This is a genomic window from Paenibacillus sp. FSL H7-0716, assembly GCF_038002705.1.
In the GTDB taxonomy this organism is placed as follows: domain Bacteria; phylum Bacillota; class Bacilli; order Paenibacillales; family Paenibacillaceae; genus Paenibacillus_AQ; species Paenibacillus_AQ odorifer.
Genome location: NZ_JBBODA010000002.1, coordinates 230,686 through 288,356, shown reverse-complemented (window position 1 = coordinate 288,356; position 57,671 = coordinate 230,686). Strand labels below are relative to the sequence as shown.

56 protein-coding genes, 1 pseudogene and 1 other annotated feature (2 of these 58 only partly in view) are annotated in these 57,671 nt (G+C 44.8%); of the genes and pseudogenes, 49 read left to right on the top strand and 8 right to left on the bottom strand.

Features of this window, described 5'->3' with window-relative positions; all coding sequences use genetic code 11:
• The 4 genes from MHH60_RS04195 to MHH60_RS04180 all read left to right on the top strand — a co-directional run.
• A protein-coding gene (locus MHH60_RS04195) for a response regulator transcription factor (protein WP_076134515.1) crosses the window boundary here: on the top strand, positions 1 to 706 show its 3' portion. Its footprint begins 86 nt before the window's first position; only the last 706 of its 792 coding nucleotides appear in the window; its start codon lies off the left edge, out of view; its stop codon occupies positions 704 to 706.
• A gap of 863 nt (positions 707 to 1,569) precedes the next feature.
• Entirely contained in the window at positions 1,570 to 2,547 is a 978-nt protein-coding gene (locus tag MHH60_RS04190; RefSeq protein WP_235219484.1) for an ABC transporter permease, read from the top strand.
• A gap of 15 nt (positions 2,548 to 2,562) precedes the next feature.
• A complete protein-coding gene (locus MHH60_RS04185) occupies positions 2,563 to 3,525 on the top strand; it encodes a carbohydrate ABC transporter permease (protein ID WP_081387086.1) in 963 nt (320 codons plus the stop codon).
• Between the two features lie 94 nt (positions 3,526 to 3,619).
• Positions 3,620 to 5,218 (top strand): ABC transporter substrate-binding protein, encoded by a 1,599-nt coding sequence (locus tag MHH60_RS04180; RefSeq protein WP_076134514.1) that lies wholly within the window; start codon positions 3,620 to 3,622, stop codon positions 5,216 to 5,218.
• 73 nt (positions 5,219 to 5,291) lie between these two features.
• Here MHH60_RS04180 and MHH60_RS04175 read toward each other — a convergent pair whose 3' ends face one another.
• From MHH60_RS04175 to MHH60_RS04165, 3 genes are read right to left on the bottom strand one after another with little or no spacing between them, the layout of a single operon-like run.
• A complete protein-coding gene (locus MHH60_RS04175) occupies positions 5,292 to 6,575 on the bottom strand; it encodes an ABC transporter substrate-binding protein (RefSeq protein WP_076134513.1) in 1,284 nt (427 codons plus the stop codon).
• 18 nt (positions 6,576 to 6,593) lie between these two features.
• A complete protein-coding gene (locus MHH60_RS04170) occupies positions 6,594 to 7,838 on the bottom strand; it encodes a response regulator (RefSeq protein ID WP_076134512.1) in 1,245 nt (414 codons plus the stop codon).
• Between the two features lie 12 nt (positions 7,839 to 7,850).
• Positions 7,851 to 9,620, bottom strand: coding sequence for a sensor histidine kinase (locus MHH60_RS04165; RefSeq protein WP_076134511.1), 1,770 nt, complete (start codon positions 9,618 to 9,620; stop codon positions 7,851 to 7,853).
• A gap of 346 nt (positions 9,621 to 9,966) precedes the next feature.
• Here MHH60_RS04165 and MHH60_RS04160 point away from each other — a divergent pair, with 346 nt between their 5' ends.
• From MHH60_RS04160 to MHH60_RS04125, 8 genes are all read left to right on the top strand, one after another.
• The gene (locus tag MHH60_RS04160) at positions 9,967 to 12,204 is read left to right on the top strand and encodes a copper amine oxidase N-terminal domain-containing protein (protein ID WP_076134510.1); all 2,238 of its coding nucleotides are present in this window, start codon (positions 9,967 to 9,969) and stop codon (positions 12,202 to 12,204) included.
• Positions 12,205 to 12,431: 227 nt separating this feature from the next.
• Complete coding sequence (locus MHH60_RS04155) at positions 12,432 to 12,893, top strand: Fur family transcriptional regulator (protein WP_036682896.1); 462 nt, start codon at positions 12,432 to 12,434, stop codon at positions 12,891 to 12,893.
• A 2-nt stretch (positions 12,894 to 12,895) separates the two neighbouring features.
• On the top strand, positions 12,896 to 13,159 hold the full coding sequence (gene yidD, locus MHH60_RS04150) for a membrane protein insertion efficiency factor YidD (protein WP_036682893.1): 264 nt from the start codon (positions 12,896 to 12,898) through the stop codon (positions 13,157 to 13,159).
• A gap of 40 nt (positions 13,160 to 13,199) precedes the next feature.
• Positions 13,200 to 13,460: a binding site (T-box leader), on the top strand.
• Positions 13,461 to 13,507: 47 nt separating this feature from the next.
• Positions 13,508 to 15,520: a methionine--tRNA ligase gene (metG, locus tag MHH60_RS04145; RefSeq protein ID WP_076134509.1), complete on the top strand. Its 2,013-nt coding sequence runs from the start codon at positions 13,508 to 13,510 to the stop codon at positions 15,518 to 15,520.
• A 204-nt stretch (positions 15,521 to 15,724) separates the two neighbouring features.
• Complete coding sequence (locus tag MHH60_RS04140; protein ID WP_076134508.1) at positions 15,725 to 16,723, top strand: metal ABC transporter solute-binding protein, Zn/Mn family; 999 nt, start codon at positions 15,725 to 15,727, stop codon at positions 16,721 to 16,723.
• Positions 16,724 to 16,757: 34 nt separating this feature from the next.
• Positions 16,758 to 17,507 carry a metal ABC transporter ATP-binding protein gene (locus tag MHH60_RS04135; protein ID WP_036682888.1) on the top strand — a complete coding sequence of 250 codons (750 nt, stop codon included), beginning with the start codon at positions 16,758 to 16,760 and terminating at the stop codon, positions 17,505 to 17,507.
• Positions 17,508 to 17,862: 355 nt separating this feature from the next.
• Positions 17,863 to 18,666: a metal ABC transporter permease gene (locus MHH60_RS04130; protein ID WP_036682884.1), complete on the top strand. Its 804-nt coding sequence runs from the start codon at positions 17,863 to 17,865 to the stop codon at positions 18,664 to 18,666.
• A 191-nt stretch (positions 18,667 to 18,857) separates the two neighbouring features.
• On the top strand, positions 18,858 to 19,571 hold the full coding sequence (locus MHH60_RS04125; protein ID WP_076134507.1) for a cytochrome c biogenesis CcdA family protein: 714 nt from the start codon (positions 18,858 to 18,860) through the stop codon (positions 19,569 to 19,571).
• On the opposite strand, the gene splB is transcribed toward MHH60_RS04125, so the two are convergent.
• Entirely contained in the window at positions 19,568 to 20,644 is a 1,077-nt protein-coding gene (gene splB / locus MHH60_RS04120; protein WP_076134506.1) for a spore photoproduct lyase, read from the bottom strand. The two genes, MHH60_RS04125 and splB, sit on opposite strands and share 4 nt — an antisense overlap.
• 193 nt (positions 20,645 to 20,837) lie before the next feature.
• On the opposite strand from splB, the gene mntR reads away from it, so the two are divergent.
• The 3 genes from mntR to MHH60_RS04105 all read left to right on the top strand — a co-directional run bounded on the left by mntR (position 20,838) and on the right by MHH60_RS04105 (position 24,226).
• Positions 20,838 to 21,263 (top strand): transcriptional regulator MntR, encoded by a 426-nt coding sequence (mntR, locus tag MHH60_RS04115; RefSeq protein ID WP_036682880.1) that lies wholly within the window; start codon positions 20,838 to 20,840, stop codon positions 21,261 to 21,263.
• 262 nt (positions 21,264 to 21,525) lie between these two features.
• Complete coding sequence (locus tag MHH60_RS04110) at positions 21,526 to 23,214, top strand: family 10 glycosylhydrolase (protein ID WP_076134505.1); 1,689 nt, start codon at positions 21,526 to 21,528, stop codon at positions 23,212 to 23,214.
• Between the two features lie 88 nt (positions 23,215 to 23,302).
• Entirely contained in the window at positions 23,303 to 24,226 is a 924-nt protein-coding gene (locus tag MHH60_RS04105; RefSeq protein ID WP_076134504.1) for a patatin-like phospholipase family protein, read from the top strand.
• A gap of 88 nt (positions 24,227 to 24,314) precedes the next feature.
• Here the strand turns inward: MHH60_RS04105 and MHH60_RS04100 are convergent, their stop codons facing one another.
• Positions 24,315 to 24,653 (bottom strand): hypothetical protein, encoded by a 339-nt coding sequence (locus MHH60_RS04100; protein WP_076134503.1) that lies wholly within the window; start codon positions 24,651 to 24,653, stop codon positions 24,315 to 24,317.
• 7 nt (positions 24,654 to 24,660) lie between these two features.
• Positions 24,661 to 25,608: a DUF1385 domain-containing protein gene (locus tag MHH60_RS04095; RefSeq protein WP_094901946.1), complete on the bottom strand. Its 948-nt coding sequence runs from the start codon at positions 25,606 to 25,608 to the stop codon at positions 24,661 to 24,663.
• A 207-nt stretch (positions 25,609 to 25,815) separates the two neighbouring features.
• Here MHH60_RS04095 and MHH60_RS04090 point away from each other — a divergent pair, with 207 nt between their 5' ends.
• From MHH60_RS04090 to MHH60_RS04070, 5 genes are all read left to right on the top strand, one after another.
• On the top strand, positions 25,816 to 26,307 hold the full coding sequence (locus MHH60_RS04090; protein WP_036682865.1) for a YqhR family membrane protein: 492 nt from the start codon (positions 25,816 to 25,818) through the stop codon (positions 26,305 to 26,307).
• Between the two features lie 74 nt (positions 26,308 to 26,381).
• Positions 26,382 to 27,452: a M24 family metallopeptidase gene (locus MHH60_RS04085; protein ID WP_076134502.1), complete on the top strand. Its 1,071-nt coding sequence runs from the start codon at positions 26,382 to 26,384 to the stop codon at positions 27,450 to 27,452.
• A 46-nt stretch (positions 27,453 to 27,498) separates the two neighbouring features.
• Positions 27,499 to 28,056 (top strand): elongation factor P, encoded by a 558-nt coding sequence (gene efp, locus MHH60_RS04080; protein ID WP_038572538.1) that lies wholly within the window; start codon positions 27,499 to 27,501, stop codon positions 28,054 to 28,056.
• Between the two features lie 146 nt (positions 28,057 to 28,202).
• Positions 28,203 to 28,751 (top strand): dihydrofolate reductase family protein, encoded by a 549-nt coding sequence (locus tag MHH60_RS04075; protein WP_076134501.1) that lies wholly within the window; start codon positions 28,203 to 28,205, stop codon positions 28,749 to 28,751.
• Positions 28,752 to 28,944: 193 nt separating this feature from the next.
• Positions 28,945 to 30,198, top strand: a complete 1,254-nt coding sequence (locus MHH60_RS04070) for an aspartate kinase (RefSeq protein WP_036682855.1) — start codon at positions 28,945 to 28,947, stop codon at positions 30,196 to 30,198.
• 134 nt (positions 30,199 to 30,332) lie between these two features.
• On the opposite strand, the gene MHH60_RS04065 is transcribed toward MHH60_RS04070, so the two are convergent.
• Positions 30,333 to 31,199 (bottom strand): YitT family protein, encoded by an 867-nt coding sequence (locus tag MHH60_RS04065; RefSeq protein WP_081382367.1) that lies wholly within the window; start codon positions 31,197 to 31,199, stop codon positions 30,333 to 30,335.
• A 302-nt stretch (positions 31,200 to 31,501) separates the two neighbouring features.
• On the opposite strand from MHH60_RS04065, the gene MHH60_RS04060 reads away from it, so the two are divergent.
• The 27 genes and pseudogenes from MHH60_RS04060 (at position 31,502) to MHH60_RS03930 (ending at position 54,531) form a co-directional block, all read left to right on the top strand.
• On the top strand, positions 31,502 to 31,765 hold the full coding sequence (locus tag MHH60_RS04060) for a YqhV family protein (RefSeq protein WP_371915730.1): 264 nt from the start codon (positions 31,502 to 31,504) through the stop codon (positions 31,763 to 31,765).
• A gap of 82 nt (positions 31,766 to 31,847) precedes the next feature.
• The gene (gene spoIIIAA / locus MHH60_RS04055; RefSeq protein ID WP_076134500.1) at positions 31,848 to 32,849 is read left to right on the top strand and encodes a stage III sporulation protein AA; all 1,002 of its coding nucleotides are present in this window, start codon (positions 31,848 to 31,850) and stop codon (positions 32,847 to 32,849) included.
• Positions 32,842 to 33,360 (top strand): stage III sporulation protein SpoIIIAB, encoded by a 519-nt coding sequence (spoIIIAB, locus tag MHH60_RS04050; RefSeq protein WP_076104383.1) that lies wholly within the window; start codon positions 32,842 to 32,844, stop codon positions 33,358 to 33,360. Before spoIIIAA ends, spoIIIAB begins: the two co-directional genes overlap by 8 nt.
• A 13-nt stretch (positions 33,361 to 33,373) precedes the next feature.
• Positions 33,374 to 33,577, top strand: coding sequence for a stage III sporulation protein AC (gene spoIIIAC / locus MHH60_RS04045; protein WP_036682849.1), 204 nt, complete (start codon positions 33,374 to 33,376; stop codon positions 33,575 to 33,577).
• 7 nt (positions 33,578 to 33,584) lie between these two features.
• Complete coding sequence (spoIIIAD, locus tag MHH60_RS04040) at positions 33,585 to 33,974, top strand: stage III sporulation protein AD (RefSeq protein WP_036682847.1); 390 nt, start codon at positions 33,585 to 33,587, stop codon at positions 33,972 to 33,974.
• A 44-nt stretch (positions 33,975 to 34,018) separates the two neighbouring features.
• Positions 34,019 to 35,251: a stage III sporulation protein AE gene (gene spoIIIAE / locus MHH60_RS04035; RefSeq protein WP_036682845.1), complete on the top strand. Its 1,233-nt coding sequence runs from the start codon at positions 34,019 to 34,021 to the stop codon at positions 35,249 to 35,251.
• A 27-nt stretch (positions 35,252 to 35,278) separates the two neighbouring features.
• Positions 35,279 to 36,055 (top strand): stage III sporulation protein AF, encoded by a 777-nt coding sequence (spoIIIAF, locus tag MHH60_RS04030; protein WP_076134499.1) that lies wholly within the window; start codon positions 35,279 to 35,281, stop codon positions 36,053 to 36,055.
• Positions 36,056 to 36,098: 43 nt separating this feature from the next.
• Complete coding sequence (gene spoIIIAG / locus MHH60_RS04025; protein WP_076134498.1) at positions 36,099 to 36,743, top strand: stage III sporulation protein AG; 645 nt, start codon at positions 36,099 to 36,101, stop codon at positions 36,741 to 36,743.
• A gap of 67 nt (positions 36,744 to 36,810) precedes the next feature.
• A complete protein-coding gene (locus tag MHH60_RS04020) occupies positions 36,811 to 37,728 on the top strand; it encodes a SpoIIIAH-like family protein (RefSeq protein ID WP_076134497.1) in 918 nt (305 codons plus the stop codon).
• Positions 37,729 to 37,875: 147 nt separating this feature from the next.
• Positions 37,876 to 38,385, top strand: coding sequence for an acetyl-CoA carboxylase biotin carboxyl carrier protein (gene accB, locus MHH60_RS04015; protein ID WP_076098642.1), 510 nt, complete (start codon positions 37,876 to 37,878; stop codon positions 38,383 to 38,385).
• Positions 38,386 to 38,439: 54 nt separating this feature from the next.
• A complete protein-coding gene (gene accC, locus MHH60_RS04010; protein ID WP_076129648.1) occupies positions 38,440 to 39,783 on the top strand; it encodes an acetyl-CoA carboxylase biotin carboxylase subunit in 1,344 nt (447 codons plus the stop codon).
• A gap of 115 nt (positions 39,784 to 39,898) precedes the next feature.
• Positions 39,899 to 40,315 carry an Asp23/Gls24 family envelope stress response protein gene (locus MHH60_RS04005; protein WP_076129649.1) on the top strand — a complete coding sequence of 139 codons (417 nt, stop codon included), beginning with the start codon at positions 39,899 to 39,901 and terminating at the stop codon, positions 40,313 to 40,315.
• 74 nt (positions 40,316 to 40,389) lie between these two features.
• Positions 40,390 to 40,929, top strand: a complete 540-nt coding sequence (gene amaP, locus MHH60_RS04000) for an alkaline shock response membrane anchor protein AmaP (RefSeq protein WP_036682827.1) — start codon at positions 40,390 to 40,392, stop codon at positions 40,927 to 40,929.
• Positions 40,930 to 40,944: 15 nt separating this feature from the next.
• Positions 40,945 to 41,178, top strand: coding sequence for a DUF2273 domain-containing protein (locus MHH60_RS03995; protein ID WP_036682825.1), 234 nt, complete (start codon positions 40,945 to 40,947; stop codon positions 41,176 to 41,178).
• Positions 41,179 to 41,436: 258 nt separating this feature from the next.
• Positions 41,437 to 41,889: a transcription antitermination factor NusB gene (gene nusB / locus MHH60_RS03990; protein WP_036682824.1), complete on the top strand. Its 453-nt coding sequence runs from the start codon at positions 41,437 to 41,439 to the stop codon at positions 41,887 to 41,889.
• Positions 41,890 to 41,931: 42 nt separating this feature from the next.
• A complete protein-coding gene (gene folD, locus MHH60_RS03985) occupies positions 41,932 to 42,789 on the top strand; it encodes a bifunctional methylenetetrahydrofolate dehydrogenase/methenyltetrahydrofolate cyclohydrolase FolD (RefSeq protein ID WP_036682821.1) in 858 nt (285 codons plus the stop codon).
• An 11-nt stretch (positions 42,790 to 42,800) separates the two neighbouring features.
• Positions 42,801 to 44,179: pseudogene (gene xseA / locus MHH60_RS03980) on the top strand (exodeoxyribonuclease VII large subunit).
• Positions 44,157 to 44,414, top strand: coding sequence for an exodeoxyribonuclease VII small subunit (xseB, locus tag MHH60_RS03975; RefSeq protein WP_036682818.1), 258 nt, complete (start codon positions 44,157 to 44,159; stop codon positions 44,412 to 44,414). The pseudogene xseA and the gene xseB overlap by 23 nt, the downstream one beginning before the upstream one ends.
• The gene (locus MHH60_RS03970) at positions 44,401 to 45,348 is read left to right on the top strand and encodes a polyprenyl synthetase family protein (RefSeq protein ID WP_076134495.1); all 948 of its coding nucleotides are present in this window, start codon (positions 44,401 to 44,403) and stop codon (positions 45,346 to 45,348) included. Before xseB ends, MHH60_RS03970 begins: the two co-directional genes overlap by 14 nt.
• 99 nt (positions 45,349 to 45,447) lie before the next feature.
• Positions 45,448 to 47,352 (top strand): 1-deoxy-D-xylulose-5-phosphate synthase, encoded by a 1,905-nt coding sequence (dxs, locus tag MHH60_RS03965; protein ID WP_036682816.1) that lies wholly within the window; start codon positions 45,448 to 45,450, stop codon positions 47,350 to 47,352.
• A 45-nt stretch (positions 47,353 to 47,397) separates the two neighbouring features.
• Positions 47,398 to 48,300, top strand: coding sequence for a TlyA family RNA methyltransferase (locus tag MHH60_RS03960; RefSeq protein ID WP_076134494.1), 903 nt, complete (start codon positions 47,398 to 47,400; stop codon positions 48,298 to 48,300).
• Between the two features lie 265 nt (positions 48,301 to 48,565).
• Positions 48,566 to 49,039 carry a hypothetical protein gene (locus tag MHH60_RS03955; RefSeq protein WP_232061423.1) on the top strand — a complete coding sequence of 158 codons (474 nt, stop codon included), beginning with the start codon at positions 48,566 to 48,568 and terminating at the stop codon, positions 49,037 to 49,039.
• Between the two features lie 31 nt (positions 49,040 to 49,070).
• Positions 49,071 to 49,520, top strand: coding sequence for a transcriptional regulator AhrC/ArgR (ahrC, locus tag MHH60_RS03950; RefSeq protein WP_036682813.1), 450 nt, complete (start codon positions 49,071 to 49,073; stop codon positions 49,518 to 49,520).
• Positions 49,521 to 49,566: 46 nt separating this feature from the next.
• Positions 49,567 to 51,294: a DNA repair protein RecN gene (recN, locus tag MHH60_RS03945; RefSeq protein ID WP_076134493.1), complete on the top strand. Its 1,728-nt coding sequence runs from the start codon at positions 49,567 to 49,569 to the stop codon at positions 51,292 to 51,294.
• Between the two features lie 138 nt (positions 51,295 to 51,432).
• Complete coding sequence (gene spoIVB, locus MHH60_RS03940) at positions 51,433 to 52,545, top strand: SpoIVB peptidase (protein ID WP_080742549.1); 1,113 nt, start codon at positions 51,433 to 51,435, stop codon at positions 52,543 to 52,545.
• Between the two features lie 197 nt (positions 52,546 to 52,742).
• Positions 52,743 to 53,558, top strand: a complete 816-nt coding sequence (gene spo0A / locus MHH60_RS03935) for a sporulation transcription factor Spo0A (protein ID WP_036682806.1) — start codon at positions 52,743 to 52,745, stop codon at positions 53,556 to 53,558.
• Between the two features lie 253 nt (positions 53,559 to 53,811).
• Positions 53,812 to 54,531, top strand: a complete 720-nt coding sequence (locus MHH60_RS03930) for a hypothetical protein (protein ID WP_076134492.1) — start codon at positions 53,812 to 53,814, stop codon at positions 54,529 to 54,531.
• A 168-nt stretch (positions 54,532 to 54,699) separates the two neighbouring features.
• On the opposite strand, the gene MHH60_RS03925 is transcribed toward MHH60_RS03930, so the two are convergent.
• Entirely contained in the window at positions 54,700 to 56,442 is a 1,743-nt protein-coding gene (locus MHH60_RS03925; protein WP_076134491.1) for an ABC-F family ATP-binding cassette domain-containing protein, read from the bottom strand.
• A 213-nt stretch (positions 56,443 to 56,655) separates the two neighbouring features.
• Here MHH60_RS03925 and MHH60_RS03920 point away from each other — a divergent pair, with 213 nt between their 5' ends.
• Entirely contained in the window at positions 56,656 to 56,958 is a 303-nt protein-coding gene (locus MHH60_RS03920) for a hypothetical protein (protein ID WP_076134490.1), read from the top strand.
• Positions 56,959 to 57,323: 365 nt separating this feature from the next.
• Positions 57,324 to 57,671, top strand: partial view of an ABC transporter ATP-binding protein gene (locus MHH60_RS03915; RefSeq protein WP_076134489.1) — the start only. 429 nt of this gene lie beyond the right edge of the window; 348 of the gene's 777 nt are visible here — the first part of the coding sequence; its start codon is at positions 57,324 to 57,326; the stop codon falls past the right edge of the window.

Here is a 57,671-nt window from a genome sequence, read left to right as displayed (position 1 = left end):
GGTTGTCGGTATGGCGCGAAGCGGGATGGATGCTTTGCGTATTGCCGAGGAGAAACAGCCTGATCTTGTGTTATGTGACATCCGTATGCCAGTGATGGACGGGTTAACTTTTATCGGTAAGTTGCGGGAGATGGGATTGGATAGCGAGGTGCTGCTTCTTACCGGGTATCAGGAGTTTGATTATGCACGGGAAGCGATTCGGCTAGGTGTTAAAGAGTATATTTGTAAGCCGATACATTATGAAGAGCTTGGCAATAAGGTACGGGAGATTGGGGCTAAGATCCGTAGTAAGCAGTTTAAGAATAAACTGTATAATAGCATTCCAATTTTTCAGGAAATCCCTGAAGGTGAAGATGATTCTGGCAAAAAAACACCGGATCAGCTGATGAACCAAGCAGCTAAGTACATCACAGAACATCTCCATTCTGATATTGGGATTGAGGAAGTGGCGAATAAGATCGGGATTAGTGGCAGTTATTTCTGTCTCTTATTTAAGAATCGTTTTGCTATGACTTTCGTGGAATACGTGACCCTACAACGAATTGAAGCTGCTAAGTTTATGCTAACTAACAGTGATAAGAGTATTACGATGATTGGCTCCGGAGTTGGTTATCAGGAGCGGCGTTATTTTACCAAGGTATTTCAGAAGCAGACAGGGATGTCGCCTAAGGAGTACCGCGACCGATGCCGGACCGAAGTGCGGTGAGGTCGGCGTCGCTCCAAGGAATGATTGTTGCTGAGTGGCAAGGTCGGCGTCGCTCCAAGGAATGTTTGTTGCTGAGTGGTGAGGTTAGCGTCGCTACAAGGAATGTTTGGACTTCCGGTCGCTGTTATCCTCAGATTTCTTAATTAGAAACCGCTGTTAGCGGTTGAAATCCGAGGATAAAGGCGAACGCTACGCTCCTACAGTTCCAAACTTCCTCTCCGTTCCTTCTCCCTCACCCCTCTTCGTAGTAGTATAGGGGCCGTCCCACACCTGTGGATGTGGGCCTCTCTGGGAACAAAAGGAATGATTGCCTAGTTAATCTAAGGCTGGAATTATCGACCAGACCTTGGCTGTGATGAAGTACAAAGATTATCGACCAGCCCTTGGCTGTGATGAAGTACAAAGATTATCGGCCAGCCCTTGGCTGTGATGAAGTACAAAGATTATCGACCAGCCCTTGGCTGTGATGAAGTACAAAGATTATCGACCAGCCCTTGGCTGTGATGAAGTACAAAGATTATCAACCAGCCCTTGGCTGTGATGAAGTACAAAGATTATCGATCAGCCTTTGGCTGTGATAAAGAGTAAAGATTATCGATCAGATCTTGGTTGTGATAAATGCGATTAAGGTACATAAGCTATGATTAATTAAATTTTTTGCCTCTATTTAGAGGCTGAAGAGATGGTTTTCCTCGATTTTCGAGGATAATCGTCTCTTTTTTTATAGAAATATAATATGTTCCCTATACTCCCATAAATTATCATATGTTTTAATTAGAGTGTAAGGAGGATACACAAAACGTTAGGCAAGCAAGAGTAATTGGGGCTTAAGAATGGGATGATGGAGAATGGGGGAACCAAAAATGAGTGTGACGAATCCTTCCGTCAGCTTGTCAGAAGTAAAGAAACCAGGCAGGGGAAGAACGCCGAATTTTCTTAGAGTAATGAAGAAATATTGGGTGTTCTATTTGATGATGTTACCTGCGATAGTGATTCTAATCATCAATAACTACATACCGATGTTAGGAACGGTAATTGCATTTAAGGATATCAATTACCAAAAAGGGATTCTGGGTAGTGATTGGGTCGGGTTAGCAAACTTCAAATATTTAATCTCAACGGAGACGGCCTGGATCATTACGAGGAATACGTTATTGTATAATACAGCGTTTATTATACTGACGCTATTTTTTTCACTAGCTTTTGCAATTATGTTTAACGAAATGCGCAGCAGATGGCTATCGAAATTCCATCAAAGCGCTATGTTTCTCCCTTATTTTCTCTCTTGGGTCGTCGTAAGTTACTTAGTATACGGCTTTCTGAGTGCAGAGCACGGGTTTATGAACAAGACATTACTCCCGTTCTTTGGGGTGGATCCTATCGAATGGTATTCGCAGTCCAAATATTGGCCTGGGATTCTAGTAATTGTGAAGATTTGGAAAGAGATTGGCTATACAACGGTTATTTATATGGCCGCTATCATTGGAATAGATAATGAATATTATGAGGCTGCACTAATTGATGGAGCTTCTAAATGGAAGCAGATTCGAAAAATCACGCTGCCGCTAATCAGCCCAGTTATTATAGTAATGACGTTGCTGCAGATAGGTAGGATTTTTAACGCGGACTTCGGATTATTCTTTCAGGTTACGAGAAATGCAGGAGCGTTATACTCGACGACACAGGTTATCGACACTTATGTATATCAGACCTTCCTCGCAATCGGTGATATAGGAATGTCTTCAGCCGCGGGTCTCGTTCAATCTGTTGTAGGATTTCTATTGATTTTCTTAGCGAATCTTGCAGTGCGGCGAATCAGTAAAGATGATGCTTTATTTTAAAGGGAGGTGGGAGTGTTGAGCCAGACAGAAACAGCATTAGGGTCGTCACGGCGTACAGGAAAACGCACAAAACGGCAAAGACAACCCAATGAAATATCTAATATATCTAATTTGCTAATTAATATATTCTTTTGGATATACACAGCGATTTGTGTGGTGCCGCTGATCCTCGTAGTTATTGTATCGTTTTCGGACGAGAATTCCGTAATCCAGAACGGCTACAGCTTTTTTCCTAACAAGTGGGATATTTCTTCTTATGAATTTCTGTTAAAAGATTATTGGCAAATTATCGATGCAGCTTCCGTTTCATTATTTGTGACTGTGGTGGGCACGATTCTGAGTCTTATCATTATGGCTATGTATGCTTACCCTATCTCACGTGGAGATTTTCCACATCGTAATTTCTTCTCATTTTTTATGTTTTTTACAATGTTGTTTAATGGTGGCCTTGTGCCTTGGTATCTGGTCTACACGCGAATGATGCATATGAAGGATACGTTATGGATTCTAATTATGCCGCTGCTGGTTTCTGCTTTCTTTGTTATCATCTTACGGACCTTTTTTGCCAATACCATACCGCCAGCTTTAATCGAATCTGCTAAGATCGATGGGGCGCCAGAATTCCGGATCTTCGTTCAAATTATTTTGCCTTTGTCTATGCCAGTGTTAGCTACAGTAGGTTTGTTTCAGACCTTGGCCTATTGGAATGATTGGTACCTTAGTTTGATCTTTATCTCACCCGAAGGTCATGTAAATTTACAATACCTAATGTATAAGACGATGCTGAATGTTCAGTTCCTGACTGCAAGTCCTCAGGCGATGGCTGCATTGGCTGCACAGGGTGTAGAAATCAATATTCCAACAGAAACGGTAAGAATGGCGATGGCTGTTATTGGTATCGGACCTATCGTGTTTGTATATTCCTTCTTCCAGAAGTATTTTATTAAAGGGCTTACCGTGGGTGCTGTCAAAGGTTAAGGACGATTGTAATGGCTTAATTCGGCCGCTTTATGCTAAGGTGTGAACGGCCGATTCAGCATATATAAATATTTTGAGGGAGGTTATGGTGTATATGAAAGCTGTTAGAAAAAGCGCACTAATGACACTATTGCTAACGATGGTACTGAGTCTTAGTTTAGCAGGCTGCGGTGGGAATAACGGGAATAATGAAGCAGCTTCACCTGCTCCAAGTGAAAATGCAACCGCTACCAATGCTGCTGCTACGGATGAGCCAGCCGCAGATCCTACTGCCGAACCGGCAAAAGAATTGGAGCCTTATACCGTCAAGTTAATTTATGTCGGTGCAGTGCAAAAGGATGAAAAAGCTGTAGAAGATGAAATCAATAAGTTATTGGAACCTAAAATCAACGCCAAATTGGATATCGCACCGATCGATTGGGGTCCATGGGACAATGATGTCAATCTGAAAATTGCGAGTCAGGAAAAATTCGATATCATCTTTACAGCTCAATGGAAGAACTATGTAACGAATGCAGCTAAAGGCGCTTATCTCCCGATTAATGACGATAGCGGCAAATATGGTAATCTCCTAAATGAATACGGCCAAGGGATTCTAAAAAATCTGGATCCACAATTCTTAAAAGGTTCAGCGATCAATGGTGTGAATTATGCTGTTCCTACAAACAAGGAGCTGGCTGCACAAGGTGGTGTTGTCTATCGCTCCGATATTGCGGATGAACTGGGCATCGATATGTCGAATGTGAAATCCATTCAAGATCTGGATGCAGTTCTCAAAGTAGTGAAGGAGAAAAGACCTGACCTGACTCCATTGTATTTCAAACAAGGTGAGACCTTTAATTCACAATACATGGCACAATACGATACCCTTGGTGATGCTGCCATTCCTGGTGTTCTGCTTAAAGATTCCTCAGATACTAAGATTCAATCGATGATTGAGATGGATCGTTATAAAGAAATCATTAAACTTACTCGTGAGTATATGAAGAAAGGTTACATTAACAAAGACGCAGCTGTTGCTACGAATTCGACTCAGGATGCAATGAAGGCTGGCAATGTCTTTATGACAGTGCAATCGCTTAAACCAGGTAAAGATAGTGAGCTGGCTAACGCTACCGGCTTGGTTGGCAAGCTGAAACAAATTGCATTCAATGATCCAACGATTTCTACAAGTGATGCTGCTGGATCGATGCTTGCGATCTCTGCTTCCTCTGGTGATCCGGCCCGGGCTATGATGGTGTTAGATCTCCTGCACACAGATAAAGATATCAACAATCTGCTTGTTTTCGGTATAAAAGGTGTGCACTATGAAGTCGTAAGTGGTGATACGATCAAAGCTACAGATAAAACAGCTGATTATAATACGGCTGCAGCTTGGATGCTTGGAAGTCAATTCCTGAACCCTGTGTGGGAAAGTGAAGCTCCAGACAAATGGGAACAATTCAAAGCCTTTAACTCAAAAGGTAAAGCCTCTGTAGCTCTTGGTTTCAACTTCGATGCCTCCTCAATGAAGACTGAAATGGCTGCTTGTAAAGCTGTAATGGATGAATACGACATCAGTTTGGATACGGGTTCTGTTGACCCTGATACTGTACTGACTAAGTATGCTGATAAGCTGAAAAAGGCAGGGCTCGATAAGATTATTGCAGAGAAACAAAAACAGCTGGATGCTTTCCTGGCTGCGCAAAAATAAAGCGAAAATGAATTAAAAAAAGGCTCTCCCCGGCAGGCTGATTTAGCCGGGGAGAGCCTTTTTATGATATTACTTAGCGGAAGGAGCTGTCTATTCGCTTTGCGGCTTGAACAGCAAGGGTCCAAGCCAGTTCAGGAGTTAGCTCGCCTTTTTCAGCTTTGGTCAAGTATTCGAGCATGCTTGTCTCCACGTCAGCGTGATGAGGGCCGTAGTAGGTCGGAATTACTGCTTTTGCTGCTGACGAAAGGGTCAGACCAAGCTCTGAATTAGGAAAATAGGGATCGTGCAGATCGTGTATCTCTGGGTCATCATAGATTTCGGGGGTGGAAGGGAAAGCCCCTTGTACCTTGAAAGAAACCAATTGCTGCGCTGGTTCGGTCAGCCATTTAATAAGAGCAAAGGATTCATCAGGATGATTACCTGTCTTTGGTAAGGTCAGAACGGAGCCTCCGCGATTAGCACTGTTTTCTGGGATTTGTGTTACATTCCATAAACCGCTGGCTGTTGGAGCACTGCTCTTGATATGACCAATCATCCAAGCCGGACAGAGCATGACTGCAAAATCTCCGTTGAGCAGGCCTGCACCCCAGCGTTGGGTATCCACTGCAATACTGGCGGACAGATTCAGCTTAAGAGCTTGAATCGAGAAGTCCCAGGCTCGTTTGACCGCTGGATTATTGTCAAGGATTAATTCTTGCGTTGTGGGACTGTAATATTGAAGCTTGGACTGACGTAGTAGGGTGAGATAGAGGTTCTCCAAGTCATTTACAAAAGCTTTTCCTGTTCTCTCTTGTACTTTGGTGCCCGCTTCGAGGAATTGATCCCAAGTTTGGATTTCTTTAGCCACTTCCTCTGGTTTAGTAGGGAGGCCTGATAATGCGAATATATCCGTTCGATATAACATGGCATAGGGACCAATTTCCGTTGGTAATCCAAAAATAAAATCATTACCCAGCACCTCCTGCCACTTCCAATTCAGAAATTGATCCTTCAGATTGTCAGCATCAAAAGTGTTTAGATTATAAAAATAATCAGGGAACTGTTTGAAGCGATCCAAATAGCTAATATCAATGGCAGCCACGTCCGGGGAACTATAACCTGCTGCGAATGAAGTCTGTAGCTTGGCTGGAAGCTGCGTGGAGGTGGAGGTTTGAATATGAATCTCTAGCTCGGGATGCTGGGATTGATATTGGTCAATGAGCGACTCAAGACCTGATCCGGCTGTGAGCCAGATGTTCAGCTGTATCGGGTCTTGTAAAGCGGTATCTTCCTTGGAAGGGGAGAGCTGACAACCACTTGTATTAAGTAACAAGCCAAATGTTAATAGGACAGTAATCAACTTACCATTTACATTCAAGAGAAACACACCTCTGCTTTATTTGTTGTGCTTCTGAAATTCCTGAGGAGTCATCCCCATGTATTTCTTAAAAATAAGGCTGAAATACGCAGGATCCTTAAAGCCTACTAATTCGCTAACCTCATATACCTTGAGAGTAACATTCTCTAATAATTCAGTAGCTTTTTGAATACGAAGTTTGGTAAGGAAGCTAGAGAAAGGTTCCCCTACATCATCTTTAAACAATCGGCCGAGATAGGTAGGATTCATATACAGTTCGTCCGCGATCATTTTGAGGGAGAGATTTTCTTGGAGCCGGGAATTCATAACCTCAATCATCATAGAGATTACCCTGCGTGTTGCCTTTACTTGTAGTTGTTCAGCGAGCTGTGGAGAAGCCGAATGCATGGAGAGGTCTCTGAAAAAGATAACGGATGGCGTACTCTCTTTTTTGACCTGCTGACAAGCTTCCAGACTCTCATGATAGGCGGTCGCGAGTGCCCCCAATTGATAGTGAGGGTTAGAGACCCCTGCACAGAATGGCGATTTCAGAATGCCCGACAGCTTATGCAGCAGCTCTTGTGTCAATACCTCATCAACGCCGTTAGGCTGCTCAAGAGGATAGAATAATAGCATGATGGCTTCCTGCTCTTCTTGAATGCCAACAACGTTGGCATACAGCGCAAAACATTCTTCTAATATATTTATAACCGCTGCATACATGGCTTGTTCCGACCAGTTCTGTGGCATGCCCACTCCAAGATGGTTTACGGTTACGACTACAAAGGAATGAAAAGGAGGAATAAGTTGTTCTTCAAAATAGGGTAACGGGATGCCGTAAAGAAGATCAGATAAGCGTTTCTCCCGAAGGTTTTTTTCTCTCAGCTGTGTTAATTGCCTCTGCTGTTTCTTCAATTGAAGACGTTCATATACACCTGTAGCGACTTCAAGAATATGTTCTACTGAATTTGGTTTAACCAAATATTCCTTTACACCATAACGGATGGCTTGACTGGCATAGGTGAAGTCCTGATAACCTGTGAGCAGCACGGTTTCAGTGTCTGGATAACATTCATGGATATGCTTTGCGAGTTCCAGCCCATCCATGCCGGGCATTCGTATATCGGATATCACCAGATCAACCATATGCTCTTTTAACAATTGCACAGCCTCTAAACCGTTCTCTGCCGAGCCAATAATGCTAAAGTTGTGATTCGCACTTCCCAGCATTTCTGACAGAGAACGGCGAACAAAACTTTCGTCGTCCACGATTAACACATTCATCGTTGTGCCCCCTTAACTTTGATCATACTGTAATGGAACAGTGACCTTCACAAATAAGCCACCAAGCTCGCTTGTTGATAGCTGTAGACCAAATTCCTGTCCGTAGATTAGCTCTATGCGATGATTTAGATTAGATAGTCCAATTCCGGTATGAAGCAGCTTCTCCGGATTAACCTCACCGCCGACTAATGCGTCTGCCATACTTTCCTCGCTCATGCCGTCCCCGTTGTCTTCTACAGTTAACACCAGAGATGTTCCTTCACTATAGGCGCGTATGCGAATTAGCCATACTTCCCGAAGTGTGGGTTCAAGTCCATGAGTAATGGCATTTTCGACAAGTGGCTGAAGGGTTAATTTCATAAGCTGGCCATTCATAACCTCAGGATTTACAAAAAGATCAATCTGCAATTTGTCCTCGTAGCGCAGCTTCTGGAGAAAAATGAATCGTTCTAATTGCTTTAAATCCTCCTCAACTGTAACGAATTCGGATCCGCGGTCAATACTATAGCGGAGCAGGTCACTTAGAGCGAGTACCATTTGGGACTCTTCCTGCATGCGTTTGTTGGCGAGCGACCAATAGATTGTATTCAAAGTGTTATAAAGAAAATGCGGGCGGAATTGCGCTTTGAGTGCTACGATCTGAGCTTGCTTTTCACTAATTTGTTTACTGGATAGGTCAGCGATAGTATGATCCAGGTTTTGGAGCATCGAATTATAGCTTGAATAAAGGATAGCCATTTCTTTGTTCATGGTTGTTTTTACAAAAGGTAAAGTAGTTCCCCGTTCGACATTGCTCAGCTTGGTTGCCAGATTACGAAGGGGCTTGGATAGGGTCCAAGAGAAAAAGAAAGTGAATAGTAGGGCAGCACCCATCCCCAGCAGGCCAATTAAAATAATATTCCGGCGAATCGTATTTAAATCTTTAACAGCGTCTTTAGAATCAATGTAAGCAAAAACGCTCCACTCGCTATAGTCGGAATAGGCATAGGATACGAACAGATTGCGTGAGTTTATTTTTTGTGGAACGATTCTGGCTTTATGATTGCTGAATTGTTTTAGAAGCCCGTCGTTCATATAAAGTCCAATTTCTTTCGGATCTGTGGAATAGACAATGGTATTAAATGAATCAACAACTTGGATTTTCTCGTTTTTGCCGAGGTGAAATTGGCTGACAGCGTTATGGATAACCTCGACAGGGAGGACAAGAAACAGGGTTCCTAGCCGGTTTAGATCATTCCAATCATTAATTTGTCTGGCTCCCATCACCACAGGGATATTACCGTTCTGCCATACATCTACACCGAACCAGACCATTCGGCCTTTATTCTGTGCTATAGCCGGGAACCAATAAGCATCGCGGATTTCCTTTTCGCTGTCCCATATGACCTTTAAGGAACTGCTGTTGGTATACACCTGATCATCGGACAGCCCGAGCAGCTTGAACTGGATGTCAGAGTTTATGGAACGTGTCTGTTGATCTATGTAACGAGTAATTTCCATGGCGTCTGTACGAGGTGAACGTGACAACGCTAAGTCTCCCAAGGTTTCTTGAATCAAGGGACTGAACATGATCGTAGAAGAAAGCTTGTCGTTATCCTGAAGAATTGCGTCCATTTTACCTTGAAGTTGCTTGACGGATTCCAGGATATATTGGTTGGAGCGGTTTAAAACAGCTTGAGAGGAAGAGCGGTAGGACAAAAAAATGGTGAATCCTACGATGGTGAAGATGATTAGAGAGAAGCCCATGATTAATTGAACGAGGATGGAGATTTTTTTGGACATGTTATCCCTCGCATGTAAAAGATATTCTTCCATACATTGTAACAAAAGCAAATGAAAGCGAATATAGTCAGACGAAAAATAAACATATTTATAGAAAAAATCTCATTTTTTTCAGGGGGAACAGCGTGGTTGTCCAACATTATTTAATACAGCGTTAATCTTTCTTTACTTAATAATGAAACTTTTTATGGTGGTATGCGTCTAATACTATGTTTGTTATGACGATCGTGGCAAAAGCTTTTTGCCGCCCTACCGTGGGTGGCAGCATTTTGCGGGGAATATAAGAGGAGTATGAAAAAGACAGAGACCTACTTATATTTACAAATAGGAGCAGAGGAGTTATATCATGGATTTGAAAAAGTTAACGTTAGTTGCTGTTTTGGCCGTATCTCAGGCCGCCGCGGCAGTGCCGGCTTTTGCTGAAGCTGTCAATAATACCCCAAGTAATACTACTGTAGTAGGGACAGTTGTTTCAGCTGCGCCGGAGGTAATGCCAGAATCTACTGATCCATTGCCGCCATTGCCGACGGAGACGCCAGGAGGAGTAGTGTCACCGACACCAACACCAACTCCAATTCCTGCAGAGACAGTTGATCCTACGGCTACTGTTGAACCTACAGCAACAATTGCACCTACTGCAACACCGCTTCCAACTGCAACACCTGGAGTTACTACAGATCCTACTACAACAACAGATGGTGCTCGTGCTGCGGCTAGCAATCAACTTATCCTTATGATGAACAGCAACAAAATGTATCAGAACGGCCAGGAATATTTGGCTAATCAGCCTATGGCAGTGAAAAACGGCGTATCCTACGTTTCGATCCGGGCTATGGTAGAACGTGTAGGCGTGAAATACGTTTATGATTATAAAACGAAAGAAACCATTGTTACCAAGGGAAGCGACGTTATGCGCTTTAAGACCGACAGCAAGGTCTATACAGTTAATGGTGTAAAGAAGACAATGAAAGGTCCTGCTTACCAATACAAGGGTACATTCATGGTTCCTTTGACATCCATAACTGGGGCACTGGGCATTCCTTATACCGTTGATAATGTGCAAAAAAGAGTAATTCTTACATTAAACAACAAACCTAAAGCTTCCTTCACCGTGCCAACTGAAATTTACGCCGGTGAACCAGTGACCTTCGTAACCTCCAGCTCGTCACCAAATGGTGTAGCTATTGTGGACGAAAGCTGGGGAGGTAACAAGCAGGATATCTATGATCAACCAGGATATTATGTAGTAACCTATTCTGTAATGGATGCGAATCAACAGTGGAGTGATCCTTACACCATGACCATCACAGTGCTTAAACCTAATACACCTCCAGTTGCTAATTTCACTACAGATAAGGATTCATACAAGATGGGTGAAATGATTACTTATACCGATCTAAGTAACGATCCTGATGGTGATGAAATTACTGTAACTTGGACGAACAAGGCCGAGGCTTTCTTTACTCCGGGTCCAGCGACAATTGCGGTCCAAGTAAAAGATTCACACGGCGCGATCAGCACCTTTGAGAAAACCGTTAATATTTCGGATGAAATCTTGTACAGTAAAGAAGATTTCAACAGATTATTTGCATCTCCGGGCAGTGTGTTTAGCATCGATGGATCAATGGTTCCTACTTGGCAGCAAGTAGCTTATAATCTTTCTTCCGAGCCTTATAAACTAATTCGCAGTAACAGTCCAGAAACGGTGTATACAGAAGGTGTTACTTACCGTGAGACTTCATTGGGTAAAACCCGCTTCTTGATTCACCACAAGAATAACCTGAATATTAAAGCTAAAGTGTATGTGATTGCTACGAATAACAATCTGTACCCAACGACGCTTACAACCGAATATGTGGGCTTTGCAGGCCCAAGCACATATCCTGAAGGTACTGGTAAAATGTCTGTAGAACGTTATTGGAAATCTATGCTTACAAATGAGCATTATAAAACGATTGTTCTGCAACCAGGGGAAAGTGTCTCAATTCTGACGGATCTAAACCAAATTGCTATGAAACCAAGTGAAATTGTTTCACTTCAAGCGGACTTATTTAGTGATTATCCAATCGATTATAACGTCATGTTGATTGATGCGAATAAAGATCCACTGACTACACTTCCAACACTTCCAGTTCTGGATCGAGACGGAGTGCATAATCGGGGAACTTACGAAGATTCTACTCGTATTATCACGGTTACTGATGAGGTAGGAAAAACTCCTGCAAAACTTCTGCTAGGCGATAATTCCAGTGATAAGAACCTGGCTGGCGTGGACCCAATGGCAGGTACGGAAGCATCCAATGCCGGTAATTTCGGGGTATTATACAAGATCAGATTCGAAAATGTTGCACCAAACTCATTGATTACGTTTAATCCACGTGGCGGTAACTATATGGGGCCGGTTATGGTTAATAACCAAATCGTGCATATGCCAAGCGTGGGAAGTCTCTCGAATGCTGACATGAACAGTGTGGTTTATCGTAGTGGTGAGTATGGCGGTTCTGTGGAGATTTTGTTCACAGCAGCCTCAGGCAGTAACTTGCCGGTCAATTTCCTCATCACTCCACTTCCAGCAAAGAAATAACAAATAGAAATATACCTAATCCCTATAAGCTCTATTGGGGAATTAACTACAACAAAAGCCCGGCTGAATATTCCGTAAAGGAATACGCAGCCGGGCTTTTGTTTAAATATAATAATTCAGAGGTTGCGTAGGGGGGCTTCATGGTGCTTCATTGACGGGGCATTTATTTTGGGGCATTATTAAGAGAGTGAAAATATAAATGAACTGATCTTATGGGAGATGAGCGTATGCTGTCGACAGAACAAATATTAGAAGTCATGTCGGGGCAAGGACTGCGAATCACCGACCAACGCAAAACGCTTGCCCAGTTATTCGGCGAGAATAAGGGATATTTGTCAGCGAAGGATGTATATGAGCATATGGGCCGCAAGTATAGCGGACTTAGCTTTGATACGGTGTACCGCAATCTTCGTGTAATGGAAGAGCTTGGTGTGCTTGAACAGATTGTCTTTGAAGACGGAGTGAAGTTCAAGGGAAGCTGCAATCATCAGGATCATCACCATCATATGATCTGCCTTCAATGCCAAAAGACCTACCCGATTAATTTCTGCCCGATGAATTTAACGGATACACCCGATCAATTCCGGGTAGTCAAGCATAAATTTGAGGTGTTCGGTTATTGCAAAGAATGTGAAGAGAACCGGGAAGAAGAATTAGTTGCAGCATCAGATAAACAAAAGGGACTTTAGAAATGGTGACCCTACGCAGAACGATTCAGGCGCCTATTCGGGTGTACCGCAGGTACATTTCCCCTATTAAACCTGCAACCTGCCGCTTCTATCCAACCTGCTCTGCCTATGCCCTGGAAGCCATTGAAGTCCATGGTCCACTGAAAGGCTCATGGCTTGCAGCTAAGCGGATTGCCAGATGTCATCCCTTTCATCCTGGAGGACTTGATCCTGTGCCGCCTCTTCAAGATGAATCTGCTGAGAAGGATTCTGCCCCTGCGACTTGACATGGGGCCTTACCTTTGGGTATATTCACAAGTAATAGTATGAATTCCGAAGAACGGATAAGTAAATCGTTACGTCCATTACAGAGAGCCGGAATGTGCTGAAATCCGGTATGGAACGTTAGATTGAATATGGTCCGGGAGGAACTGTGTTCGAGCGGGAACTGCAATTGAGGTTCACGTAAGATAACAGCGTGTTCCAGCGTTAATGGACAGTTCCCGGGAGGGAACTGGCGAAGCCTGTGCTCTGTGAAGGGACAGGAAATTTGGGTGGTATCGCGTGAGTTATACTCTCGCCCCATTATGGGGGCGGGAGTTTTTTGTTTTTTAATAAGAAAGGATGATTACTGAATGAGTGAGAAAAAAACGTTTTACCTAACGACACCAATTTATTATCCGAGTGACAAGCTACATATCGGACATGCTTATTCAACCGTGGCAGGAGACGCAATGGCCCGTTACAAACGTCTGCGCGGCTACGAAGTGCGTTATCTAACCGGTACAGACGAACATGGACAAAAGATTGAGCGGAAGGCAGAGGAAGCAGGAAAGACCCCTCAGCAGTTCGTAGACGACATTGTTGTTGGTATTAAGGAGCTATGGCGCAAGCTGGACATTTCGAACGATGACTTCATTCGTACTACGGAAGAGCGTCATAAAAAAGTGGTACAGGATATTTTTGATCGGTTGCTGCAGCAAGGAGATATCTATAAAGGTGAATATGAGGGCTGGTATAGTATCCCAGATGAAACCTTTTACACAGAAACGCAATTAGTTGATATTGTGCGTGATGACAACGGCGTGATTACTGGTGCAAAAAGCCCAGATAGCGGTCACCCGGTTGAGCTGGTGAAGGAAGCAAGTTATTTCTTCCGGATGAGTAAATATGCGGATCGTTTGCTGCAATTTTACGAGGAGAATCCTGAGTTTATTTTGCCGGAATCCCGTAAGAACGAAATGATTAACAATTTCATCAAACCCGGACTGGAAGACCTTGCAGTTTCCCGCACAACCTTTGATTGGGGCGTAAAAGTTAAGGGCGACGAGAAGCATGTCGTGTACGTGTGGATTGATGCTTTGACTAACTATATTACTGCTCTGGGTTATGGTTCCGAGGACCGCAGCTTGTATGACAAGTTCTGGCCTGCGGATGTACACATCGTCGGCAAAGAAATTGTTCGTTTCCATACGATTTACTGGCCGATCATTCTGATGGCGCTTGGTGAACCCCTTCCGAAAAAGGTATTTGCCCATGGCTGGTTGCTCATGAAAGATGGAAAAATGTCGAAATCTAAAGGTAACGTAGTTGATCCTGTGACACTGATTGATCGTTATGGCTTGGATGCATTACGTTATTACCTGCTGCGCGAAGTACCGTTTGGTTCGGATGGCACGTTCACACCGGAAAGCTTTGTAGACCGGGTTAACTATGACCTTGCCAACGACCTTGGTAACCTGTTGAACCGTACAGGGGCTATGGTTGAAAAGTATTTTGCAGGCGAGATTCCGGCATATGACGGGAATGTAACAGCATTTGATGGTGAGCTTCAAGCTGCGGCTGAGAATACTTATGCCAAAGTAGAAGAAGCTATGGAAAAAATGGAGTTTTCCGTGGCGCTGACAGCTATCGGAATATTCATTAGCCGCACCAACAAATATATCGATGAGACACAACCTTGGGTACTTGCCAAAGATGAGAATAGAACTGCCGAGTTGGCTTCTGTGATGAGACATCTGGTGGAAGGTCTGCGTACCGCTTCAATCCTGCTGCAGCCGTTCTTGACACAAACACCAGCGAAGATCTGGGAACAGCTGGGTATTCAGCCTGGTGAGTTAACGACTTGGGATAGCGGTAAGACCTTTGGCCTGATTCCGGCAGGAACAAAGCTGGTGAAAGGCAATCCAATCTTCCCACGTCTGGATGTGGAGCAAGAGGTAGCTTATATTGCTGAGGCTATGGGCGCTGGCAAAGCGGCTGCTGAAGTGGCGGAAGCGGCTGCTCCTGCTGCAGCGGACTCCGAGCCAGTGGAAGAGCATAAAGAGGAAATCGGCATTGACGATTTCGCTAAAGCAGAGCTGCGGGTAGCTCAGGTTATTGCTGCAGAGCCAGTGAAAAAAGCTGACAAGCTGCTGAAGCTGCAACTGGATCTGGGTTATGAACAACGGCAAGTGGTTTCTGGTATCGCGAAATTCTATACACCGGAAGAGCTGGTGGGACGTAAAGTGATCTGTATCGTAAACCTTAAGCCGGTGAAGCTGCGTGGGGAGTTGTCCCAAGGGATGATTTTGGCGGCTTCTAAAGGTGACCAGCTAACGATCGCTACCGTGCCGGACAGCATGCCAAACGGAGCAGTAGTGAAATAAGACAATACTGTTGTAGAAATTTTTTAATGAGATTTGCTTGAACAAGGGAATGCTCCTTCAGCCGGGTTGGTTGTGGGAGCATTCCTTTTTATAAAGGAGGATATCGTCCTTTCTTCTGAGTTAGGTTTCTTTGTTGACTTATCGTAACGATTACTATTATACTACTAATAGTAAAATTTACGATTTGAGGGGTAGATCAATATAATGGCGGCAATGAAATCGCGTATAAGTTTGCTCGTCCTTGCACTGGTACTGGTATTTACACTAAGTGCATGCGGACCTAAGAGCAGTGGAAGTATAGTTGAAGGGAAAGTAAATGTAGTTACAACCTTTTATCCTATTTACGAGTTTGCTAAGGAGATTGGCGGGGAAGATATCAATGCTATTAACCTGCTTCCAGTGGGTGTGGAGCCACATGATTGGACACCGCGCAGTCAGGACATTATTAACACTTCTAAGGCACAGCTATTTCTATATAACGGTGCAGGCTTAGAAGGTTGGGTTCCTAACTTTTTAAAAGGCCTTGATAGCAGCAGTAAAGTTAAGGCGGTTGAAGTAAGCCAAGGTATTGATTATATCATGACCGATGAAGATGACGGGCATGATCATGGGGCAAGTGAGGAAGAGTCTCATCAAAATGAGGATACGGATCATAACAGTAATGCCTCAGGAGACAGCCTGCATACGGACCCGCATACTTGGGTAAGTCCAAAATCAGCCATTACTATGGCTCAGAATATTAAAGAAAGCCTTCAGTCCGTGGATCCTGAGCATAAAGAAGGTTATGAAGAGCGTTACAATAACCTTTCGGAACGTTTGCAGGCGTTAGACAGTAAATTCAAAGCGGAGCTTGCTAAGCTGCCCAACCATAAGATCGTAGTATCACATCAGGCTTTTTCTTACCTTGCCCGTGATTATGGATTGGATCAGCATGCGATTATGGGACTTTCGCCAGACGCCGAGCCGCGCGGACAGGATTTAGTGAAGCTTGCGAAAATGGTAAAAGATGAAGGTATTAAGTATATCTTTTTTGAAGAGCTTGTCTCCGATAAACTGGCTAAGACTCTGGCAGCCGAAGCGGGCGTTTCCACTATGGTGCTTAATCCGGTAGAGGGACTTACTGCGGAGCAAGAGAAGAACGGCGATAATTACTTCACTCTGATGGAGAAAAATTTGCAAAATCTGATTATGGCCTTACAATAATAAGGAAAGTATAAGGGAAAGGCGGTACTTAAGCATGCAATCGGTATCCTTGGACTGCCATCAGCATATCATCGATATACAGGATCTTTCTTTTTCATATGGGGAACAGAAGGTGATATCGAATCTTAACTATAGTGTAAGAGAACGAGATTTCCTTGGTATCATTGGTTCTAATGGTGCTGGTAAAACAACATTGATGAAAATGATCGTCGGCTTGCTTCCAGCGAGCAGTGGTGAAATTAAATTATTCGGAACGCCTGTCCGCAAGTTTAAAGACTGGGAACGGATCGGATATGTTCCGCAAAAAAATGCCTTCAACCCGTTGTTTCCAGCAACGGTGCGTGAAGTAGTTCTGTCAGGTCTATATAATAACAAGAATCTGATTCGCAGAGTATCTAAGGCTCAGCATCGTCAATGTGAGGATGCACTTGAAGTCATGCGGATACAAGATATTGCGGAGAAAAGAGTAGGCCAGCTGTCAGGCGGTCAGCAGCAGCGTGTTTTTCTGGCTCGGGCGCTGATTAACCATCCTGACCTGCTGATTTTGGACGAACCTACCGTGGGTATTGATGCCGAATCACAAGCGGGATTCTTTGAATTAATTACCCATATGCATGCTCATCATCATATGACCTTCCTGATGGTGTCACATGATATCGACATGATCAAAAATTATTTAGGTCATGAGCCCGTGCAGACAAATGGTAAAATCAACTTTTACTCCCGCCACTCACATGATCTCCAGAATTGCACAGAAGAGAACCTGCAGCACACGCTCTCTTAAGTCATAATTAAACTCTGAATCGCAGCTTTTTCTGCGATTAGAGCTATACATAGTGTGCGAGTGCGGAAGTCGGGGACTCAATCCTAGTTGTCTTAATCTTTTTCGTATCTAGGCACCGCCAGTCTGCAAGCGTGTCCCTTTAGGGACGAAAGCGATCTTTCCCCGACCTATCTATGTTCAGTAATACTAACTCCTACGCTAGTTGCACTTAACGGGTGTCCAGAGGGCAGAGCCCTTGGGGCCCTCCCTTGGAAGGGAGGGTTTGGGAGGGATCGATAAAGGTTTGAAAATGGTTTGGAAATGGTTTGAAAAAGGCTTTAATATGGTTTGAGTTTTGTATGAAGGAGAGTTTAAGTTGGAAATACTATTTAGCGATTTTTTTCAGCGGGCGCTTGCGGGCGGACTGCTGATTGGTATAACAGCGCCGCTTATAGGCGTTTTTCTTGTGCTTAGACGATTATCCATGATCGGAGATACGCTGGCTCATGTTACTATAGCGGGGGTGGCACTCGGTTTTCTAACAGGATTTTATCCGCTGGGCGCAGGCCTTATCTTTGCAGTGGTAGCGTCCTTCGCGATTGAAAAGCTTCGCAAGGCTTATAAGAGTTATGCGGAGCTGTCGATTGCCATTATAATGTCGGGCGGAGTGGCGTTGGCTTCACTATTTTTCACCTTAGGAAAAGGGTATAATGCTGACGTAATGAGTTATTTGTTCGGCAGCATTTATACACTCGATAATACCGATTTGATCGTGGTAGGCATAGTGACTATAGCTGTTGTAGTGGTAGTTTCGATGTTCTTTAAAGAGTTCTTTTTGCTTAGCTTTGAAGAGGATGCAGCAAGTGTAAGCGGGCTTCCGGTGAAACTGCTTAACATGCTGATCACCATTCTGACAGCACTTGTGATTAGCACAGCCATCAAGATCGTAGGCTCGCTGTTGGTATCTGCTTTGTTGACTATTCCGGTTGCAATCAGCTTATTGCTATCCCGTAGCTTTAAATCCTCGGTCATCCTGGCGGTTATTATTTCGGAGATTGCCGTTGTAGGTGGACTAGTGGTAGCTGGCGTCTGGAATTTGGCTCCCGGTGCAACTATTGTGCTTTTGCTCATATCATTATTGGTATTAACCTTGATCGGTAAAAAGGGATTGCCAGCATAAACAGCGAATTAAGTAATCGGTATCGCATTAGGCAAGCATAAACGCCTTCGGTGTCCTTGTAAGGACGATAAGCGTTTAGGCGAGAAATATAAGAAAAGCAATGATGATGAATTTATCCTTTCTTATATTAAAAAAAGGAGCCATAAACAGCTCCATGAAGTGACTCGAATGCCGGAAGGAGAGCCGCTATTTTGTCTAATATCAATGCAGGAATTGCTTTAGCCGCAGGGGTGGCATCGTTTATATCGCCATGCTGTTTACCGCTGTACCCCTCTTATTTATCGTACATTACCGGGTTATCTGTTCAACAATTAAAATCAGGCAGCAACTCTAAAGAGGTTCGTGTACGCACTCTGACTCATACATTGGCATTTATATTAGGTTTTTCTGCAGTTTTTTACACACTTGGTTTTGGAGCTGGGTTATTCGGGCAATTTTTTAATGGCCAGCGTGATCTGATCCGGCAATTGTCGGCGATTCTAATTATTGTAATGGGTTTATTTTTGCTTGGGATTTTTCAGCCCCAGTTTCTACTTCGCGAACGGAAGCTTGATTTAAAATGGAAACCGGCGGGTTATGTGGGCTCCTTTATTTTCGGGATTGGTTTTTCTGCGGGTTGGTCACCCTGTATCGGACCGATTTTGACGGCAATTATTGCTCTTTCGGCAAGCGACCCGGGCACTTGGTTTACATTGATTACCGCGTATAGCATCGGATTTGCTTTGCCATTTTTTCTTTTAGCCTTTTTCCTAGGCGGAGTGAAGCGTATCCTCAAGTATTCGAATCTGCTGATGAAGATTGGCGGCGTCCTTATGGTATTTATGGGTGTTTTGCTGTTCACGGATCAAATGTTCCGGATCACAGTGTGGCTACAAGGAATAACACCGGATTGGCTGATTTTTTAGGTGAAGTAATCAATACCTGCTTCCGGAAAATGCTCGAAAATCCGCTCTGTGATAAATTCTCGCAGGGCGGTTTGCTGTTCATCCGGATAGACATATTTGTTCTGTCCCCAGCGGCCCCATTTCTTTTTGCGTTTCTCCATGTCCATTTCTAGTTTGGATTTCGGGTAACGCTTCTCAATTACAGTCTTGGCTGTTTTGGTGAATCGGTGCTGAATCATTTCAAAGGTTAGACCTTTTCCGATTTCTGGCGGAAGGGTCTTGGCTAATTTGGCCAGCAACTCTGCATAGCCTTCCTGCCAGCCGTCATACCAAATAATTGGGGCAATAATGAAGCCCAGTGGATAGCCGGCGCGGGCAACCTTTCCAGCCGCTTCAATTCGCTCTTCAAACCGTGAGGTAGCAGGCTCGAAATTTTTAATCACATAGTCAGCATTCACGCTAAAACGAATTCTGGTATGTCCGTTATGCTGCAAATCGAGTAGAGGTTCAACATGTTGGTATTTGGTCACAAAGCGCAGGCGGCCAAGGGGCTCCGCTGCCATGAATGAGATGAGTTCAGACAGAGACCCGGTAATATGCTCCAGTCCTAACGGATCTGAGGTACAGGCTGCTTCAAAAGTCGTGATTTCAGGGCTGCGCTCCTCGATATATTTTTTTGCGGCGTCAATGATGTCTTCGGTGTTTACATATACACGAATGTAAGGCTTTGCACCTAAAGTAGTCTGCAAATAACAATAATGGCAGTGGCCCATGCAGCCAGTTGCGATCGGAATTGCATAATCTGCGGAGGGTTTGGATTGGTCAAACTTTAAGGTTTTGCGCAGGCCGACTACAAGTGTTCTTTTGGCAATTTTATATTGCTCGACCTCTGTGTCACCCGGGAAATTCATTATACGGTTATGCGATGTAGTCATACGATAGGGGATATTGTTAGCCTTCACCCATTCCATGATCCGTTCACCTTTCGGGTAATTTAAAGCATCCGGCTCGAAGAAAACAAGCTCGGGGACAAAAAGGGCTGTAGCTTTTCTGGTTCTTTTTACGGGAGGGGTCTCAGGTGTCACAATAGTCATGAATTCACGCTCCTTCTGAAAGATGAGTACGTTTATTATGCCTAACTGAGTCTCATTAGAAGCATGGCAATCATGGGTAACTCCTCAGCATGTTCTCTTGAAGGACTTGCCAAGGGGCGTTAGAAACATGTATCATTGTTAGAGCAAGGTTTGGCTCGGCGCCAGGTTCATTATAGAAAAGAGGTAAATTTTAATGCCAACACCCAGCATGGAGGATTATTTGGAGCGCATATATAAGCTCATTGATGAGAAAGGTTATGCGCGGGTCTCGGATATTGCCGAGGGACTGGAAGTACACCCCTCCTCTGTGACCAAGATGATCCAAAAACTGGATAAGGACGAATATCTCATCTATGAGAAATATCGTGGGCTTGTCCTAACCAACAAAGGGAAAAAAGTAGGGAAACGTCTTGTTGATCGTCATCAACTATTGGAAGAATTCCTCGGTTTGATCGGAGTACAGCAGGAATTTATCTATAATGATGTTGAAGGGATCGAGCACCACCTGAGTTGGGATTCGATTACACGTATCGAAACGTTGGTGGAATATTTCCGCCGCGATGAAGAACGTCTGCAGACTTTATATGCTATTCACAATGAACTGGCAAGCGATTCTTGAAATGTTTTTTCCCGAAACGGATACCGTCCTTAAAGTTATGCCCAGCAAGGCTTTGTTGAGCATAAACTACTTGATGGTATAGCCGTTTCTATTTTGTTTAGTGCAACCTTTCCCAGTTTTTAGCGTCAAAACGGATAAGTCCTTTTTCTGGCTGAGACTGATACCGCTCTTTTGAAGGGTGGAATCGGTACATCAACTTGGAGGATTGATCCGTTTTTTCTTTTTTTATAGGATACATATTATTTAGATTTGGGGAGGAATTATGAATTATCGTAAATGGATGTTGGGATTGCTAGTATTAGTATTGTTTCTGCCTTTATGGTCTCCTGGGGCACGTGCGGCAGCTGTGCAGATTACCATTGAACTGGATGGCGAGGCGCTGGCAAGCGATGTGCCGCCGTATATCACAGCTTCGAATGTAACGATGGTGCCAATTAGCGTCATTAGTAAAGGGTTGAATGCTGGAGTAGTTTGGAATCAAAGCAGTAAGACAGTAACAATCACGCAAGGAGATACAGAGATCAAGCTGACCAGTGGCCAGAAAAGTGCATTAGTTAATAATGCTTCTGTAGCCCTCGACACCTCAGTACAGATTAAGCAGGGACGGGTTATGGTGCCGCTTCGTTTTGTAAGTGAACAATTGGGGTTACAGGTTATCTGGGATCAGGCTACCAAACATATTTCTTTGTACTCTAATACAGAGCCGCCGCAGGCTGCTGATCCGGAAACACCAGCAGTACCTACTGCGACTCCAGTCGTTACACCAACGCCGACCCCAGCTCCTACAGCGACTCCAAAACCGACCTCGCCAACAGTTCCAAGTATTCCTGGTGCGTCGGCTAACAAGGAGATGAAGGGAGCCTGGATCTCTACAGTATTTAATCTGGACTGGCCTTCAGTAGCTTCTGCAGGTAACGAAGCGAAACAAAAACAAGAATTTGATAATCTGCTGGACAAGCTAAAAGCTGTGGGTTTTAATGCTGTTTTTGTACAGGTTAGAACCTCAGCAGACAGCCTGTACCCTTCTGTTCTAGTTCCTTGGTCTAAGGTGCTGACCGGCACCCAAGGAAAAAATCCGGGTTATGACCCGTTGAGCTATATGGTCAGCGCTGCACATTCACGCGGTATGCAGTTCCATGCATGGTTCAACCCATTCCGCGCGACAACGGATGCTTCTACATCCGCATTAGCAAGTAATCATGTGGCTAAGTCAAATCCGGAATGGATTGTGGACGCCGGAGGTAAAAAATACATCAATCCAGGGATCCCAGCAGCCCGCCAGCACATTATCGATACAGTGTTGGAGGTCGTCAAAGGCTATGATGTAGATGGTGTCCATTTGGATGATTATTTCTATCCTTCAGGGGTATCTTTTGCCGATGATACTGCTTATAAGACTTATAACACGAAGAACCTGTCCTCTAAGGCGGATTGGCGCCGCGATAATATTAATGAATTTGTCCGTCAATTGGGAGAACAGATTCATAAGGTGAAACCGAAGGTTTCTTATGGAATTAGTCCGTTTGGTGTATGGCGTAATATCAAAAAAGACAGCACAGGTTCGGATACCACAGCTGGAGTTACCGCTTATGACGATATGTACGCCGATGTTCGGACATGGATCAAGCAAGGCTGGATTGACTATGTAGCACCGCAAATTTATTGGAGTTTGTCCTTTAGCACTGCCCGCTACGATAAGCTAGTAGATTGGTGGGTTAAAGAAGTAGAGAATACGAATGTTAAGCTCTATATTGGGCAAGCTGCTTATAAGGTTGGAGCAAGTGACCAGAAAGCAGAATGGCAAAGTGGCGACCAAATCATCAACCAGCTTAAATATAATGAGAAATATAAAGAGGTTGCAGGCAGCATTATGTTCAGAGCAAATGACATTGTAGTCCGCAATCCGTTTGGATTATCAAATTTGCTGACCTTTTATTTTCAGTCCAAATAAGATAACTGTTCTAGATAAGGAGTCATGAATGCTCCCCCGTGCTCATAGATAAGCAATAGAATCTATGGGAAACGGGGGATTTTTGTGTATGGAGATTAACGCTGTGTTTGAAGGAGGGGGAGTTAAAGGGATTTCTCTCGCTGGAGCAGTTGAAGCCACGGAAAAGGCGGGGCGAACCTTTAAAAAGGTCGCTGGAACCTCCTCAGGCGCGATTGTAGCGACTTTACTGGCTGCGGGTTATGAAGGTGAGGAAATGAGTCGGATTATCCAAGGAACTTCTTTTTCATCGTTTATGAAGCGAGCTCCCATCTATAATACGGCTTGGGTAGGTCCTGCACTGCGAGTGTTATTGAAGAAGGGATTGTATTCGGGTGAAGCCTTGGAATCGTGGATGAGATCGCTTTTGCTAAAAAAGGGAATTATCACTTTTCGTGATCTGCCTCCAGGCAAACTATCTATAATTGCTTCTGACATTACCAATGGCCGGATATTGGTCTTACCAGATGGGTTGGAACAGTATGGAATCTCTCCTGAACATTTTGAGGTGGCTAAGGCTGTGCGTATGAGCTGCAGTATTCCTTATTTTTTTGATCCAGTGATGCTCAGGTTAAATGGACAGTCCGCTAGAGGGAAGTCTTTTATTGAGCAATTTGTATACGTTGTGGACGGAGGATTATTAAGCAATTTTCCTTTATGGCTATTTGACGGGATGGATAGTAAAGTGCCGGGGAAAAGAATCCCTACGGTAGGGTATCAAACAGTAGGTAAAACCGACCCGCAGCCCCACAGGATTAGGGGACCGTTCAGTATGCTGCAAGCTATGGTAAGCACCATGCTGTCTGCTCATGATGAGAAATATATTGAAGATGATAAATATGTCCGCACAGTAACCATCCCAACGCTTGGTATCGGCACGACCCAATTTAATATTACGAAGATGCAAAGCGACGAATTGTATGCCGCCGGACTGAAGGCAGGGGAAGACTTCTTTAAGGAGTGGCGCCCCAGATAAACAAGCATGCTTTATAATATCAGAAAAAAAGCATCCCGCACGTTATTTTGAAACGTGGAGATGCTTTTTGGTGTTTGTTTTTATTTAGTTAATGGTACTTCGGAAGCTGATCATCGTTTTTCCCTTTATTTCCTTCGATGACTTGGAAGGGATAACTTTTGCGTTTGCCTGGTGGTGCTTGTGTCTTGCGAATCCCAGCAACCTTGGACATGGTTTTCTGCGAAGGTTTGACTTTGATTCTAGATCCATTGCTGCTGCGAGCATATTTCCCTGGTCCCATTTTGTAAGCATAATACACAATTGCTAACAGTACTAAGGGGAGAATCAGCTTCGACAGCGTATAGAAAGGCTCAGTCAAGACTCCAATCACAAAACCGAATATTGCAAGAATTACTGAAATCCAAAAAATTAAAGCATGCCTGATCATAGGACACTCATCCTTTCGCAGGATCCAATATGCCGCCTGACACACTTGCCTCTGTATATCCTCTGGCTTCAATCTCTGCATCAAGTTCACGCATACGATTAAAAGAAGCGATGGATACTTCTACCTGATCATCCTTTGGTTCTTTGGTAGTGAGCAGCTGCAGCCATAGTCCAGGGTATCCCAAGTATTTGAGACCTGGAATTTCTCTTACTGCGTTGGTACCCTTCAGAACCTCAAACGAAACACCGATTACGACAGGCAGCAGAATAATCCGTTGGATCACACGTTCCCAAAGATTATCCCATGGTACTACGGAGTAAATAATAACGCCGAGGATAATCGTCAGCATCATAAAACTGCTTCCGCAGCGGTAATGCAGACGGCTGTATTTCTGAACGTTCTGGACAGTCAGCTCTTCGCCTGCTTCAAAGGCGCTGATGACTTTGTGTTCCGCACCGTGATACTGGAATAGCCGCTTGATCACAGGTGTTTGCGAAATCGCCCATAAATAGACCAGCAAGAGAACCATTTTAATGCCGCCTTCTATGAGGTTGTGCAGTACATAGTTATCAAATGCATTCTTGAATAAAAAATCTTCGACAAATACTGGTACAAGCGTAAAAATGAGCTTTCCGAATAAGAAGGAGAGAATACCCATTACAGCAACGCCAAAAATCATTCCTAGGCTCCAGCCTTCGTCCTTTTTCTTCGGCTTAGCTTTCTCTTTCGCCAGTTCTTCGGGTTCCAATTCATCTTCGGCATAGGATTCAGCCGAATAGTTCAAGTGCTTAGAGCCTTTGGCGCTGGCATCTATAATACTGACAAGGCCGCGAAGCAGCGGAATCTTGCGCAGTTTAGTGACCCAGCTCTTATCGCTTCTTGGCACCTCCAAAAATGTAATCTCCTGATTCTTTCGTCGCACGGCTGTTACATTAATATGCTTGCCGCCGAACATGACGCCTTCAATGACGGCTTGGCCGCCATAGCTGGGAGTTTCCTGGGACAACCAATTCACCTTCCCGTAATTAATATGATTTATATAATACATTGTAACTAATTTTTGAAGACATTACTAGTTGGATCGCCTTTTGCTGCACATACTACCTTATATGGACAAGGAGAGACAAATCGGTATTAAAAATACGGAAAGAGAGGCAATTCTATGAGCAAATCACATCAACAACAATCAGATCATACTAATATTTGGTTTTTTGCGCTCGAATTAGGTTTTTTCGCAGGTTTGATTTGGGGAGGGCTGCACTGGTTAATTTACTGGTTCAGCTTTACCAAGGTTAGTCCTGGTTATTTAGCAGAGCCGTTTTTTAAACATACTTTTCTGACAACAATGTATGGACATCTCGTGGGTTATTTGTTTTTTATCTTATTTTCAGTGATAGCCTCACTGCTATATGTGCTTATTCTGCGCAAGCTGAAGGGGCCTTGGCCAGGATTGGTTTATGGTGTTTTGTGGTGGGTAGTTATATTTATTCCCGGCTCGCAAATGTTTCTTATGCAGCCGCCTTTTAAGCTGCCGTGGAACACTGTGATTAGTGAGTTCTGCCTTTTTTTACTTTGGGGGATGTTCATTGGATACACAGCGGCGATTGAGTATACCGACGAACGAAAGCGTGAGCAAGCGACTGCACTTGCCTAACGGCTCGAAAAAACTTCTCAAGGGGATATCCCTATGTTAAAATACAATGTGGCTATTTCGAGAGGAGAATGAAAATGGGTAACGAGCGCGTCTCCAAGCTGCGTAAGGTTTTGCAGGATAAAGGATTGGAAGCAATGTTGATAACCAGCGGTTATAACCGCCGCTATTTAAGTGGATTTACCGGATCGTCCGGTTATGTATTGGTGACAAGCGATGATTGTTATCTGCTAACTGACTTCAGGTACATGACACAGGCTGCGGATCAAGCGGTAGGAGTTAAGGTTGTAGAGCATGGTCCTAAATTTATTGATACAGTACGCGAGTTGCTGCCAACAGGCAGTGAGGTACGTGTTGGTTTCGAACAGGATGATGTCTCATTCAGCGCTTATACCTCATATGCGGAAGCCCTTAAGCCGGCAGTGTTAGTTCCAGTTACTAAAGCCGTGGAAGACCTCCGTATGTTCAAGGATGCTGAAGAGCTTGCTGTTATGCAACGTGCAGCTGATCTGGCTGATGCTACATTCAATCATATTCTGAATGTGATCAAACCAGGCATGACTGAAAGAGACGTCGATTTGGAAATGGAATTCTATATGCGTACCCACGGGGCAACTGCGTCATCGTTTGATACGATTGTTGCTTCAGGTGAACGTTCGTCCATGCCGCATGGCGTAGCAAGCAGCCGTGTAATTCAAGGTAATGAATTTATTACGCTTGATTTCGGTGCACTACTCGATGGATACTGCTCAGATGTGACTCGTACCATTGCACTCGGAGCTCCAGATCCGAAGCTGAAAGAAATCTATGATATTGTGCTGGAAGCTCAGCTACATACGTTGGCACATATCAAACCGGGTATGACTGGACGGGAATGTGATGCACTGGCACGTGATATCATCGCTAGCTACGGATATGGTGATCAATTTGGACATAGTACGGGTCATGGACTTGGAATGGAAGTTCATGAATGGCCGCGTTTGTCCAAGCTGAGTGACGATATCATGCAGCCGGGAATGGTCGTTACTGTAGAACCAGGTATCTATTTGCCGGGGATTGGCGGAGTACGTATTGAAGACGATATTGTGATCACCGAGAGCGGAATATCGCTGCTGACCCATTCGTCCAAAGAATATACAGTACTGTAAGTAAGAAAAGTAGTGGTTTAATTATCGAATTCAGGAGGGATTTTTAGTGATTTCAGTAAACGATTTTAAGACAGGCTTGACCGTAGAGGTGGACGGTGATATTTTTACCGTTCTTGATTTCCAGCACGTTAAACCAGGTAAAGGTGCAGCGTTCGTTCGCTCTAAACTGAAAAACCTGCGCAATGGTAACACTGTAGAGCGTACTTTCCGTGCAGGTGAAACTATTGGCCGTGCTATTATTGAGAACCGTGGCGTGCAATATTTGTATGCAAGCGGATCGGAGCATGCTTTCATGGACAATGAAACTTATGACCAATTCGAATTGTCCAGCAAGCAGCTTGAATGGGAATTGAACTTCCTTAAAGAGAACATGACTGTAAACATCATTAGTTACCAAGGTGAAATCCTTGGGATTAACCTGCCTACCAGCGTAGAGCTGAAGGTTGTTGAAACTGAGCCAGGAGTGAAGGGAAATACTGCTCAAGGCGCTACTAAATCGGCCAAGCTTGAAACAGGTCATTCTGTACAAGTTCCTCTGTTCATCAATGAAGGAGATGTGCTGCTTATTGATACTCGCGAAGGTAAATACATCTCCCGCGCGTAGGAAGCATCATACTTGCCGAACTTATAACCAATCAGCCTCCCCCGTTATTACGGTGGGGGGTTTTTGGTATATAAACGAGGATGCATGAGGAACAGTATGGGTGAGAATGTTATACTTACGAATTAAAGGATTAGAAGGAGGCGCATATGAGAAAATTAATTATTTCTGAGTTCATATCCCTTGATGGTGTTATGGAAAATCCACAATGGACCTTCTCATTCGGAAGTGAAGAACAGGAGCATTTCAAGTTTGCTGAACTGAAAGCTGCTGACGCTCTAATGTTAGGACGGACAACCTACGAAGGTTTTGCAGAGGCTTGGCCAAATATGGTTGAGCAGACAGGTGAGTACGGTGAAATGATGAATGGATATGCTAAGTACGTAGTCTCCACAACTCTCGAAGAAACAACATGGAGCAATTCAAGCTTGATCAAGGGCGATCTTGTTCAGGAGGTGTCCAAGCTGAAGGAGCAGCCGGGGAGAGATATTCTCGTTTTTGGCAGTCGTACGCTTGCGCAGAGCCTGATGCAGCTTGGCCTTGTCGATGAATATCAGCTTCTGGTCTTCCCGATTCTGCTGGGTAGCGGTCAGCGCCTGTTCGATAACGTTGGTGAAGAGAAGACGTTGGAGCTAGTGGACTCCAAAAGATTCAGCTCTGGAGTGATGGCCCTGACTTATCGACCAGCTTCTCAATAAAAAACTGGAAGACGGGTGAAATGAGGTCAGCTAGTGTCTTGAAGCTGACCTTATCTTTTTGTTAGCTTCTGGAAAATCAATAATTTTTTAATGAAATCATTAACGCATTACGCTATTTTCGTATTATACTGGTTTAAAGCGGGAAACCGATTAGAAGCAACTACATAGACCGATATGGGGAGTGAGTGGGACTTTGTCACTTTATGTTATGAAATTCGGAGGCAGCTCCGTCGGCGACACAGAACGCATGCAACGTGTTGCCAAGCGCATCGCAGACAAGCAGGATGAGGGACATCGCTGCGTTGTAGTTGTATCTGCTATGGGGGATACAACAGATGATTTGATCGATACGGCGAAGCAATTAAACGGGCAGCCGCCTGCACGTGAAATGGATATGCTGATGACAACAGGAGAGCAGATTTCCGTTGCTCTTTTGTCCATAGCTCTTCATGGGATCGGGCGGAATGCAGTATCTTATACAGGATGGCAGGCCGGGTTCCGTACAGACGAAACCCACGGTAGAGCTCGTATCAATGATATTGATCCACACCGTGTAGTAGCGTCTTTGGAACGCGAACAGATCGTTATCGTTGCCGGTTTCCAAGGGATGACTTTGGATGGTGAGATCACTACCCTGGGCCGCGGAGGATCGGACACGACAGCTGTAGCCCTTGCGGCTGCTATTCAAGCAGATGTATGTGAGATTTATACCGACGTTGATGGTATCTATTCTACAGATCCACGCATTGTGAAAACAGCCCGTAAGCTGAACGAAATCTCATACGATGAGATGCTAGAGCTTGCCAATCTGGGAGCGGCGGTACTACATCCGCGTGCAGTGGAGTATGCTAAGCGTCATCAAGTTAAGCTGGTCGTTAGATCGAGCTTTAATCATAATGAAGGTACTGTTGTGAAGGAGGAAGCAAGCATGGAGCAAGGAGTCGTAGTTAGTGGGATTGCTTATGATAAGAATGTAGCACGTGTCAGTATTCTAGGAGTACCTGATGTACCAGGTGTACTCGCTCAAGTCTTCGGCAAGCTGGCTGAAGAAGGCGTAAACGTTGATATCATAGTACAAAGTGGTGTGCAGAATGAGCAGGCTGACTTCTCATTTACAGTTTCACTTGATGAACTGGACCGTGCGAAGGAAGTAATTAAAGAAATCCATAAAACTTTACCTTACCGTGAAGTAACGTCCGAGGATAACCTCGTTAAGGTTTCTATTGTTGGCGCGGGTATGGTTAGCCATCCTGGTGTTGCGGCTCAAATGTTTGATGTGCTCTCCCAAGAGGGCGTAAGCATTAAGATGGTCAGCACGTCTGAGATTAAGGTTTCTTGTGTAATCGAATCCGGCAATTTGCCATCGATCATTCAGGCGCTTCACACCGCTTATAATCTGGATACAACTGAGCAGGCCTTTGTTGGTGGTCCTAAGGATCGTCGTTAAGAGCCATACAATCAATTAAAAGGGAGATCCTACAGCTATTTAGCTACGGGGTCTCCTTTTTGGGCATCAGCTATAAATGAAAAGGAACGCTGCAGGTTTGAATGCAGCGTTCCTTTTTACATCTATATGGGTATTTATCCTAAACGTCTAAATCGGCCTAGAATTTCAACAGTCTCAAGTACATTGACGAAAGAGCTTGGATCCGTCTCAAGGATAGTCTTACGCAGCTCTGACAGCTCATAGCGGGTCGTTACGGTCATCAGCATTGTATTGCCCTCGTGACTGTAACCGCCCTCTGCGTTGACTACTGTGATGCCATGAGGCAGCTCTCTAAGACGATTCAGCATTTTATCCCGTTCCTTGGTAACAATGAAGCAGGTTAGTTTAACATGACGAATATGAATCATATCAACCACTCTGCTTTTTACAAAAATACAGAGCATAGCGTATAAGGCTGAGTCCCAGCTTTTAAAGAAACCTAAACTCAGAATAACGATCCCATCCATTACGAAGAGTACATTCCCAATAGGTATATCCCGCTTACGTGTAATAATCGAGCCTAATATATCAAATCCTCCAGATGAGCCCCCGGCACGGAGAGAAAATCCAACCCCGCCAGCAATAATTACGCCGCCAAAAATACTAGCCAAAATCGGGTCTTTGGTCACTTTCACCGCAGGAATAATTGTCATGAACCAGGTGGTAGCTAAAACGGAAAGCATGCTTAGTAAGATGTACTTTTTCCCCACTGCAATAAATCCCCAGATCAGAACAGGAAGGTTTATCGCAAAATAAATGATTGAGATGTACTTCGGATTAGTTACATACCCGATGACTGAAGCCACCCCCGCTACCCCGCCGCTTAGCAGTTGATGAGGAATTAGAAATAATCTCATCCCTGCGGCGACTAAAAAAGCTGAAAAAATAATGATTGCCGCTTCTCTTACTGGTCTGACTACGGACCGCATGCTGAGCGGTAGCCCGTAATTTCGTACGTGCATGACACAAATCCCCTCTTTTTCTTATGTCTTTTTAGTTTGCCTTTTTTTGAAAATATAAACTCACTATATTTCCAATTAAAAAGGATACCACAGATGAAGGCGTTCGTAAAAATTATTTTATCGTACTGATTATATTTATTTATGAACCCACTCACTATGAATTCTTTCACAGTCTGATCTGCAAATCTGTCATTTCTCATTGTCTAAAGTGAAAAAGCCACGCATATCCATGAGTAATAGAAAGCTAAACAAGCCTCAGATCTCTTTTGGTATGAATGAATTAGTAAAAGGAGTGGAGTAGATTGGACAAGTATGTAAGCTGGATGGCGACTCTGCGGTTGTTCTCGGGCAGTGCAGAGATTATAGCTGCGCTGATAATGCTCAGATTAAATCAGGTCGATAAAGCGCTGGCTGTCAATTCTGGACTGGCTTTGGTAGGCCCGACCATATTGATATTGACGACAGCTATTGGCCTGACTGGGATGGCACAGCAGCTGTCATGGAGCAAATTAGGCTGGGTGGGCTGCGGTGTAGCCTTTCTCTTAATCGGGATTTTGAAAAAATGATAGATGATAGGCATATTAGGCGCGTACAAGCATAAATATGGAATAAAGCAATTAAGTAGAGGACAGCTTGGGGGTACTTTGTATGGCAGATGATTGGCTGCAATTGTTTCCTGAAAAAGTAAGAGCGCTGTTAAAGTGCCTTCCCCTTCCGCTGCTAGGAATGGTGGAGGAGATTCGTGTCCGTGAAGGTCGTCCGCTGGAAATTAACTACTCTGGTAAATATCACTTTCTAAGAGTGAATGGCAGTTTGACGCAGAGGCCTGAAGAAGCTTACAAGCCGGATCGGGAAGACACTCATCGACTGCTAGACCTGATCAGCAACCATTCGCTATATACGATGGAAGAAGAGCTGAGAAAAGGATTTATTACGATTCCCGGCGGTCATCGGATAGGACTTGCTGGTCGGACAGTACTGAGTAGCGGAGGTGTAGAGCATCTTCGTGATATCACTGGCTTTAATGTCCGAATTGCTCGTGAAGTACCTGGAATCGCAGATGGAGTGTTGCCTTATTTACTGGACAAGGGGCGGCAGCGAATGATGCACACCTTGATTCTCTCCCCTCCACAACATGGCAAGACTACCCTACTCCGCGATCTTGCGAGACAAATCTCCTTAGGGGAATTGGGCAAGCGCGAAGGGATTAGACCGGGGCTGAAGGTGGGAATTGTTGACGAACGGTCTGAAATTGCTGGCAGCCGGCGTGGTGTTCCCGCTTTTGACGTGGGTCCGCGGACAGATGTTCTTGATGGCTGTCCCAAGGCAGAAGGCATGATGATGATGATCCGGTCGCTATCGCCAGATGTATTAATCGCGGATGAGATTGGGCGTCCGGAAGATGCCGAAGCAGTTACCGAGGCACTGCATGCCGGAATATCTGTCATTGCTTCCGCTCACGGAAAAGATGTAACAGAGTTGGCTCGTAGGCCGGGTCTTGGAGGACTGCTGGAACAAAAGATGTTCGAGAGATATGTCATACTCCATCGTTCAGAAGCAGGTCTCACGTTTCGTATTCTGGATGGTCAGAAAAGAGGAATGCTGCTTATCTCTCCCGGGGATCGACTAGGTGGTGATTTGCATGCTTAAGCTGTTCGGTGCTGTGCTCATTGTGGTGGCTGGTACGCTTGCAGGTCTCCAGTTTGCTCGTCAATATGCAGACAGGCCCAGACATATCAGAGGTTTAATAGCAGCACTACAGCGGTTGGAAACAGAGATCATGTACGGCTTCACCCCACTGCCGGAAGCCATGCGGCGGATTGGGAATCAGTCGAAGGACCCGCTGAAATCGTTGTTTGTCAAAACAGCGGAGGAGATGAGCCCTCCCTATGACAGAAGCGCCCAGGATGCCATCCAGCGGGCGATGGAAGCATATTGGAAGTCTACCGCTATGAAGGGGACAGAAAGAGAGATTCTTCGCCAGCTCAGCTGTACTCTCGGCACAAGCGATAGGTCGAATCAGAGCACTCATATCGCGTTAGCATTGCAGCAATTGAAGCAGGAGGAGTCGGTGGCCAGAGAGGATCAAGGCAAATATGAAAAGTTAAGTAAAAGCCTGGGTCTGCTGCTTGGAGTACTGATCGTCATTTTGATCTTTTAGCGAGGTGCCAGGAATGAATATTGAAGTCAATGCGATTTTTCAAATTGCCGGCATTGGCATAATTATCGCCATGATACACACGGTGCTCAAACAGATGGGAAAAGAGGATTTTGCACATTGGGTCACCGTGATCGGGTTCGTAGTCGTGCTGTTCATGGTGATTCGTATGCTGGACGGGTTGCTGCAGGAAATAAAAACGATCTTTCTTTTTCAATAGGCGTGCTATGGAGATTATTCAAGTTGTTGGGATTGGGCTGATATCGACCATATTGATTCTCGTACTGAAGGAACAAAAACCGATGTTCGCCTTCCTTCTTGCTACTACAACAGGCATTCTAATTTTCATGTTTCTGATCGGCAAGATCGGAATGATCCTCTCTACACTGGAGCGGGTGGCTGAGTCATCGGGGATGGAAATGATTTATTTGAAGACTGTTTTCAAAATCATCGGCATTTCCTATATCGCGGAGTTTGGTGCACAGATTGTACGAGATGCCGGTCAGGAATCAATTGCTTCCAAAATAGAACTCGCCGGCAAAGTGCTAATTATGGTACTAGCCGTACCCATTATCAGCATCATTATCGAAACCGTCATGAAACTACTGCCTGCTTAAAGCAATCGTGAAGAGAGCTGAGCAACGAATCGGGAGGAGAAATTATGCAAGAGCGCAGTGTTTTCCGACCTCCAAAACTAAAAATAATACTGCTGCTGCTTCCATTCTTTTTCATACTATGGTTTGCAGGTACAGCTCAGAGTGTGCAAGCTTCCTCAACACCAGAATCCGGCAGTTCTTCCCCGGTAGATCAGTGGGTTAAGAGCCAGGTGAATAATTTACCCAAAGATAAAGTCGAGTCGTATTGGGATCAGCTGATGAAGGATTATGGTGGTTTTTTCCCGGACGGGGCCACACCTACGCTAATGGACATGCTGCTTCCAGGAGATAAGGGGCTCAGCTTAAAGGGTGTATTATCTGGGCTTCTAGGCTTTATGTGGCATGAGGTTCTGTACAATGGAAAGCTGCTCGTGACGATTGTGATGATCAGTGTGCTCAGCATGATTCTGGAGACGCTGCAAACCGCTTTTGAGCGAAAAACGGTCAGTAAGGTCGCTTATACGCTCTGTTATATGGTGGTGCTGGTTATTGCCGTGAACAGCTTCAATATCGCTATTGGTTATGCAAAGGATGCTATCGATCGGATGATCGATTTCATGATGGCGATGATTCCACTGCTGTTCGCGCTGCTGGCTTCGATGGGGAATATCGTTACAGTCTCCGTCACCCATCCGTTAATTGTTTTTATGATTCATACGGTTGGCACCATGATCCACACCCTTGTTTTTCCGCTTCTGTTCTTCTCGGCTGTGCTGCATCTGGTCAGCGCATTGTCGGAGAAATATAAACTAACCCAGCTGGCTAATCTGCTGCGAAACATCGGTGCTGGATTGTTAGGTGTACTGCTAACTGTGTTCTTAGGTGTAATTTCCGTTCGAGGGATAACAAGCTCAGTAACGGATGGGGTCACCATTCGGGCCGCTAAATATATTACAGGGAATTTTGTTCCGGTCATCGGCAAAATGTTCGCGGATGCCACAGACACAGTAATCTCAGCTTCACTGCTGGTGAAGAATGCGATCGGATTATCGGGTGTCATTATCATATTGTTCCTGTGTGCTTTTCCCGCGATCAAAATCCTGGTGCTTGCCCTTATCTACAACATAGCCGCTGCAGTGATGCAGCCGCTGGGAGAGACGCCGATTGTGGTCTGTCTCCAGACGATTGGAAAAAGCATGGTCTACGTATTCGCTGCTTTGGCTGCTGTTTCCTTAATGTTTTTTATGGCGGTTACGATCATGCTGACTGCGGGCAATTTGACCGTAATGATGAGGTGAAGCAACAAAACTTTTAGGAGGGAAACCATGAGCTGGTTGGGCGGTTGGCTGCGGGAGATCATCCTGGTTGTGCTGTTGGCGTCATTTGTTGAATTGCTGCTCCCAAGCAAATCCATGGAGCGTTATGCAAGATTGGTGCTAAGTCTCCTAATCCTGCTCACGATGCTCAGCCCTATCGTCTCTCTCCTGAAAGGTGATGCAATCTCCGAACTGAGTATCGCTATGGGACAGCAAGAGAAAGAGGGCGGTTTGTTCACTGGCGGAGGGAAGGGAGACCCATCCTTGGAACAGATTCTGGCAGATGGGCAAAAGCTTGCACAAGGCCGTCAGGAACAGAGTCTGCAGCTCGCTGCCGAAGAGGTGGCGGGTCAGATGAAAGAGCAGATTATCAGCGAGACCGGCAAACGCGGGGTTAATGTCACCGTAACACTGGGCATAGGGAAGTCTGGCGGCACCGGTAACGAAGACGTCCCTGTCATTTCTAATGTAAGGGTCTCTATGCCTCAGACAACGGCTAACTCCCCGGGTACTTCCGGAGCTTCCAGCCCAGCGACTACAGCACCCATTACAATCTCTCCTGTAGCACCTGTAGAAGTTAAAATTGGCGCTAATCCGGGAGATAACGTAGAGAGTGAAGCGACATCATCAGCTGAACCTAATAAAGCAGTGAACGGAACTGTAGCTGAAGACAGCGCGTCCTCGAGTGAAATGGAGTCCATTGTAAAGCTGCTGGAGCTGAAGTGGGATTTGGATCCCAAAGTCATTCAGGTGGATGGCAGCGTGGCTAGTAACGTCAAATCATGAGCTTGATGTTTCTAAGAAACTATAATTTTTAGGAGGGATGGGAGTGGGCAATTGGCTGAAAAAGCTTGAGCAGTGGGCTGGGGGTGGGGCCGGCAGTCCAAAGAGAAGCCATACCTTTCGCTGGCTGATCATTCTGGGTCTGCTGGGCGCAGCGATCATGCTATTCAATTCCTTCGTTAATGTGAAGAGGATTGATAACGAGAATACAGGGCGTGAGCCGCCGGTGAATCAGTCCTCTCAAACGGCGCTGGTGCAGAGTGATCCAACCACAACGACCAATTCGTTCGACAGCATCGAACTTGCGATGGAGAACCGGATGAAGGAAATTTTGGAGAAAATCGTTGGCGTCGGTACAGTCGATATCATGGTTACAGTGGAGTCTACAGAAGAAATTGTCGTGGTGCGTAATATGAATGACTCCCAACAGCTTAGTGAAGAGACGGATGCCAGTGGGGGGAAACGTCATACGACACAATATACGAGGGATGGCGAAATCGTAACCTACTCGCAATCAGGGGACGAGACACCCATTGTGACGAAGCGGATCAAACCTCAGGTACGCGGCGTACTGGTAGTTGCCAAAGGGGCAGAGAACAAGGTTGTTCGTGGACTCGTCGAGCAGGCTATAGAAAAAGGCTTGAACGTCCCAATCCAACGCATTTCAGTAGTGCCACGCAAACAAGAGTAGCAGGAGAAAGTCAATAAGTGAGTGCTTCCGAAGCAGCCACTAGATTAAATTTTAGGAGGAATTAGGAATGAACGGCAAAAGACAAACGATATGGTTGGTTTCTATGCTCAGCTTGATGGTGGTCCTCTCTGCATACTATTTATTCACTGAAGACTCAGGTGCTTCGATTCCAAAAGACACGGCTGGCACCATGCAGGTTGATTCCCTGAAAGACACAGCAGGTGCAGCGTTGCCAACGGTTGGCGACAAAGGTGTTGTTGTGAACGAAGTTGTTAGTCAAGGCGATGTTGTTGCCGATGAAGGCGTTGTAGATAGCACTACTGGCGCCGCTACTACAGACGACAGCGCTACTGCCGCCAAAACGGATGACAGTGCGGCTACCGCTAAAACGGATGATAGCACTACTACTGCTAAAACGGACGAAAGTACAACTACAGCTGCTAAGGACGACAGCAGTAAAACTGCCGCAAATAGCAGTGACTCAGAGAAGGCAACAACCGACACTGCTGCTAAAGATGCCACGAAAACAGATACATCTGCTAAAGATACAGCCGCAAATACAACAACCAAGACTCCAGCCAAAAATGACAAAGAAATTCTTGATGAAGTAGCTTCTCAAAGCGTATCGGCGAGCAGCATGTTCACTAACTACCTTTATGAACGTGAGCAAAAGAATCTTAAGAACCAACAAGACTTGCTTGCTTTGATTAATGACATGGATAAAACACCTGCTGATAACGCAGTCGCTCAAGAACAACTTCTCAATCTTGAAGAAAAAGAATCCAAAATTACTGGTATCGAAGAACAGCTTCAACAAAAATATGGAGAAGCGATTGTAAAGGAAGAAGCTGGAGACAGCTACAAAGTAGTCGTTCTCAGCGACAAACTGGATGTAAAGCAAGCGGTTAGCATCGTGGATCTCGTAATGAAGGAACTCAGTGTATCTCAAGATAAAATTAGTGTACAATACGTTTCTGAGCAATAATAAGCTGTAAAATTAAAAGAAAAATGACGAAAGAGCTCGGGTTGCCCCGGGCTCTTTCCATTTTTACCGATTGTGATATAATACATAAAGTTATCTTGTCCGCTTAAGAAGTGGCTTCGAGAGAAAGCTGAAGGAGTGAACTGATATATGTTCAAGTTGAGCGAAATTAAGGAATTGATTAAATTGCTGGACCAGACCTCCTCTGTACATGAGTTGGAGATCGAAAGCGAAGGAATGAAGCTTGCAATTCGCAAACCGGATCGCCCTGAAGCTGATGGAACAGCAGTACAGGCGACTCCTTATGCTGCCTATCCCTTTACGCCTGCCCCGCAGCCGCAGAGCGTACCGCAAGTATCCTATCCGGTAGTAGGTGAAGTTCCTCCAGCGCAGCAGCCACAAGCAGCTGCAGAAGGCAAACTACATAAAATTGTGTCTCCAATGGTGGGGACCTTTTATAGTGCCGCTTCTCCGGAAACGCCTTCGTTTGTTAATGTTGGAGACCGTGTAAGTGAAAAATCAACGGTTTGCATTATTGAGGCGATGAAACTGATGAATGAGCTGGAAGCGGAGATTAAAGGTGAAATCGTGTCTGTACTTGCTGAGAACGGTCAGCTTGTAGAATACGGTCAACCACTATTCTTGGTTAAACCGGAATAAATACCGCAGACTACTTAAGGAGCGGAAGCTTCGCAAAACTTTGGGAGGAAACGCATGAACATTCAAAAAGTGTTGATTGCCAACCGCGGCGAAATCGCGGTCCGCATTATTAGGGCCTGCCGTGAACTGGGCATTTCCACCGTCGCGGTCTATTCGGAACCCGACCGGGATTCACTGCATGTCCGGTTGGCTGATGAAGCTTACTGCATCGGTCCGATGCCGGCCAAGGACAGCTATCTGAACTTTACAAATATTATGAGTGTAGCCACCTTAACGGAATGTGATGCCATCCATCCTGGCTATGGATTTTTAGCTGAAAATGCGGATTTTGCAGAGATTTGTGAATCTTGCAATATTATCTTCATAGGACCTTCTCCAGATGCCATAAACCGTATGGGTGACAAGGCTGTAGCGAAGGAAACCATGAAACTGGCTGGAGTTCCGATTATCCCGGGCTCAGATGGTCTAGTAGGCGATGTAGAGGAAGCTGTCATGCTGGGCCGCGATATTGGTTACCCGATCATCGTTAAGGCTACTGCAGGTGGCGGAGGTAAGGGAATACGGATTGCTGAGGACGAGGAATCTTTGGTGAAGCAGATTACTGCTGCACAACAGGAAGCACAAAAGGCGTTTGGTAACGCTGGTGTATATCTGGAGAAATTCCTAACAGGCATGAAGCATGTGGAGATTCAGATTATTGCAGATAAACATGGCAACGTAGTGCATTTAGGTGAACGGGACTGCTCCGTGCAGCGTCGTCGCCAAAAGCTGATTGAAGAGGCACCTTGTTCAGTGCTCACACCGGAAATTCGGGAAGCCATGGGTAATGCAGCAGTTCGAGCAGCGCTTGCCGTGAATTATTCGGGAGCTGGAACACTTGAATTCCTGCTTGGACCGGATGGACAGTTCTACTTCATGGAGATGAATACCCGTATTCAGGTTGAACATCCAGTAACAGAAATGGTTACAGGTGTGGATTTGATTAAGGAAATGATCTCTGTAGCAGAAGGCAATCCGCTGTCATTCACTCAGGAAGATATCGTGATTAATGGCTGGTCAATTGAATGCCGTATAAATGCTGAAGATCCTGAGCGTAATTTCATGCCTTCACCAGGGAAAATCGGCTTTTATTTGCCGCCAGGAGGCCTTGGCGTTCGTGTAGATAGTGCGGCGTACCCAGGATATACGATTTCCCCTTTCTATGATTCTATGATTGCAAAACTGATTGTCTGGGCTCCTACACGTCAGGAAGCGGTTGCGAAGATGAAGCGCGCCTTGGCTGAATTCGCCGTGGAAGGCATTCATACCACCATCCCTTTCCATCAGAAACTGTTGGAGCATCCTGTATTTTTGGATGGTAACTTTGACATTAAGTTTCTTGAAGAGTATGAAATTTAGGACGACTTCGGTTTGTTTGTCATAAAGTTCGTCAAATGATATAGTATGTTTAATAAGAGACGTGCTTTACGCTTGAAATCATGAACAATCTTTCTTGAAAGGTGTGAAGTCTAAAATGAGTACATTGCCGACAGAATACGAACGGACGGAAATCGGTGAAATCCAGATTGCTCCTGAAGTAATCGAGGTTATTGCAGGTCTGGCGACCGTTGAGGTTAAAGGTGTAGCAGGTATGAGCGGCGGATTCGCCGGTGGTATTGTTGAACTTCTTGGACGTAAGAATCTGTCCAAAGGAGTTAAAGTAGAGGTTGGACAACGTGAAGCTGCGGTGGATGTTTCTGTAATTATTGAATATGGCAATCGCCTTCCTGAAGTGGCTGCTGAAATTCAACGTAATGTTAAGCGCTCCATCGAGACTATGACTGGTCTGACTGTTGTGGAAGTGAATGTGCATATTCATGATGTGCAATTCAAGAACAACAACACTGTAGACAAGAACGAAGAAACTGAAACGATTCTTCGTGTGAAATAGCAGTCATCGTTCTTCCATAAACCCCCGACAGCAAAGTCGAGGGTTTACTCTAATTTAAGGAGGTTATGAGACTCGTGGCAAAAATTTTGGACAGACTTTTGCTGTTTGTCTACAGCTTAAGTATCGGAATACTATCTGTTATTGCCATCCTCCTCTTAAGCGGTGCGATTCCTAGAACTTTGGAGATTGAGAATGGACCAGCAGCTTATATTACAGCAATAATAGTAGCAGTTGTCTTGTTCCTTCTGAGCATCCGATTTTTCTACATCTCTCTGCGCCGTGATCGCGCTTCATTGCCTTCGGTCGATCAGCGTACAGAGTATGGGGATATCCAGATTTCAATGGAAACTATTGAGAATCTGAGTCTTAAGGCTGCCGGTAAAGTGAAGGGAATCAGAGATCTCAAGTCACGTATTCGTGTCTCGCAGGCTGGCCTTGAAATTACAATTCGTGCAGTAGTGGACGGTGAGCATTCATTACCGCTGCTTACGACAGAAGTACAACGTCAGGTGCATGATTTCGTGCAGGAGACAACCGGCATTCCGGTTGCTGATGTGTCTGTATATATTGCTAACCTCACGCAGTCTCCAAGCTTCAAAAGTCGAGTGGAATAGAGGTGAGTTTCCCTTATGTCTTGGAAAGAAGTATGGGAAAGTCACGGGGGTAGAATCGCCGGAGTGACTTTCGGCATTGGTCTGGGTTTGATTTATTTAATTTGCGGTTTTTGGGATATGCTGTTCTTTGCACTGGTAGTGTTCATCGGATATACGCTCGGCAAAAGAAAGGATACCGCGCAAGCGCCCCTGTTTCAATGGCAGGAGTTGGTTTCGCGATTATCCGGACGCTGGCGTCCCTTTAAGTGAACCGCGATAGTCTTTTTCCCGGAGCAGGAAACCGTAAGTTTGTGTTGTCCGTTGCCCCCGGAAGAAAGGCTTTGCGGTTTTTTTTGCGACAAGGGACAGGTATATTTGCGAGCTTCCTCTGAAGGTATCTTCGCTTTGTGCAATAATCCTCACAGGAATAGGGAAAGAATGAATAAGTGTGAAGCGATATTTGGGTCGTAGACGTTGATGCAGTACAAGTGAATATTTTAATGCGATATAAGATTTTAGGAGGAACACATGAAAAGACGTATAGCTAGAGAAATTATTGTCCAAAGCCTGTATCAGATGGAAATGAACGATGTGGAAAGCGCGGAAGCCGTAGAAATGCTGCTCGAGGAAGCTTCAGAAGAGAATGAAACCGAACGTGTAATCACGGACGAGATTCAGCTTAAACACTATGTGGTAGAGCATGTGAATGGGGTATGGGAGCACAAGGTAGCGATCGACGATATACTTGAACATTACCTGAAGGGCTGGCAAATGAGCCGTCTGTCACGTGTGGATCGTCAGATTCTACGTTTAGCAGCGTATGAAATGGTGTTCGCCAATGATGTGCCTGCGAAGGTTGCAGTGAATGAAGCAATCGATTTGGCCAAGCATTTTGGAACGGATGATTCCGGGAAGTTTGTTAACGGAGTACTCGGCAAGATGATCCAAGAGATAGATACTATTAAAGCTGACCATTCTTAATTTATAAACCATAGTAAAGTATATAAAAGGGGAGAGACTAACATGACAGCAGCAATCATCAGTGGTAAACAAGTATCCGAGGAAATTCGTATTAGCATTGCCCAAGAGGTTGCTGAACTGGCGAAACGCGGCGTAAAGCCCGGTTTGGCTGTTATTCTAGTAGGTGAAGACCCGGGATCTCAGGTTTATGTTCGCAATAAGGAGAAATCTTGTATCAGCTTAGGATTCCATTCGGAAGTGCATAAATTGGATGAATCCACTTCTCAAGAAGAACTTCTGGCACTGGTAGCAGAGCTAAACGGACGCGATGATATCGACGGAATTCTGGTTCAACTCCCATTGCCTAAGCATATCGAGGAGAAGGCAGTTATTGATGCAATCTCCGTGGAAAAGGATGTAGACGGCTTTCACCCTGTCAATGTAGGCAACCTGGTCATCGGTGCCGACAGTCTTCTTCCATGTACTCCTGCAGGAGTAATCGAACTGATCAAACGTACAGGAACAGGTATGGCAGGTAAACATGCCGTTGTAATTGGTCGTAGCAATATTGTAGGAAAGCCAGTTTCCCTCTTGTTGCAACGCGAAAATGCTACCGTAACTATGTGCCATTCCCGTACAGCTAATATGCAAGAGATTAGCCGTCAAGCGGATATTTTGGTTGTAGCGATCGGACGAGCTAATTTCATTGATGCTTCCTATGTGAAGCCGGGTGCTGTTGTCATCGATGTGGGCATGAACCGTCTGGATAACGGTAAACTCGCAGGTGACGTTGATTATGAAAGTGCAAAAGAAGTTGCCGGATACATCACGCCTGTTCCAGGCGGGGTTGGACCGATGACTATTACAATGCTGATGAGCAACACGCTGATTGCGGCTAAACGCCGTCACGGCCTGGAATAGGGGTAAGATTCATGGCGGCAGAGCGGCAGGTTTATTCGATAAAAGAACTCAACCGTTATATCCGCATGAAGCTAGACTCGGATAATTTACTTTCGGATGTGTGGATTCGCGGAGAGATTTCCAACTTTACACATCATGGCAGCGGGCATATGTATTTCACACTTAAGGACGAGAGCAGCCGCATTAAAGCGATTATGTTCGCTTCTCATAACCAGCGGCTGCCTTTTATTCCGAAGGAAGGCGCTCGGGTAATTGCCAGAGGTAATGTGACCGTCTATGAACGGGATGGGCAATATCAGTTCTACGCCACACATATGCAGCCTGATGGGATTGGCAGTTTATATCTGGCCTATGAGCAGCTGAAGAGCAAGCTTGAAAAAGAAGGCCTTTTTGCAGAAGCTCGCAAGCGTTCGTTGCCGCGGTTCCCGAAGTGTATTGGTGTGATTACTTCCCCAACAGGAGCAGCTGTACGAGATATTGTAATTACGCTTCAGCGGCGGTTTCCGCAGGTAGCTATTGTAATCTATCCCGTATTGGTGCAAGGCAAAGGCGCTGCGCCTTCGATAGTGAAGGCGATTGGTGCGCTGAACGCCATGGGTGAAGCCGACGTGCTTATCGTCGGCCGCGGCGGCGGTTCGCTGGAGGAGCTGTGGGCGTTCAACGAGGAGGAAGTCGCGCGAGCGATATCGGCATCAAGGATTCCGGTCATCTCGGCCGTCGGCCACGAGACCGATTTCACGATTGCCGATTTCGCCGCCGACCTCCGCGCGGCTACGCCCACAGCGGCCGCTGAGCTGGCCGTGCCTCATGCCGGCGAGCTAGCTGCGCAGCTTCGCCAGCTGCAGCAGTTACAACACAGCTTGCGTCAGCGTGCTGTACATAATCGTGAACGGCTCGCGAGATTACAGCGTTCCCGCTGGCGCTGGCAGGCCCGCGCCGCACGCTGATTCAGCACACGCAGCGGCTGGACATGCTGCGTGTGCGGCTCCAGCGCTCAGCGGATGCACGGCTCAGCCGTTCCCGCGAGCGCAAGGCGGTGCTGCATCACAGTCTGCAGCGGTTCCATCCGCGCGACAGTGTTGCCGCAGCACGTCAGCGCACGGACAGTATGCGCCGTGAGTTAATGGGCGCTATGCAGGCTCGCTTGCAGGAGAAGCGCTCTCGCTATGTGGCAGAAATTCGTCACCTGGATGCGCTGAGCCCGCTAAAAGTAATGTCGCGAGGCTACAGCTTAGTGTATGACGAGGCGGAAGAACATTTAATCAAATCGCTGACCGAAGTGCAGCTTGGCGATCTTGTGGTGATAAAGATGAATGACGGACAGCTGAACTGCCAAGTATGGGGGATGAAGGAGGATGGCAAAGACGATGACGAAGGAAGCGGAACTTGATTTTGAAGGCGCTATGGACCGACTGGAGGAAATCGTTCGTGAGCTTGAACACGGCGACGTTCCTCTGGAGAAGGCCATCGATTTATTTCAGCAGGGCATGAAGCTGTCGCAGCTTTGCGGCAGCAAGCTGGAACAAGTAGAGCGTAAGATCGAAATGATTACCCAAGAGGACGGAGAACTGCGCAAAAAGCCGTTTGGTGCACGTCTGGAAGGGGACGCCGATGAATCGCTTTGAGAATGATCTGGAGGGAAGCTCCGCAAGTGAAAGCATGCGGCAGCCGCTGGAGGATTACATCGCATCGATAAGTGATTTGCTCTCACATGAGCTTGAGACTATTCTCCCCGCAGCGTGGACGGTTCCAGAAAATTTACAGCAAGCGATGAAGTATTCGCTAATGGCAGGGGGCAAACGCCTCCGGCCGTTGCTTGTGATCGCTGCTTGTGAATCACTGGGAGGCAGCCGTGAAGCAGCCTTGCCTGTTGCAGCTGCGATTGAGATGGTACATACCTACTCGTTGATTCATGATGATCTGCCTGCCATGGATAATGATGATTATCGGCGCGGCAAGCTGACGAATCATAAAGTCTTTGGTGAAGCATCAGCTATTCTTGCGGGTGATGCGCTTTTGACCCATGCTTTTTACAGTGTGGTACAAGCCTCCCGTAAATTTGGCATTCCTGCTGATAATGTTTTATCCATAGTAGAGGATCTGGCGGAAATGGCAGGTCCACGCGGCATGGTCGGCGGTCAGATTGCAGATATGGAAGGCGAGCAAGGACTAACAGATCTTGCGCAGTTGAAATATATTCATTTGCATAAAACCGGAGATTTAATTATCTTTTCGCTGTTAGCCGGCGGACGTATCGCAGGGGCAACAGAGAAGCAGCTTGAAGCTCTGCGTGATTTTGGTACAAGCATCGGACTCGCTTTTCAAATCCAGGATGATATTCTTGATTTGGTTGGTGATGAAGGAAAGCTTGGCAAAAAAACAGGCAGCGATATCAAGCAGCAGAAGGTAACCTACCCTTATTTTATTGGGTTGGACGAATCTCGTGCTGAGGTGAAGCAGCTTACAGAAGCAGCCCAAAATGCTGTGCTGAATGGCGGTTTTTACGACAACCAGCGCCTGCTGGAAATTGCAGATTATTTAATGGCACGTGATCACTAAGGATGAACTTTCGAAGCGGCTGTATTTCGACAGCCGTTTCGTTTGTGTTATAATGGTTTTTATATATTTTACAACATCTAGGAAAGCGGGGAACTATTCGTGCTGCTTCCACAAATAAATGATCCACAACAACTGAAATCACTGTCAGTCGAAGAATTAACTACTCTTGCAGAGGAAATTCGACGATTTCTGATTGAGAAGCTTACAGCAACCGGCGGGCACCTCGGTTCTAATCTGGGGGTGGTGGAGCTCACGCTGGCCTTACATTATTGCTACAACAGTCCTCGTGACAAAATGATCTACGACGTTGGCCACCAAGCCTATGTCCACAAAATACTGACCGGCCGTCAAGATCGCTTTGATACCCTGCGCAAATATCAGGGATTGTGCGGCTTTGTTAAGCGCTCTGAAAGCGAACATGATGTGTGGGAGGCTGGACATAGCAGCACCTCTTTGTCGGCAGCGATGGGGATGGCTATGGCTCGTGATCTTAAAGGCGAAGACAACAAGGTGATTGCCGTGATTGGTGACGGTGCGCTTACCGGCGGGATGGCTTTTGAAGCGCTTAACCACATTGGCCATGAGAAGCGTAAGCTGATGGTTATTTTGAACGATAATGAAATGTCGATTGCTCCGAATGTAGGGGCGATGCACAATTATTTAAGTAAAATTCGTTCGGACCGTCATTATTTGCGTGCCAAAGACGAGGTTGAAGGGCTGCTTAAGAAGATTCCGGCCATCGGTGGACGATTAGCGAAAACCGCTGAACAGTTAAAAAACAGTCTTAAATATATGATGGTTCCTGGAGTATTGTTTGAAGAGCTTGGCTTTACGTATCTTGGGCCAGTGGATGGACATGATCTGGAGAAAATGATCGACACCTTCCATCAAGCAGATAACGTGGCGGGTCCTGTGCTTGTGCATGTGCTGACGACCAAAGGCAAGGGCTACAAACCGGCTGAGACTGATTTCTATAAATCGCATGCCATTTCGCCTTACAAAATTGAGTCGGGTCAGGCACTTAAAGCTGTAGGTCCTCCAATGTACACCGAAGTATTTGGCAGTACGCTGATTGAGCTGGGCCGTGAAGATTCGCGTCTGATTGCAGTTACCCCTGCGATGCCGGGCGGTTCAGGTTTGTTTCCTTTTGCGAAGGAATTCCCGGATCGCATGATTGACGTCGGGATTGCAGAGCAGCATGCGGCAACCTTGTGTGCAGCTTTGGCTATGGAAGGGATGAAGCCGGTATACGCCGTGTATTCTACCTTCATGCAGCGTGCCTATGATCAGATCGTCCATGATATTTGCCGCCATAACGCCAATGTTATGTTCGCCATTGACCGCGCTGGATTTGTGGGTGCAGATGGGGAGACTCATCAGGGTGTGTACGATGTTGCTTTTATGCGCCATATCCCTAATATGGTTATGATGATGCCAAAAGACGAAAATGAGCTGCGCCATATGATGAAGACGGCACTTGAATATAATGACGGTCCAATTGCTTACCGCTATCCGCGTATTAACGGAACAGGTGTGGCAATGGATGCTGAACTGCATACCCTTCCTATAGGATCATGGGAACGACTGCGTACAGGAGAAGGATATGCTGTAGTAGCATGTGGTCCTATGGTTCAAGTGGCTGAAGAAGCCGCTGATTTGCTGAAGCGGGAAGGGATTCAGGTGGGTGTTGTGAATGCGCGTTTCCTGAAGCCGCTTGATAACTCCATGCTTCTTGATTTGGCTCATGCTGGAACCAATATGGTTGTTATTGAAGAGGCATGCCAAGCGGGAAGTCTCGGCAGTGCGGTATTGGAATTCTACGCGGAGCATGAAATTTATGACGCTCGTGTACATCTGATGGGTGTGCCCGACATCTTCGTGGAGCATGGCTCTATTAAAGAACAACGTCAGCAAACAGGCCTTACCGTAGAAGCGTTATGTGCACGTATCAAGTCCATGATGGCTTTAAGTGCTTATAATTACAAAACAACTTCGTCTTCCTAAGTGGAAGCCGGAAATTAGTAACCCTTGAACGATCGGGAGATGACCATGGAACACCGTAAAGAACGGATAGATGTACTGCTTGTGGAGCAAGGTTTTTATGAAAGCCGGGAGAAAGCTAAAGCTGCTATTATGGCAGGGTTGGTGCTCGCGGATGAGGAACGTATTGAAAAAGCTGGCATGAAGGTCTCGCGGGAGTCTACCCTTAAGGTTAAAGGCTCTGTGCATCCGTATGTCAGTCGTGGGGGACTAAAGCTGGAGAAGGCTCTTCGCCAATTTAATATTGATCTTACGGGACGGAACATGCTGGACATTGGTGCTTCCACTGGCGGCTTCACAGATTGTGCGCTTCAGAATGGTGTAAGCCATGTGTATGCCATTGATGTTGGCTATAACCAGCTGGATTGGTCACTGCGTAATGATGAGCGAGTGAGCGTTATGGAGCGTACAAACTTCCGGTATATGACACCTACAGATTTGCAGGGTCCTGTTCCGGACTTTGCCAGTATTGATGTATCTTTTATTTCCTTAAAAATAATTCTCCCACCCCTCAAAGCCTTGCTGCAACGTCCAGCAGATATCGCTGCACTCATCAAGCCGCAATTTGAGGCTGGACGTGAGAAGGTTGGAAAATCAGGTGTGATTCGTGATTCCGCTGTCCATAAAGAGGTTTTGATTAATGTACTGACTATGGCTGCAGAGTTAGGATTCGGTCTACATGGATTAACCTTTTCACCAATTACAGGCGGAGAAGGCAATATTGAGTTTCTTGCTCACTGGAGACTGACGCCAGAAGTGGCGGAAGGCGAAGAATTATCCGTACAGCCGGCAGCTGCTGTTGCAGCAGTCATTCCAGTGGAGGACTTCCCATCCCTTGCTGATGAAGTGATTAAGCAGGCTACGGGTACTTTTAATGTGAGTTCTACTCATGGAAACTCCCCGCGCCGCTAGAGCTTTATGAACACCCCGTCAACCTCAAATGGTCAGCGGGGTGTTTTGCAGATTTGCTCAAATGGATTGAATTTATTAAAATAAAGACCCGGTATAAAATCCGGGTCTTTATATTTTGATTCTTTTTTGGAATTACTGTGCTTGTTGTAATTGTAAATTGCTGAATTAGCGAATAATATCAATTATGCGGAAAGCTTATAAAAAGACAGCTTAGAAGCAGGATTTACCAGGGCTTCACGCGAATAAATCACCGAGGTGATTGATAGTGGCGGGTAGCTCTGACAAGGTCGTTATGGCGTTTATTGGGGTAGCATTATCGATTTTTATAATATATCGGATATATGTATGGCTGCAGAGTTCTCCGCGTTCTTTTATGAAGGATCAGATTCCGTTCAATAAAGTGATTATTCCACATCCCTCTATTGATATACTTGAGGATGAGGGATATGAGGTCGTTGGAGGGAAATTAAAAATCCCTTTGTCTTTCAACGTAAATGGGGCGCAGATGTATAGCCGGTTATTTATAGATTATGTGGCGACAAAAGAGGAAGGCTCGTTATATTTAGTTATCCTTTCCAGACCACGCAAGCCTTTGGATTTCACAGGCAGCGGCTTACGTGATACCTTGCTTCCCTACCTGCTGATCTATCCGGAATGCAGCGGCGTTCTATATGTTAATGTAGCAACAGCATCGATCCATGTAATTAAGCTTGGCAAAGACGACGGAGAATCAAACTGAGTCCATATTTTTTATATACCAGGAGGCAACAATGAAGGGACAACGACATATTAAGATTCGTGAAATTATTACACAAAAGGATATCGAAACACAGGACGAGCTTGTGGAAGCCTTGCGTGAATCAGGTTTTCAAGTTACGCAAGCTACAGTATCTCGAGATATAAAAGAGCTGTTGCTCATCAAGGTACCCATGGATGATGGAAGATATAAATATTCACTACCAACAGATCAACGGTATAATCCCATTCAGAAGCTTAAGCGCGTCCTTGTGGATAATTTTGTGCAGATCGATTCCTCGGCTAATCTTGTGGTGATGAAATGTTTACCAGGTACGGCTAACTCTGTCGCTGCTTTGATTGATAATATTGACTGGCCGCAAATTATGGGAACCCTTTCTGGTGATGATACAATCCTTATTATTTGCCGTTTACCTGAGGACAGTAAAACTGTAATTTCACAAATCATGGGTTATATTTCTTAATTATAATTAATCAGATGCCTGTCATCTTCTCGGAGGTGCTCTATTAGTGTTAGAAACCTTGTCTATACGCAATCTTGCCGTCGTTGAGGCGGTTGATGTGCATTTTTATCCTGGCTTCCACGTGCTTACAGGGGAGACCGGGGCAGGTAAATCCATTATTATTGATGCGCTTGGATTGATTGTTGGAGGCCGCGGTTCAGCGGATTCCATTCGTTATGGTTGTGAAAAAGCGGAGATGGAGGCGCTCTTCAGTCTTCCCAGCGGTCATCCCGTTTGGGAGACTTTGGAGCGTCTTGGCATTGAGGCCCAGCGCGAGGAGCATCTTATTATACGACGCGAGCTTACCTCTCAAGGTAAAAGTACATCACGTGTAAATGGACAGATGGTCAATCTTACCATGCTTCGCGAGATCGGCGAGCAGCTGGTTAATATACACGGCCAGCATGAGCACCAGAACTTGCTGAAGGCGGAACGGCATCTGGGACTGCTGGATACATACGGAGATCCGATTATTGGTCCGCTAAAGGCAGTTTTTCAGGAAAGGTATTCTGCCTTCGCGAAGGTGGAGAAAGAGCTGCGAGAGCTGCAGGAATCCAGTCAGAAGGCATACCAAATGCTTGACTTATATCGTTTTCAGCTTGAAGAAATTTCATCCGCCGGATTAAAACCGGGAGAAGATGAATTACTTACCGAAGAACGGGTCAAACTATCCCACAGTGAGAAAATGATGGATTCCGTATCGGGTGCATATGAGCTGCTTTACGACAGACAAGGCTTGGAATCGATCGGTAATGTTATTTCCAGACTTGAGGATGCAGTTCGTTACGATGAGAAGGGTTTGCGAACAGTGCTCGAACAGCTGCAGTCCTCATATTACCAGCTAGAGGATGCTGCTTTTCAGCTTCGTGATTACCGGGAAAATATCGAGTTCAATCCGATGCGACTTGAAGAAATCGAGAATCGTCTGGATTTGATTACTGGACTCCGACGTAAATATGGAGAGAGTGTAGAACAGATTTTGGCTTATTATGAACAAATTCACCGGGAAACTGATTTGCTTGAGAATAAAGATGAATATCTGGAGAAACTGACGGCGAAGCGCGATTCGCTGCTGTCTGTATTAATGGAAGCAGCTACGGAATTAAGTGAAGCACGCAAGCTTTGTGCTGCTGATCTGGCCACCCAAGTGGAGGGTGAGCTTAAAGACCTTCAAATGGAAAGAACTTCGTTGCAGGTCAAATTAGACACGCTGGAGGACCCGCGTGGAGTGGAATACAATGGTCGGCGTATTCGCCTCACAAGACAAGGGATAGACAGCGCAGAATTTATGATATCCCCTAACCCGGGCGAACCCCTGAGACCGCTTGGCAAAATCGCCTCTGGTGGTGAGCTGTCGCGTATTATGCTGGCAATGAAAAGTATTTTTGCGCGCCATGATGCAATTCCAGTTCTGATTTTTGATGAAGTGGATACCGGTGTCAGCGGCAGAGCCGCTCAGTCCATCGCAGATAAGCTGTTTAAGCTGTCCTCTACCTGTCAGGTGTTCTCCATTACTCACTTGCCGCAGGTGGCTTGTATGGCTGACCATCAGTACTTAATCCGCAAAAAGGTTGAGGATGGAAGAACCATGACTGAAGTGGAATCCCTAACGAACGATGGACGTGTAATGGAGCTGGCCCGGATGCTGGGTGGCGTAGAAATTACCGAAAAAACATTGCATCACTCGCAGGAAATGCTTAATCTGGCCGAGGCAAGTAAGGCTGCAACAAGCTAAGCGGAGCAATGATTGACAGTAATAAAAGCCTGGGGGCAAGGTTATCTTATAGGTACGCAATTGGCGACCACCTTTTTCGTCAAGCGAAAGAAGCAAAAGGGAGCGTGACAGCCATTGAAGCCTAACCTCAGGAAGTTAATGCCAGGCCTTTTATTTGCCTTCTTTCTTAGTTTATCGGGCATAACGGGAACAAATCTAAGTTCTGCTGCACCACTGCATGGTGAACCAGCCAAGGTGACTGCACAAGGAATTCATTCCGAGCTTAAGGTGATCCCGGGAGGTCAAACGATCGGTGTGAAAGTGAAATCAGCAGGTGTTTTGGTTGTTGGTCATCATCTGATTGAAGTATCCGAGAAATCTAAGCTTTCCCCAGGAGAGGTCAGCGGTTTAGTGCCGGGTGATCTGATGATCTCCATGAATGGTGAGAAATTGGATGAGTTGTCCAAGGTGGCCAAGCTGGTGGATCGTGCTGGTAAAGCGAATAACCCCTTGACCATTGTCTTCAAACGCGGAGGTAAAGAGCATACAGCTAAGTTAAAGCCCGCGTATGACATTCATGACAAAGTGTGGCGGTTAGGCCTGTACATTCGTGATTCAGCAGCGGGTGTCGGCACATTAACTTTTTATGCTCCCGAGCAAGGTGTATATGGAGCTTTGGGACATGTGATTACAGACATGAATACCGGTACTCCAATTGTTGTAGGCAGTGGTCATATCGTTCAGTCCAGTGTCACCTCCATATCCAAAAGCCAGGATGGCGATCCGGGCGAGAAACGAGCGCATTTTTTGAAAGAAAGCCAAGTGCTTGGAAATGTGGAGAGTAATACTGACTTCGGCATCTTCGGTAAAATGAGCTCCAATCCCGAGCACAGTCTTTACAAAGAACCGATCCCCGTGGCGATGAGCGATCAAGTCAAGGAAGGTCCTGCTGAGATCCTAACTGTAGTTGACGGACAGCAGGTGGAGCGGTTTAAGGTTGAGATCATTCATGTAGCACATCAGCAAACGCCAGCCACTAAAGGAATGGTGCTGCGAATCACCGATCCACGTCTTATCGATAAGACAGGCGGTATCGTTCAAGGTATGAGCGGAAGTCCTATCGTACAGGATGGCCGCCTCATCGGAGCCGTAACTCATGTATTTGTAAATGATCCTAAGTCCGGTTATGGGTGCTTCATCGAATGGATGCTTCAAGATTCAGGTGTGACCAAACAGGAGAATAGGTATTCATTAAATCTTAAGGCGGTTTAGCCTTAAGATTTTTTGTCGAACGATTACGAAGAACCTCGAACATTGAGATAAAATATTTAATTATAATCCAACACAGAAAAAAAATAAAGAAAAATAATTTTCGACAGAAGGGAATTCGATCTCCATGTCGAAAACGTAAGAGACAAGAAAAAAATGTTATTTTCGAATAGCAGATATAATTAAGGAGGAAGCAGCCAGTGCAGAATATTGAAGTGTTGTTGGCCGATGATAACAGGGAATTTACGAATTTGCTTTCCGAGTACATTTCTGAGCAAGAAGATATGACCGTAACGGGTATCGCCTACAATGGTGAAGAAGTGCTTCAAATGCTTAGCGAAGCACGTAAAATTCCCGATGTTCTTATTCTTGATATCATCATGCCGCATTTAGACGGCCTAGGTGTATTGGAACGTCTACGTGATATGGATCTGAATCCTCAACCGAAGATCATCATGCTGACTGCTTTTGGTCAGGAGAACATCACTCAAAGAGCTGTACAGCTTGGTGCATCCTATTATATTTTGAAACCGTTCGATATGGAGGTCCTGGCAAATCGTGTACGTCAGCTTGTCGGCTCTCAAGGCAGCATGAGCTCCTCCTCCAACATGTACAATTATTCGTCGACGTCCAGATCGAATGTAGTGCCGCTCTCTAAGGGCAAGAACCTCGACGCTAACATTACCTCGATTATCCATGAAATCGGTGTCCCAGCGCATATCAAGGGCTATCAGTACCTGCGTGAAGCGATCACCATGGTATATAACAATATCGAGATCCTTGGTGCGATTACGAAGACGCTCTACCCAGCAATCGCTGAGAAGTTCAAAACCACGCCTTCACGCGTAGAACGCGCGATCCGCCATGCGATTGAAGTGGCTTGGACACGTGGCAACATCGACTCCATCAGCCATTTATTCGGTTACACCATTAATATCTCCAAATCTAAGCCTACTAACTCGGAATTTATTGCCATGGTAGCAGACAAGCTGCGGATTGAGCATAAGGTTAGTTGAAAGGGTTAGGGGTAGTGCGGGGTACAGTCAGTATAAAATCGATAAACTTGTTTTGAACCGATAAACTTTTTTAATCTCGCCCGATAAACCTAAATGGTTTATTGGGTTTTGTTTTTATTTAAATATTAGCCATCTTATAAATGGTGAAACTCAAGCAGGGGGGCTTAGAACAATCGGGCGAGCTGGTTAGATAAACCAATTCTTCTATCAGATATAGAGAACTACATTTATGAGTTAAGTCGGAGGAATCTTCATGAATTATTACGAATCAGGTGTTGAAAGAATTAAGAATATTGATGCGAATTTATACATTGGAATTTCAAAAAAAAGATACGAAGAAGTAAGATCTAGAGGTGAATATGAAGCAGATGCTAATTTGATTGCAGAGTATTACCGTAGAGTCGGCGTGTTTTTGCAGTTTATCTCGAGGGAAGCAGCAAGTATATACATAGGAATGGATATGTTATTAGGTTTTAAAATGGAGGAAAATGAGTGGGACAGTTTCTTAGAAACGTGTCCGAATTTTAATAAAATTGATATTATGCTTATGAAATTAATAAGTATACATTATTTACGCTGGTGCTCTTTGCTTGAGGCGCGCGACAATATCGCATTACAGTTTCCAGATATATATGAACCGATGATCAAATTATTTGAGAGAGGTGGGGGACGGATTAATACCCATCACCACGAACTGGTTGGTGGATTTGGAGCTTTTTCACGCTCTATTTATGCAAATAGAGGAGATATGACCCCTTTTGATATAAGCGATGTTGCTCTAGAAAATATCATTAAGGAAGTAGAACTAGCAGAAGGTTACTTAGCGGACTATAAGAACGGAAATTTATCAGAAAATAATTGTATCCGCTGTGGTAACAAATTATTGATCCTACCAAACTTATCGGATTATGGTTATCAGTGGTATAAAATTAAATGCGAGACTAAAGACTGTTTTGATAAAAATTTCTCATGATACTTCAATATAGTCATATCAATCAGAGTGTCCGCGGCAAGAGCTATCAAGAAATCAATGCAGTAAAAAGACACTGAGATCTATTCATCAGTGTCTTTAATGTGGATACTTTTCCACCAACATTTTATTTCATCGTTCTTGTAATCATTTCATTCAGAAGGTTGGAATTTAAAGTAACTTAATCAGCTCTTCTAGCTCATCAACCATACCTTTTGCAAGTTCAAAATTATTGTCTTTTAAAGCTAATTCTATTTTCATTTCAACTGCTTTTTTATTTTGTTCATTTTCTAAATAATCTTTATCAAAATGACTGGCATAAATCATCTTTCTGAATTTTCGCATACTCATTTTTCTAATCGTCTTCTCGTCAATGATTAGTACATAATCCATCCCATTTACTACGGAATAGAAATCATGAGAAATCATGAGAATCGCACCTTTATACTCTTCAATGGCTTTCTCCAGTGCGATTTGTGTATAGGTGTCTAAATGGCTTGTCGGTTCATCAAGAAGCAATAAGTTTGCTTTGCTAGCAGAAACTTTTGCCAATTGCAGTATATTTTTTTCGCCACCAGATAAAGATTCTATCTTTTGAGTAAGAATTTCTCCTTCAAAGCCATAGTTTGAAAGATGTGCTCTAATTTCGTCATAAGTTGCAAACCCGGCATCGATGAAGTCTTCTAGTATGGTATTAGAATCCTTTAGCACTTCGTCTTGAAGCTGAGAAAGATAAGCCACTTTAATATCAGAATTCATTTTAATTGAATCATGATTATTTTTAAAGATATCTCGGAGTAAAGTCGTTTTCCCGGTACCGTTTGGACCGATAAGGGCTATTTTATCTGTAGGTTTCATCTCAAAGTTAACATTTTCTAAAATCAACTCATCAAAGGAAACACTATAATTATTCACATTTAAAACAGTGATGTCTTCTTCAATTTCATTGTCCACACCAAAACTGATTTTTGGTTGCTTAATATCAACGAATGGCGCTTTAATTTTTCGCGCTTCCAATCTTTCTTGAAACTTCACCCTAGCTTTTAACGCTCTTCCTCTAGATGCTTCTGAATTATAGGTTGCGATCGCTCTAAGATTATCGATAATGTTATCGTATCTCTCTATTTCTTCTTGTTCAGCGACTGCTATTTCTTGTAACTCAATTTTCGTCTGAAGTAATGAGAAGTTATACTCAATATATCGCCCATCGAACTCTTGGATCTCCATGTTTTCAAGGTGTATAATTTTGTTAAAACAATGATTCAATAGATAACGGTTATGCGTAACAACTAGCAATATTCCTTTGTGAGCATTAATAAGATTTTTAAGTGCATTTAGGTTTTCAAAATCTAAAAATACATCGGGCTCATCCATAATCATTAAGTCTGGATTAGTCAGCATTTCCTTCATCACTTGAATAAGCTTGAATTCCCCACCACTTAGGTCGGATACCCTAGCATCTTTTAGCTTCAAGAGGTTGGCTAAATTTAGTTTCTTATTAATATTGCTTTCAAAATCATTTCCATCCATTAAATCAAAGGCATCTAGAGCTAATTGATACTTTTCGAGTAATGAATCAATATCTGATGATGTTTCCATTTCAGTGAGGATAGCTGTTATTTCATTTTGTATCTTAATAAATTCTTCTCCTATATATTCAAAAACGGTTGTTTCTTTAAATTTGTCTAGTTGCGAAAACTGACTTACATACCCAATTTTGCAGGTTGGGTCCATCTCTAGCTTGCCTTCGAACAAATATTTTTCTGGATCCATCAGTATATCAATCAGTGTACTTTTACCACTGCCGCTTGTTCCTATAAAAGCACAATGTTGTGCCTCTTCAAGCGTAAATGAAATGTTTTTATATAGGTCTTTTTGCGGGAATGCGAAGGATAAGTTATCAACTTTTATCATAGTGTTACCTTTCTTAACTAAAAATAGTGACTATTATAAGATGTATTGAAGAGTACAGATTTTGAGTTTACCGTTGATAGAGTAACACTGTTTACAAGCAACTTCAATCATTTCGCATTAAAGTTGCTTGTGAAATTTTAAAATACAACTTAGAACAATATGATCACGCCTGCCCAGATAGCGTCTTATAGCTCGATTACATCTGGCCAGTAGTTGGGTTGGCTGTGGCACGGAAAGAAGATTGCAGATGCGATTGTAGTAAATAATTCGGCCTACGTATCTGTACGCGCGATGTCCGAAGCGACCGGAGTAGGGGGGACGGTTGAAGGAAAAACGATAATAGTGGAGAGTAAGGAGACTGAGAAGGCAGCGCTAAAGGCAAGTATTGCTGCGGCTAAACTCCGGGAAAGATTAGCAGGGGCAGAATCAAGCATTCAAGTTCACAAAGAAGCGATCCAACTGGTGGACACTACTGCGGGTGACCTAACAAGCGCAGCAGACTTAGAGGCTCGATGAAACTATATCGCGGAGTTGAATAAACGTGTAGAATTCATGGGAATAGAAATTTTGCAGATTAAGGCGCAGCTCGGCGAATAATAAATGAATAATAACAAAGAGTCTCGTCATTACTGGTGCGGCTTTTTTTACTTGCAATTAGATAAATCCCTTCCATTCTCACAAAGCTCTACTTCACAAAACATACACCCATTTGGCAAATAATGTTTGACATGTGAGGAATGTCACTGATAAGATGATGTAAATTAAACCTAGTTGAATAATCGGATAAGGTTCTTTAAAGGATCTCATTATTTTTTTACTGTTAATACCTATTAAATACATAAGTATAGTTGAATTTATATTTATCGGAAAGGGTGAATGGAGTGTCGGAGGAAACACTGGTTATCGAACATTTGAATAAAGTATTCGCCGCGCCTGCAGGTGATGTTATCGCATTAAGCAATATTCAGCTGAAGGTGAAAAAAGGCGAGTTGATTACGATTATAGGTCCCAGCGGCTGCGGAAAAAGTACCTTGCTAAAAATTGTGGCAGGACTGGATACGGGCTATAGCGGCACGGTTCTACTGAATGGCAAACAGATCGACGGACCGAGTATTGAGAAGGGATTTATTTTTCAAGAACCAAGACTTTTTCCGTGGTTGACGGTGGAGCATAATATTGCAGCAAATTTATCGCTTAAAAATCCAGAGGTTCGCAAAAAAGTAGCTGAA

Excerpts from the sequence above, each read along its gene's own strand:
- MHH60_RS04190 (WP_235219484.1), top strand. The coding sequence starts at position 1,570 with ATGAGTGTGACGAATCCTTCCGTCAGCTTGTCAGAAGTAAAGAAACCA.
- MHH60_RS04180 (WP_076134514.1), top strand. The coding sequence starts at position 3,620 with ATGAAAGCTGTTAGAAAAAGCGCACTAATGACACTATTGCTAACGATG.
- MHH60_RS04170 (WP_076134512.1), bottom strand. The coding sequence starts at position 7,838 with ATGAATGTGTTAATCGTGGACGACGAAAGTTTTGTTCGCCGTTCTCTG.
- MHH60_RS04165 (WP_076134511.1), bottom strand. The coding sequence starts at position 9,620 with ATGTCCAAAAAAATCTCCATCCTCGTTCAATTAATCATGGGCTTCTCT.
- MHH60_RS04160 (WP_076134510.1), top strand. The coding sequence starts at position 9,967 with ATGGATTTGAAAAAGTTAACGTTAGTTGCTGTTTTGGCCGTATCTCAG.
- MHH60_RS04155 (WP_036682896.1), top strand. The coding sequence starts at position 12,432 with ATGCTGTCGACAGAACAAATATTAGAAGTCATGTCGGGGCAAGGACTG.
- yidD (WP_036682893.1), top strand. The coding sequence starts at position 12,896 with ATGGTGACCCTACGCAGAACGATTCAGGCGCCTATTCGGGTGTACCGC.
- metG (WP_076134509.1), top strand. The coding sequence starts at position 13,508 with ATGAGTGAGAAAAAAACGTTTTACCTAACGACACCAATTTATTATCCG.
- MHH60_RS04140 (WP_076134508.1), top strand. The coding sequence starts at position 15,725 with ATGGCGGCAATGAAATCGCGTATAAGTTTGCTCGTCCTTGCACTGGTA.
- MHH60_RS04135 (WP_036682888.1), top strand. The coding sequence starts at position 16,758 with ATGCAATCGGTATCCTTGGACTGCCATCAGCATATCATCGATATACAG.
- splB (WP_076134506.1), bottom strand. The coding sequence starts at position 20,644 with ATGACTATTGTGACACCTGAGACCCCTCCCGTAAAAAGAACCAGAAAA.
- mntR (WP_036682880.1), top strand. The coding sequence starts at position 20,838 with ATGCCAACACCCAGCATGGAGGATTATTTGGAGCGCATATATAAGCTC.
- MHH60_RS04110 (WP_076134505.1), top strand. The coding sequence starts at position 21,526 with ATGAATTATCGTAAATGGATGTTGGGATTGCTAGTATTAGTATTGTTT.
- MHH60_RS04105 (WP_076134504.1), top strand. The coding sequence starts at position 23,303 with ATGGAGATTAACGCTGTGTTTGAAGGAGGGGGAGTTAAAGGGATTTCT.
- MHH60_RS04100 (WP_076134503.1), bottom strand. The coding sequence starts at position 24,653 with ATGATCAGGCATGCTTTAATTTTTTGGATTTCAGTAATTCTTGCAATA.
- MHH60_RS04095 (WP_094901946.1), bottom strand. The coding sequence starts at position 25,608 with ATGTTCGGCGGCAAGCATATTAATGTAACAGCCGTGCGACGAAAGAAT.
- MHH60_RS04090 (WP_036682865.1), top strand. The coding sequence starts at position 25,816 with ATGAGCAAATCACATCAACAACAATCAGATCATACTAATATTTGGTTT.
- MHH60_RS04085 (WP_076134502.1), top strand. The coding sequence starts at position 26,382 with ATGGGTAACGAGCGCGTCTCCAAGCTGCGTAAGGTTTTGCAGGATAAA.
- MHH60_RS04075 (WP_076134501.1), top strand. The coding sequence starts at position 28,203 with ATGAGAAAATTAATTATTTCTGAGTTCATATCCCTTGATGGTGTTATG.
- MHH60_RS04065 (WP_081382367.1), bottom strand. The coding sequence starts at position 31,199 with ATGCACGTACGAAATTACGGGCTACCGCTCAGCATGCGGTCCGTAGTC.
- spoIIIAA (WP_076134500.1), top strand. The coding sequence starts at position 31,848 with ATGGCAGATGATTGGCTGCAATTGTTTCCTGAAAAAGTAAGAGCGCTG.
- spoIIIAB (WP_076104383.1), top strand. The coding sequence starts at position 32,842 with ATGCTTAAGCTGTTCGGTGCTGTGCTCATTGTGGTGGCTGGTACGCTT.
- spoIIIAC (WP_036682849.1), top strand. The coding sequence starts at position 33,374 with ATGAATATTGAAGTCAATGCGATTTTTCAAATTGCCGGCATTGGCATA.
- spoIIIAD (WP_036682847.1), top strand. The coding sequence starts at position 33,585 with ATGGAGATTATTCAAGTTGTTGGGATTGGGCTGATATCGACCATATTG.
- spoIIIAE (WP_036682845.1), top strand. The coding sequence starts at position 34,019 with ATGCAAGAGCGCAGTGTTTTCCGACCTCCAAAACTAAAAATAATACTG.
- spoIIIAF (WP_076134499.1), top strand. The coding sequence starts at position 35,279 with ATGAGCTGGTTGGGCGGTTGGCTGCGGGAGATCATCCTGGTTGTGCTG.
- MHH60_RS04020 (WP_076134497.1), top strand. The coding sequence starts at position 36,811 with ATGAACGGCAAAAGACAAACGATATGGTTGGTTTCTATGCTCAGCTTG.
- accB (WP_076098642.1), top strand. The coding sequence starts at position 37,876 with ATGTTCAAGTTGAGCGAAATTAAGGAATTGATTAAATTGCTGGACCAG.
- accC (WP_076129648.1), top strand. The coding sequence starts at position 38,440 with ATGAACATTCAAAAAGTGTTGATTGCCAACCGCGGCGAAATCGCGGTC.
- MHH60_RS04005 (WP_076129649.1), top strand. The coding sequence starts at position 39,899 with ATGAGTACATTGCCGACAGAATACGAACGGACGGAAATCGGTGAAATC.
- MHH60_RS03995 (WP_036682825.1), top strand. The coding sequence starts at position 40,945 with ATGTCTTGGAAAGAAGTATGGGAAAGTCACGGGGGTAGAATCGCCGGA.
- nusB (WP_036682824.1), top strand. The coding sequence starts at position 41,437 with ATGAAAAGACGTATAGCTAGAGAAATTATTGTCCAAAGCCTGTATCAG.
- folD (WP_036682821.1), top strand. The coding sequence starts at position 41,932 with ATGACAGCAGCAATCATCAGTGGTAAACAAGTATCCGAGGAAATTCGT.
- xseB (WP_036682818.1), top strand. The coding sequence starts at position 44,157 with ATGACGAAGGAAGCGGAACTTGATTTTGAAGGCGCTATGGACCGACTG.
- MHH60_RS03970 (WP_076134495.1), top strand. The coding sequence starts at position 44,401 with ATGAATCGCTTTGAGAATGATCTGGAGGGAAGCTCCGCAAGTGAAAGC.
- MHH60_RS03960 (WP_076134494.1), top strand. The coding sequence starts at position 47,398 with ATGGAACACCGTAAAGAACGGATAGATGTACTGCTTGTGGAGCAAGGT.
- ahrC (WP_036682813.1), top strand. The coding sequence starts at position 49,071 with ATGAAGGGACAACGACATATTAAGATTCGTGAAATTATTACACAAAAG.
- spoIVB (WP_080742549.1), top strand. The coding sequence starts at position 51,433 with ATGCCAGGCCTTTTATTTGCCTTCTTTCTTAGTTTATCGGGCATAACG.
- MHH60_RS03930 (WP_076134492.1), top strand. The coding sequence starts at position 53,812 with ATGAATTATTACGAATCAGGTGTTGAAAGAATTAAGAATATTGATGCG.
- MHH60_RS03925 (WP_076134491.1), bottom strand. The coding sequence starts at position 56,442 with ATGATAAAAGTTGATAACTTATCCTTCGCATTCCCGCAAAAAGACCTA.